The organism is Streptomyces sp. NPDC004629, assembly GCF_042873595.1.
Lineage (GTDB): Bacteria > Actinomycetota > Actinomycetes > Streptomycetales > Streptomycetaceae > Streptomyces.
In genome coordinates this window covers 57,077-113,279 of record NZ_JBIALO010000026.1, presented here as the reverse complement: position 1 = coordinate 113,279, position 56,203 = coordinate 57,077, and the positions used below count along the sequence as shown (strand labels likewise).

53 protein-coding genes, 1 tRNA gene, 3 pseudogenes and 2 riboswitches (2 of these 59 cut by a window edge) are annotated in these 56,203 nt (G+C 71.8%); of the genes and pseudogenes, 24 read left to right on the top strand and 33 right to left on the bottom strand.

Annotation, left to right across the window (positions count from 1 at the left end):
* A protein-coding gene (locus tag ACFYTE_RS31965; protein WP_388718138.1) for an LLM class F420-dependent oxidoreductase crosses the window boundary here: on the top strand, positions 1–849 show its 3' portion. The gene continues 162 nt to the left of window position 1, outside the view; 849 of the gene's 1,011 nt are visible here — the last part of the coding sequence; its start codon lies beyond the left edge, outside the window; it ends in the stop codon at positions 847–849.
* A gap of 110 nt (positions 850–959) precedes the next feature.
* Here ACFYTE_RS31965 and ACFYTE_RS31960 read toward each other — a convergent pair whose 3' ends face one another.
* The 4 genes from ACFYTE_RS31960 to ACFYTE_RS31945 form a co-directional block, all read right to left on the bottom strand.
* Positions 960–1,538 carry a hypothetical protein gene (locus tag ACFYTE_RS31960; protein ID WP_388718135.1) on the bottom strand — a complete coding sequence of 193 codons (579 nt, stop codon included), beginning with the start codon at positions 1,536–1,538 and terminating at the stop codon, positions 960–962.
* A gap of 227 nt (positions 1,539–1,765) precedes the next feature.
* Entirely contained in the window at positions 1,766–2,836 is a 1,071-nt protein-coding gene (locus ACFYTE_RS31955; protein WP_388718132.1) for a prenyltransferase, read from the bottom strand.
* Entirely contained in the window at positions 2,833–3,600 is a 768-nt protein-coding gene (locus tag ACFYTE_RS31950; RefSeq protein WP_388718128.1) for a methyltransferase domain-containing protein, read from the bottom strand. The genes ACFYTE_RS31955 and ACFYTE_RS31950 overlap by 4 nt, the downstream gene beginning before the upstream one ends.
* On the bottom strand, positions 3,594–5,447 hold the full coding sequence (locus ACFYTE_RS31945; RefSeq protein ID WP_388718125.1) for a glycosyltransferase family 4 protein: 1,854 nt from the start codon (positions 5,445–5,447) through the stop codon (positions 3,594–3,596). Before ACFYTE_RS31945 ends, ACFYTE_RS31950 begins: the two co-directional genes overlap by 7 nt.
* A 205-nt stretch (positions 5,448–5,652) precedes the next feature.
* On the opposite strand from ACFYTE_RS31945, the gene ACFYTE_RS31940 reads away from it, so the two are divergent.
* Positions 5,653–6,321, top strand: a complete 669-nt coding sequence (locus tag ACFYTE_RS31940) for a TetR family transcriptional regulator (protein WP_388718122.1) — start codon at positions 5,653–5,655, stop codon at positions 6,319–6,321.
* A 47-nt stretch (positions 6,322–6,368) separates the two neighbouring features.
* A riboswitch (TPP riboswitch) is annotated at positions 6,369–6,544 on the bottom strand.
* Between the two features lie 59 nt (positions 6,545–6,603).
* Here the strand turns inward: ACFYTE_RS31940 and ACFYTE_RS31935 are convergent.
* Together ACFYTE_RS31935 and ACFYTE_RS31930 are read right to left on the bottom strand one after the other, a co-directional pair.
* Positions 6,604–6,837 (bottom strand): ferredoxin, encoded by a 234-nt coding sequence (locus ACFYTE_RS31935; protein WP_388718119.1) that lies wholly within the window; start codon positions 6,835–6,837, stop codon positions 6,604–6,606.
* Between the two features lie 3 nt (positions 6,838–6,840).
* Positions 6,841–8,298 (bottom strand): aldehyde dehydrogenase, encoded by a 1,458-nt coding sequence (locus ACFYTE_RS31930; protein WP_388718116.1) that lies wholly within the window; start codon positions 8,296–8,298, stop codon positions 6,841–6,843.
* Between the two features lie 98 nt (positions 8,299–8,396).
* On the opposite strand from ACFYTE_RS31930, the gene ACFYTE_RS31925 reads away from it, so the two are divergent.
* The 8 genes from ACFYTE_RS31925 (at position 8,397) to ACFYTE_RS31890 (ending at position 18,063) form a co-directional block, all read left to right on the top strand.
* Positions 8,397–9,419, top strand: coding sequence for an MBL fold metallo-hydrolase (locus tag ACFYTE_RS31925; protein ID WP_388718113.1), 1,023 nt, complete (start codon positions 8,397–8,399; stop codon positions 9,417–9,419).
* Between the two features lie 163 nt (positions 9,420–9,582).
* A riboswitch (cobalamin riboswitch) is annotated at positions 9,583–9,713 on the top strand.
* Between the two features lie 126 nt (positions 9,714–9,839).
* Positions 9,840–11,093 carry a prenyltransferase/squalene oxidase repeat-containing protein gene (locus ACFYTE_RS31920; protein ID WP_388718109.1) on the top strand — a complete coding sequence of 418 codons (1,254 nt, stop codon included), beginning with the start codon at positions 9,840–9,842 and terminating at the stop codon, positions 11,091–11,093.
* Positions 11,090–11,740 (top strand): SCO2322 family protein, encoded by a 651-nt coding sequence (locus ACFYTE_RS31915; protein WP_388718106.1) that lies wholly within the window; start codon positions 11,090–11,092, stop codon positions 11,738–11,740. Before ACFYTE_RS31920 ends, ACFYTE_RS31915 begins: the two co-directional genes overlap by 4 nt.
* Positions 11,741–12,329: 589 nt before the next feature.
* A complete protein-coding gene (locus tag ACFYTE_RS31910; RefSeq protein ID WP_388718103.1) occupies positions 12,330–13,406 on the top strand; it encodes a CbiQ family ECF transporter T component in 1,077 nt (358 codons plus the stop codon).
* The gene (locus ACFYTE_RS31905) at positions 13,403–15,274 is read left to right on the top strand and encodes an ATP-binding cassette domain-containing protein (protein WP_388718101.1); all 1,872 of its coding nucleotides are present in this window, start codon (positions 13,403–13,405) and stop codon (positions 15,272–15,274) included. Before ACFYTE_RS31910 ends, ACFYTE_RS31905 begins: the two co-directional genes overlap by 4 nt.
* Positions 15,271–16,098: an ECF transporter S component gene (locus tag ACFYTE_RS31900; RefSeq protein WP_388718098.1), complete on the top strand. Its 828-nt coding sequence runs from the start codon at positions 15,271–15,273 to the stop codon at positions 16,096–16,098. Before ACFYTE_RS31905 ends, ACFYTE_RS31900 begins: the two co-directional genes overlap by 4 nt.
* 351 nt (positions 16,099–16,449) lie before the next feature.
* Complete coding sequence (locus ACFYTE_RS31895) at positions 16,450–16,863, top strand: transglycosylase SLT domain-containing protein (protein ID WP_388718095.1); 414 nt, start codon at positions 16,450–16,452, stop codon at positions 16,861–16,863.
* A gap of 192 nt (positions 16,864–17,055) precedes the next feature.
* Positions 17,056–18,063 carry a hypothetical protein gene (locus tag ACFYTE_RS31890; RefSeq protein WP_388718093.1) on the top strand — a complete coding sequence of 336 codons (1,008 nt, stop codon included), beginning with the start codon at positions 17,056–17,058 and terminating at the stop codon, positions 18,061–18,063.
* A 517-nt stretch (positions 18,064–18,580) separates the two neighbouring features.
* On the opposite strand, the gene ACFYTE_RS31885 is transcribed toward ACFYTE_RS31890, so the two are convergent.
* On the bottom strand, positions 18,581–19,816 hold the full coding sequence (locus ACFYTE_RS31885) for a cytochrome P450 (protein ID WP_388718090.1): 1,236 nt from the start codon (positions 19,814–19,816) through the stop codon (positions 18,581–18,583).
* A 240-nt stretch (positions 19,817–20,056) separates the two neighbouring features.
* Between ACFYTE_RS31885 and ACFYTE_RS31880 the strand changes: the two genes are divergently transcribed.
* Entirely contained in the window at positions 20,057–21,226 is a 1,170-nt protein-coding gene (locus ACFYTE_RS31880) for a steroid 3-ketoacyl-CoA thiolase (protein WP_388718087.1), read from the top strand.
* Between the two features lie 57 nt (positions 21,227–21,283).
* On the opposite strand, the gene ACFYTE_RS31875 is transcribed toward ACFYTE_RS31880, so the two are convergent.
* Both ACFYTE_RS31875 and ACFYTE_RS31870 read right to left on the bottom strand, forming a co-directional pair.
* The gene (locus ACFYTE_RS31875; protein ID WP_388718084.1) at positions 21,284–21,889 is read right to left on the bottom strand and encodes a hypothetical protein; all 606 of its coding nucleotides are present in this window, start codon (positions 21,887–21,889) and stop codon (positions 21,284–21,286) included.
* Positions 21,890–21,927: 38 nt separating this feature from the next.
* Positions 21,928–22,827, bottom strand: coding sequence for a hypothetical protein (locus tag ACFYTE_RS31870; protein ID WP_388718081.1), 900 nt, complete (start codon positions 22,825–22,827; stop codon positions 21,928–21,930).
* Between the two features lie 242 nt (positions 22,828–23,069).
* On the opposite strand from ACFYTE_RS31870, the gene ACFYTE_RS31865 reads away from it, so the two are divergent.
* Entirely contained in the window at positions 23,070–23,567 is a 498-nt protein-coding gene (locus ACFYTE_RS31865; RefSeq protein WP_388718078.1) for a hypothetical protein, read from the top strand.
* Positions 23,568–23,701: 134 nt separating this feature from the next.
* Here the strand turns inward: ACFYTE_RS31865 and ACFYTE_RS31860 are convergent, their stop codons facing one another.
* The 4 genes and pseudogenes from ACFYTE_RS31860 to ACFYTE_RS31845 all read right to left on the bottom strand — a co-directional run bounded on the left by ACFYTE_RS31860 (position 23,702) and on the right by ACFYTE_RS31845 (position 25,167).
* Positions 23,702–23,959: a DUF397 domain-containing protein gene (locus ACFYTE_RS31860; RefSeq protein ID WP_388718075.1), complete on the bottom strand. Its 258-nt coding sequence runs from the start codon at positions 23,957–23,959 to the stop codon at positions 23,702–23,704.
* A 141-nt stretch (positions 23,960–24,100) separates the two neighbouring features.
* Positions 24,101–24,172 (bottom strand): annotated as a pseudogene (locus tag ACFYTE_RS31855) (hypothetical protein); the annotation flags it as partial.
* 70 nt (positions 24,173–24,242) lie between these two features.
* Positions 24,243–24,359: pseudogene (locus ACFYTE_RS31850) on the bottom strand (DUF397 domain-containing protein); the annotation flags it as partial.
* Positions 24,340–25,167 (bottom strand): helix-turn-helix domain-containing protein, encoded by an 828-nt coding sequence (locus ACFYTE_RS31845; RefSeq protein ID WP_388718072.1) that lies wholly within the window; start codon positions 25,165–25,167, stop codon positions 24,340–24,342. The pseudogene ACFYTE_RS31850 and the gene ACFYTE_RS31845, both read right to left, overlap by 20 nt.
* 120 nt (positions 25,168–25,287) lie before the next feature.
* Here ACFYTE_RS31845 and ACFYTE_RS31840 point away from each other — a divergent pair.
* Positions 25,288–25,578: pseudogene (locus ACFYTE_RS31840) on the top strand (ATP-binding protein); the annotation flags it as partial.
* Here ACFYTE_RS31840 and ACFYTE_RS31835 read toward each other — a convergent pair.
* Positions 25,501–27,612, bottom strand: a complete 2,112-nt coding sequence (locus ACFYTE_RS31835) for a bifunctional glycosyltransferase 87/phosphatase PAP2 family protein (RefSeq protein WP_388718069.1) — start codon at positions 27,610–27,612, stop codon at positions 25,501–25,503. The pseudogene ACFYTE_RS31840 and the gene ACFYTE_RS31835 overlap by 78 nt on opposite strands.
* Positions 27,613–27,997: 385 nt before the next feature.
* Between ACFYTE_RS31835 and proP the strand changes: the two genes are divergently transcribed.
* Together proP and ACFYTE_RS31825 are read left to right on the top strand one after the other, a co-directional pair.
* Positions 27,998–29,470 carry a glycine betaine/L-proline transporter ProP gene (proP, locus tag ACFYTE_RS31830; protein WP_388718066.1) on the top strand — a complete coding sequence of 491 codons (1,473 nt, stop codon included), beginning with the start codon at positions 27,998–28,000 and terminating at the stop codon, positions 29,468–29,470.
* 354 nt (positions 29,471–29,824) lie between these two features.
* On the top strand, positions 29,825–30,496 hold the full coding sequence (locus ACFYTE_RS31825) for an O-methyltransferase (RefSeq protein WP_388718063.1): 672 nt from the start codon (positions 29,825–29,827) through the stop codon (positions 30,494–30,496).
* 28 nt (positions 30,497–30,524) lie between these two features.
* On the opposite strand, the gene ACFYTE_RS31820 is transcribed toward ACFYTE_RS31825, so the two are convergent.
* Together ACFYTE_RS31820 and ACFYTE_RS31815 are read right to left on the bottom strand one after the other, a co-directional pair.
* A complete protein-coding gene (locus ACFYTE_RS31820) occupies positions 30,525–30,917 on the bottom strand; it encodes a hypothetical protein (RefSeq protein WP_388718060.1) in 393 nt (130 codons plus the stop codon).
* Between the two features lie 303 nt (positions 30,918–31,220).
* On the bottom strand, positions 31,221–33,260 hold the full coding sequence (locus ACFYTE_RS31815; RefSeq protein WP_388718057.1) for a DHA2 family efflux MFS transporter permease subunit: 2,040 nt from the start codon (positions 33,258–33,260) through the stop codon (positions 31,221–31,223).
* A gap of 552 nt (positions 33,261–33,812) precedes the next feature.
* On the opposite strand from ACFYTE_RS31815, the gene ACFYTE_RS31810 reads away from it, so the two are divergent.
* Entirely contained in the window at positions 33,813–34,553 is a 741-nt protein-coding gene (locus ACFYTE_RS31810; RefSeq protein WP_388718054.1) for a peptidoglycan-binding protein, read from the top strand.
* A 255-nt stretch (positions 34,554–34,808) separates the two neighbouring features.
* Here ACFYTE_RS31810 and ACFYTE_RS31805 read toward each other — a convergent pair whose 3' ends face one another.
* The 4 genes from ACFYTE_RS31805 to ACFYTE_RS31790 form a co-directional block, all read right to left on the bottom strand.
* Entirely contained in the window at positions 34,809–35,147 is a 339-nt protein-coding gene (locus ACFYTE_RS31805; protein ID WP_388718051.1) for a hypothetical protein, read from the bottom strand.
* 102 nt (positions 35,148–35,249) lie between these two features.
* Positions 35,250–35,966: a cation transporter gene (locus tag ACFYTE_RS31800; protein WP_388718048.1), complete on the bottom strand. Its 717-nt coding sequence runs from the start codon at positions 35,964–35,966 to the stop codon at positions 35,250–35,252.
* Complete coding sequence (locus tag ACFYTE_RS31795; protein ID WP_388718045.1) at positions 35,966–36,301, bottom strand: ArsR/SmtB family transcription factor; 336 nt, start codon at positions 36,299–36,301, stop codon at positions 35,966–35,968. Before ACFYTE_RS31795 ends, ACFYTE_RS31800 begins: the two co-directional genes overlap by 1 nt.
* A 60-nt stretch (positions 36,302–36,361) precedes the next feature.
* Positions 36,362–38,569 carry a pentapeptide repeat-containing protein gene (locus ACFYTE_RS31790; RefSeq protein ID WP_388718042.1) on the bottom strand — a complete coding sequence of 736 codons (2,208 nt, stop codon included), beginning with the start codon at positions 38,567–38,569 and terminating at the stop codon, positions 36,362–36,364.
* Between the two features lie 323 nt (positions 38,570–38,892).
* Here ACFYTE_RS31790 and ACFYTE_RS31785 point away from each other — a divergent pair, with 323 nt between their 5' ends.
* Together ACFYTE_RS31785 and ACFYTE_RS31780 are read left to right on the top strand one after the other, a co-directional pair.
* Complete coding sequence (locus ACFYTE_RS31785; RefSeq protein ID WP_388718156.1) at positions 38,893–39,834, top strand: alpha/beta fold hydrolase; 942 nt, start codon at positions 38,893–38,895, stop codon at positions 39,832–39,834.
* Between the two features lie 38 nt (positions 39,835–39,872).
* A complete protein-coding gene (locus tag ACFYTE_RS31780; protein ID WP_388718039.1) occupies positions 39,873–40,109 on the top strand; it encodes a DUF2277 domain-containing protein in 237 nt (78 codons plus the stop codon).
* Between the two features lie 269 nt (positions 40,110–40,378).
* On the opposite strand, the gene ACFYTE_RS31775 is transcribed toward ACFYTE_RS31780, so the two are convergent.
* The 6 genes from ACFYTE_RS31775 to ACFYTE_RS31750 all read right to left on the bottom strand — a co-directional run bounded on the left by ACFYTE_RS31775 (position 40,379) and on the right by ACFYTE_RS31750 (position 47,309).
* Positions 40,379–40,987 (bottom strand): DedA family protein, encoded by a 609-nt coding sequence (locus ACFYTE_RS31775; protein ID WP_388718153.1) that lies wholly within the window; start codon positions 40,985–40,987, stop codon positions 40,379–40,381.
* 120 nt (positions 40,988–41,107) lie between these two features.
* Positions 41,108–41,566: a DoxX family protein gene (locus ACFYTE_RS31770; protein WP_388718036.1), complete on the bottom strand. Its 459-nt coding sequence runs from the start codon at positions 41,564–41,566 to the stop codon at positions 41,108–41,110.
* Positions 41,567–41,658: 92 nt separating this feature from the next.
* Entirely contained in the window at positions 41,659–43,551 is a 1,893-nt protein-coding gene (locus ACFYTE_RS31765; RefSeq protein ID WP_388718033.1) for an FAD/NAD(P)-binding protein, read from the bottom strand.
* 325 nt (positions 43,552–43,876) lie between these two features.
* On the bottom strand, positions 43,877–45,505 hold the full coding sequence (locus ACFYTE_RS31760) for an alkaline phosphatase D family protein (RefSeq protein ID WP_388718030.1): 1,629 nt from the start codon (positions 45,503–45,505) through the stop codon (positions 43,877–43,879).
* Between the two features lie 65 nt (positions 45,506–45,570).
* A complete protein-coding gene (locus tag ACFYTE_RS31755; protein ID WP_388718027.1) occupies positions 45,571–46,215 on the bottom strand; it encodes an HNH endonuclease family protein in 645 nt (214 codons plus the stop codon).
* A gap of 341 nt (positions 46,216–46,556) precedes the next feature.
* Positions 46,557–47,309, bottom strand: a complete 753-nt coding sequence (locus ACFYTE_RS31750) for an SDR family oxidoreductase (protein ID WP_388718024.1) — start codon at positions 47,307–47,309, stop codon at positions 46,557–46,559.
* A 132-nt stretch (positions 47,310–47,441) separates the two neighbouring features.
* Between ACFYTE_RS31750 and ACFYTE_RS31745 the strand changes: the two genes are divergently transcribed.
* Positions 47,442–48,344, top strand: coding sequence for a helix-turn-helix transcriptional regulator (locus tag ACFYTE_RS31745; protein ID WP_388718021.1), 903 nt, complete (start codon positions 47,442–47,444; stop codon positions 48,342–48,344).
* Positions 48,345–48,377: 33 nt separating this feature from the next.
* Here the strand turns inward: ACFYTE_RS31745 and ACFYTE_RS31740 are convergent, their stop codons facing one another.
* On the bottom strand, positions 48,378–49,271 hold the full coding sequence (locus ACFYTE_RS31740) for an NADP-dependent oxidoreductase (protein ID WP_388718018.1): 894 nt from the start codon (positions 49,269–49,271) through the stop codon (positions 48,378–48,380).
* A 70-nt stretch (positions 49,272–49,341) separates the two neighbouring features.
* On the opposite strand from ACFYTE_RS31740, the gene ACFYTE_RS31735 reads away from it, so the two are divergent.
* Positions 49,342–49,962 carry a TetR/AcrR family transcriptional regulator gene (locus tag ACFYTE_RS31735; RefSeq protein WP_388718015.1) on the top strand — a complete coding sequence of 207 codons (621 nt, stop codon included), beginning with the start codon at positions 49,342–49,344 and terminating at the stop codon, positions 49,960–49,962.
* A 184-nt stretch (positions 49,963–50,146) separates the two neighbouring features.
* Positions 50,147–50,803 carry an HAD-IA family hydrolase gene (locus ACFYTE_RS31730; protein WP_388718012.1) on the top strand — a complete coding sequence of 219 codons (657 nt, stop codon included), beginning with the start codon at positions 50,147–50,149 and terminating at the stop codon, positions 50,801–50,803.
* Between the two features lie 350 nt (positions 50,804–51,153).
* On the opposite strand, the gene ACFYTE_RS31725 is transcribed toward ACFYTE_RS31730, so the two are convergent.
* The 4 genes from ACFYTE_RS31725 to ACFYTE_RS31710 all read right to left on the bottom strand — a co-directional run bounded on the left by ACFYTE_RS31725 (position 51,154) and on the right by ACFYTE_RS31710 (position 52,199).
* Positions 51,154–51,345: a hypothetical protein gene (locus ACFYTE_RS31725; RefSeq protein ID WP_388718009.1), complete on the bottom strand. Its 192-nt coding sequence runs from the start codon at positions 51,343–51,345 to the stop codon at positions 51,154–51,156.
* 100 nt (positions 51,346–51,445) lie between these two features.
* Complete coding sequence (locus ACFYTE_RS31720; protein WP_388718006.1) at positions 51,446–51,661, bottom strand: hypothetical protein; 216 nt, start codon at positions 51,659–51,661, stop codon at positions 51,446–51,448.
* Between the two features lie 95 nt (positions 51,662–51,756).
* On the bottom strand, positions 51,757–51,996 hold the full coding sequence (locus ACFYTE_RS31715; RefSeq protein WP_388718003.1) for a hypothetical protein: 240 nt from the start codon (positions 51,994–51,996) through the stop codon (positions 51,757–51,759).
* Between the two features lie 131 nt (positions 51,997–52,127).
* A tRNA-Val gene (locus tag ACFYTE_RS31710) sits at positions 52,128–52,199 on the bottom strand.
* Between the two features lie 291 nt (positions 52,200–52,490).
* Here ACFYTE_RS31710 and ACFYTE_RS31705 point away from each other — a divergent pair.
* From ACFYTE_RS31705 to ACFYTE_RS31695, 3 genes are all read left to right on the top strand, one after another.
* Positions 52,491–53,882 carry a hypothetical protein gene (locus tag ACFYTE_RS31705; protein WP_388718000.1) on the top strand — a complete coding sequence of 464 codons (1,392 nt, stop codon included), beginning with the start codon at positions 52,491–52,493 and terminating at the stop codon, positions 53,880–53,882.
* A gap of 79 nt (positions 53,883–53,961) precedes the next feature.
* Positions 53,962–54,495 carry a DUF4383 domain-containing protein gene (locus ACFYTE_RS31700; protein ID WP_388717997.1) on the top strand — a complete coding sequence of 178 codons (534 nt, stop codon included), beginning with the start codon at positions 53,962–53,964 and terminating at the stop codon, positions 54,493–54,495.
* A 174-nt stretch (positions 54,496–54,669) separates the two neighbouring features.
* Positions 54,670–54,897, top strand: a complete 228-nt coding sequence (locus tag ACFYTE_RS31695) for a zinc ribbon domain-containing protein (RefSeq protein ID WP_388717994.1) — start codon at positions 54,670–54,672, stop codon at positions 54,895–54,897.
* A gap of 88 nt (positions 54,898–54,985) precedes the next feature.
* Here ACFYTE_RS31695 and ACFYTE_RS31690 read toward each other — a convergent pair whose 3' ends face one another.
* On the bottom strand, positions 54,986–55,795 hold the full coding sequence (locus ACFYTE_RS31690) for an HAD family hydrolase (protein WP_388717991.1): 810 nt from the start codon (positions 55,793–55,795) through the stop codon (positions 54,986–54,988).
* A protein-coding gene (locus ACFYTE_RS31685; protein ID WP_388717988.1) for a phosphoribosyltransferase crosses the window boundary here: on the bottom strand, positions 55,795–56,203 show its end. 2,060 nt of this gene lie beyond the right edge of the window; the window shows 409 of its 2,469 coding nt (coding positions 2,061–2,469); its start codon lies off the right edge, out of view; its stop codon occupies positions 55,795–55,797. The genes ACFYTE_RS31690 and ACFYTE_RS31685 overlap by 1 nt, the downstream gene beginning before the upstream one ends.

Here is a 56,203-nt window from a genome sequence, read left to right as displayed (position 1 = left end):
GCACGGATCCGGCTGGGTACGGCGGTCGCCCAGATGGCGGCCCGCTCCCCCACCACCACCGCGATGCACGCCCTCACCCTGGACCACCTCTCCGGCGGGCGGCTGCTGCTGGGCCTCGGGCTGTCGGGGCCGCAGGTGGTGGAGGGCTGGTACGGCCGCCCGTTCCCGCGCTCGCCGCTGACCGCGACCCGGGAGTACGTCGACGTCGTACGGCAGGTGCTGCGCCGGGCGGCGCCGGTGGCCGCGGACGGCCGCTTCCACCCGCTGCCCTACCGCGGCCCGGACGCCACCGGCCTGGGCAAGCCGCTCAAGCCGATCACCCACCCGCTGCGCCCGGACCTGCCGGTGCTGCTCGGCGCCGAGGGCCCGAAGAACGTCGCCCAGACGACCCGGATCGCGGACGGCTGGCTGCCGCTGTACTGGGCGCCCAGCCGGCCCGAGGTGTACGGACCCGCCGTCCACGACCTGCCCGAGGGCTTTCTGGTCGCCCCCATGGCGCAGGTCAGGGTGTGCGCCGATGTCGCCGAGGGGCTGCTCCCCGTCAAGGCCATGCTCGGCTTCTACATCGGCGGCATGGGGCACGCGGCCCGCAACTTCCACGCCGACCTGATGGCGCGCATGGGGTACGCGGAGGAGGCCCGGCGGATCCAGGAACTGTTCCTGTCCGGCCGCCGCGAGGAGGCCGTACGGGCTGTGCCCGACGCGTTCGCCGACGAGATCTCCCTGGTCGGCCCCCGCGAACGGATCGCCGAACGCCTGGAGTCCTGGCGCAAGGGCCCGGTGACCGACCTGCTGGCCCTGACCCAGGACCCCCACACCCTCCGCACGCTGGCGGACCTCAACTCCTAGCCGCGGCGGGGAGCGGCGCCCCGCAGTGGCGCCGGAAACCGCGCGACCAGCCACAACACCGCCGTAGCCGACGGACGACAACCTGGCCGCCGACAACTCCCCGCGCTCGCTCAGCTCTTGGCGCCGGTGACCAGTTGGGAGTTCGACGGTACCTTGTCGTGCACCACGGCACCCTGGCTCCGGCCGGCGTCCTTCACCTGGTTGATGAGGTTGTTGTAGGAGTCGGCCGCCTGGTCGCTGGAGCCGTCGCCCTTGCGCAGCTTGGCCGGCAGGTCCTTGAGCCCGGCGATGCCCGCGCTGAGCGGGGCCAGGGCCTTGGCGAGCGCGGGATCGCCCTTGGCGTTGCGCACGGCCGCCTTCAGCCGGTTGTACGAGAACGCGCCCGCGAGCCCCGCCTTGACCAGCGCGGTCTTACGGCCCGGCGCGCCCTTCTTGAACTTGCCCTCCCTGGCGGGCTTCACGATCCACTTGTACGTCGCCCCGGCCGCGAGTCCGGCGTTCACCACGAACCGGGTCTTGGCGAACTTCTGCCGTTCCGCGGACGTGCTGGGACTGGGCGTCGCGGCGACGATCACCGCCGCGTGCGTGTCCCGGGTGGCGGTCTGGCCGCTCCCGCAGGCGGTGGCGCCGGCCAGCAGGGCGCAGCACACGGTGAGTGCGACGACGAGGCGCCGCATCGGTACAGTCACGGGTTTTCCTCCGGGATGTTCTCCCCGAGCAGACGGTTCTCTCCCGACCGGAAAAAGGTCTCTCCCGGCAGCCTCACCCTCCGGCGCCGACTACGCCACTCGGGGCGCGACCGTTCAGTCTTCACCTTCTGCGTTTCACCGCGGAACGTGCTCGAACAGGGGGACCCCCATCGCGGCGGAGCCGTATATCGATACAGCCCCGCGCCCCTTCGGGGCGCCGGACCCGCTCAGACGCAACAGTCGGGGGCCAGGCCGTGGGGCAGCCGGGCCCCGCCGAACACGGCGCAGGTGGCCTCATGGCCGCCGAGCGCGGCCACCGCGAGCAGCAGGGACCCCGCCGTCCACGTGGTGAGTTCACGGGGCCAGACGGTGTCGTCGTCGAAGACATAGCCGGTCCAGTACAGGCCGGTGGCCGGGTCGCGCAGATGCTGGATGGACTGGAGTATGTCCAGCGCGCGGTCGGACTCGCCCATCGCCCACAGGGCCAGGGCGAGTTCGGCGGACTCCCCGCCGGTGACCCAGGGGTTGGGCACCACGCAGCGGACGCCGAGGCCCGGCACCACGAAGCGGTCCCAGCCCTCCTCCATACGGGACTTGGCCTCCTCGGCGGGCAGCGCGCCACCCAGGATCGGGTAGTACCAGTCCATCGAGTAGCGGCTCTTGTCGAGGAAGCGCTCGGGGTGCCTGCGGATCGCGTGGCGCACCGCGCCCAGAGCCAACTCCCAGTCAGGTTGGGTCTCTTCGCGCTGTTCGGCGATGGCGAGCGCGCAGCGCAGGGCGTGGTGGATGGAGGAGCTGCCGGTGAGCAGCGCGTCGGCGGTCGCGGTGCCGTCGTGCTCGCGCCGCCAGCCGATCTGGCCGCCGGGCCGTTGCAGCAGCAGCACCCATTCCAGCGCCGCGCGTACGGTCGGCCACATGCGGTCGAGGAAGGCGTCGTCGCCGGTGGCGAGGTAGTGGTGCCAGACCCCGACGGCTATGTACGCGACGAAGTTGGACTCGCGGGCCCGGTCCGTGACGTCGTCGTACGCGCCGTCCGCGTAGGCGGCGTACCAGGAGCCGTCGTCGTTCTGGTGCCGGGCCAGCCAGGTGTAGGCCCGCTCCGCCGCGTCGTGTTCGCCGGCCGCGTCGAGGGCCATGGCGGCCTCGGTGTGGTCCCACGGGTCGAGATGGTGCCCGCGGAACCAGGGGATCGCGCCGTCCTCCCGCTGTACGCCGAGGATGCCGCGCACGGTCGCGGCGGCCTGCTCGGCGGTGAGGACCCCGGGCAGGACGAGGTGTTCTGTCCGGGGCGTGGTCACCGGGTGGCCGCCTCGGTGCCCTCGGCCGGGGTGCTCCGCGGCAGCGGGGGCAGGTGGGGCTTGGTCGCATAGGCCACGAAGCTCTTGCCGATCAGCGGGTTCAGCGTGCGCTCGGCGAGCCGGGTGGCGAGCGGTTTCTTCATGATGTCCCAGACCAGCAGCTTGTGGTACGCCTGCACCGGCAGCGCCTTGTCGTTGTCGACGCCGAAGGCGCACTTCAGCCACCAGTACGGGGAGTGCAGGGCGTGGGCGTGGTGGGAGCCGTACGGCCGCAGGCCCGCTCCGCGGATCTTGGCGAGCAGTTCGTCGGCGCGGTAGATGCGGATGTGGCCGCCCTCGACCTCGTGGTAGGCGTCGGACAGCGCCCAGCAGACCTTCTCGGGGCCGTAGCGCGGGACGGTGATCGCGATGCGGCCGCCCGGTTTCAGCACCCGCACCATCTCGGCGAGTACGCCCTTGTCGTCGGGGATGTGCTCCATCACCTCGGAGATGATGACGACGTCGAAGGACTCGTCGGGGAAGGGCAGCGCGAGGGCGTCGCCCTCCATGGCCGTTGCGGTGGCGCCCGCCGGGGCCTCGCCCGCCTCCCGCATGGCCGCGAACCACTTGGCGACCTCGCGGATCTCCTCGCCGTTGCGGTCCAGCGCCACGACCCGTGCGCCCCGCCGATAGCACTCGAAGGCATGCCGCCCGGCTCCACAGCCGAGATCCAGAACACGGTCCCCCTGGGCAACCGGAAACCGACTGAAGTCAACGGTCAGCACGTGGCCCTGCTTTCACAATCGAGATCAACATCAGCCCCACCGACAACACCCTGAACAACGGCGTCGACACCCCCCGGCTCCGCCGCACCGCGAGAGGAACCGACGGGAGGCGAACCCGCCCCGCGAGCGACCGAACCGGCACTCGCCGAGCCCGCCGGGCGGGCGGCAGGACCGCCACCCCGCGAAACCGCCGCGCCGGCAGAAGAACCAGCCCCCGACTCGACCACCCCGCCGGCGGCAGAAGAACCACCACCCGAAACCGCCACGCCACCGACCGAACCGGCACCGGGCAAGGCTGCCGCGCCAGCGGAAGAACCAGCCCCCGACTCCGCCACCCCGCCGGCGGCAGAAGAACCACCACCCGAAACCACCGCGCCAGCGACCGAACCGGCACCGGGTAAAGCTGCCGTGCCAGCGGCGGAAGACGTGGCTGGTGAGGTCGTTGCGTCGGGGGTTGGAGCGGCGTCTTGGGGGGTCGCTGCGCGAGCGGTCCGGGTGGGTCTCGGTGCAGCCGTCCCGTCGCCGGCACCGGCCCCCGGCGGAGCCGTTGCGTGGGTGATGGCCTCGCGGTAGTGGGCCACCGTGCCCTCGGCCGCGCGGGTCCAAGTGAAGTGGTGGAGGATCCGGGCGCGGCCCGCCGCGCCGAGGCGGGCGCGCAGGCCGGGGTCGCCGAGGAGCCGGCTCAGCCCAGCGGCCAGCGCCCCCGCGTCGCCGGGCGGCACCGCAAGGCACGTCTCGCCGTCGCGCCCGGCCACCTCGGGGATCGCGCCGCCGGTGGTGGCGACCAGCGGGGTGCCGGTGGCCATGGCCTCCGCGGCGGGCAGCGAGAAGCCCTCGTACAGCGACGGCACGCAGGCCACCTGCGCGGAGCGGACCAGGTCGACCAGCTCGGCGTCCGTGATGCCCTTGACGAACTCGACGGCGCCCGCCAGGCCGTACCGTTCGATGGCCTGGGCGACCGGCCCGGCCTCGGCCCGCTTGCCGACGACGACGAGATGCGCGGCCGGGTGCTCGGTGCGCACCTTCGCCAGCGCCTCCACGAGGAAGACGAGGCCCTTGAGCGGCACGTCGGCGCTGGACGTGGTCACGATCCGGCCGGGCACGACGGGCACGGACGGATCGGGCGCGAACAGGTCGGTGTCGGCGCCGATGTGGACGACGTGCACCCGGTCGTCGCGGACACCGAGGTGATCGACGATCTCCTGGCGTGAGGTGCCGGAGACGGTGAGGATCGACGGCAGGCGGCGGGCGACGCGTTTCTGCATGCGGGTGAAGCCGTACCAGCGGCGCACCGAGAGGCGGCGGCGCCGGCCCTCGGCGGCGTCCAGCTCCAACTGCCGGTCCACGGTGATGGGGTGGTGCACGGTGGTGACCAGGGGCGCGCCGATGTCGCCCAACAGCCCGTAGCCGAGGGTCTGGTTGTCGTGCACGACGTCGAACGCGCCGCGCCGGGCGCGCAGATAGCGGCGGGCGCGGAGCGAGAAGGTGAGCGGTTCGGGGAAGCCGCCGGTCCACATCGTGCCGACTTCGAGGGCGTCGATCCAGTCCCGGTACTCGTCCCACCGGGGGGTGCGGAAGGGGTCGGGCTGGCGGTAGAGGTCGAGGCTGGGCAGTTCGGTCAGGGTGAGTCCGGGCAGTCCCCCGTCGAGGACGGGGTAGGGCTGGGAGCCGATGACCTCGACGCGGTGCCCGAGGCGGGCCAGCTCGCGGGAGAGGTGCCGTACGTAGACGCCCTGTCCGCCGCAGAACGGGTTCCCTTTGTAGGTGAGAAGCGCGATGTGGAGCGGTCGCTCGCCGTCGGCTGCGGGGTCCTCTGAAGCACCCGCATCCCTGGCCTCAGCGGTCACTCTGGGCCCCCTTCTCCCTGCGGTGTCCCGCGAGATTACGCCGGGACGCTAATCTAGAACAAGTTTCAGACTTGATCGTTCAAGAAGCTCTGAATCTACCGGCAGGTAGGGGTGCTGTGAGCACTGGTACGGGTGATTCACGCCACGGCCCGCCTACCATGCTGTGCGATCAGCAGCCTTCACCGACAGTCACGGAGCGGGACCCATGCCTGCGCAAGCCAAGGCGGACGCGAGCGCCGCCCCATCGAGGCAGCCGGCCTCGTCGCCCCTAACAGAGCGGCAGGAGGCCCGCCGCCGCCGGATCCTGCACGCGAGCGCGCAGCTGGCCAGCCGGGGCGGCTTCGACGCGGTGCAGATGCGGGAGGTCGCCGAGTCCTCCCAGGTGGCGCTCGGCACGCTCTACCGCTACTTCCCCTCCAAGGTGCATCTACTGGTCGCCACGATGCAGGCCCAGTTGGAGCATCTGCACGGCACGCTGGGCCGCAAGCCCCCGACGGGCGACACGGCGGCCGAGCGGGTCGCGGAGACGCTGATGCGGGCCTTCCGCGCCCTTCAGCGCGAGCCGCATCTGGCGGACGCGATGGTGCGCGCCCTGACCTTCGCGGATCGCAGTGTGAGCCCCGAGGTGGACCAGGTGTCCCGGCAGACCACGGCGATCGTGCTGGACGCGATGGGCCTGGAGAATCCCACCGCGGAGCAGTTGTCGGCGGTCCGCGTCATCGAGCACACCTGGCACTCGGCGCTGATCACCTGGCTGTCGGGCCGCGCCTCCATCGCCCAGGTCAAGATCGACATCGAGACGGTGTGCCGGCTGATCGACCTGACGGCCCCCGAGGGGCAGCACACGGCGCGCGCGGGGCAGAAGCAGAAGTAGGACCGGCGCAGAAGTACCGGCGCAGAAGCAGCACCGGCGCAGAAATAGAACCTACGAGACGGGTTCCCTTCGCCGGTATTGTCCGGATCAGGTGATGGAGGTCGCCTTCCGGCCCAACCACTGCCTTCCGGCCTCTCAGCCCGACCGTCGACGTCGGCCCCGGCGGATGCTTGCGCGTCGCGCCCGAGTCGGCTACTCCGGTCGAACTCCCTCACTCGCCTCGTAGGCCTCTTCCAGCATAAAACCGTCCATACAAGATGGAACCCCCCGGAAGGGAAAAATTTACTCTTCGGGCGGAAACACCGGCTCCCCGCCCGCCGACAGCGTGATCACGATGGCCTCCACGGGGCAGCTCTCCGCCGCCGCCAGCACCTGCTCGTTGGCGTCGGTGTCCGCCTCGACCGGCCGGGACTGGCGCGCGGTGTCGAGACGGAAGCCGTCGGGGGCGTGGTGAACGCACTGGGCGGAGCCGATGCAGACGGAGCGGTCGACCTCGACGTGCCAGCGGTCGCCCATCGCCTACGCCTCCCAGCCCGCCGGCAGATGGATCATCTTGTGCTCCAGGTAGGCGTCGTAGCCCTCGGGCCCGAACTCCCGCCCCAGACCGGAGTTCTTGTAGCCGCCGAACGGGCCGAGCATGTCCAGGCTGAAGGTGTTGACCGAGTACGTTCCGGTACGCACCTGCCGGGCGACCTCGATGCCGTGCGCGGTGTCGGCCGTCCACACGCTGCCGGACAGCCCGTACTCGGAGTCGTTGGCGATCTTCAACGCCTCGGACTCGTCGCCGTACGGCAGCAGGCAGATGACCGGTCCGAAGATCTCCTCGCGGGCGATCCGCATGGAGTTGTCGACGTCGCCGAAGAGCGTCGGCTCGACGTACCAGCCGCGCTCCAGGCCCGCCGGCCGGCCGCCGCCGGTGAGGATCTTGGCGCCCTCCTCCTGGCCGATGCGGATGTAGTCGAGGTTGCGCTGCTGCTGGCGCCGGGCGACCAGCGGGCCCACCTGGGTGGCCGGGTCCAGCGGGTCGCCGACCGTGAGCGCGCTCGCGGCCCGCGCGAAGGCGTCCGCGAACTCGTCGTAGCGGGAGCGGGGCAGCAGGATGCGGGTCTGCGCCACGCACGCCTGCCCGTTGTTCATCCAGGCCGCCGGGACGATGCCCGCGACCGTGGTCTCGACGTCCGCGTCCGGCAGCACGACGGCCGCCGACTTGCCGCCGAGTTCCAGGGTGACGCGAGTGAGGTTGCGGGCGGCCACCTCCATGACCCGCCGGCCCGCGGCCACCGAGCCGGTGAAGGCGACCTTGTCGATGCCGGGGTGCCCGACCAGGTACTCGCTGACCTCGCGGTCGGCGGGCAGGATCGACAGCACGCCGTCCGGCAGCCCGGCCTCGCGGGTGATCTCGCCGAGGAGGTAGGCGTCCAGCGGGGACTCGGGGGACGGCTTGAGGACCACCGTGCAGCCGGCGAGCAGGGCGGGCGCCAGCTTGGCGGCGGCGACGAACTGCGGGACGTTCCACGGGACCACGGCCGCGACCACGCCGACCGGTTCGCGCCGCACCATGATCTTCCCGAGCACCCCGTCGCGTGTCTCCTCGTACGTGTGGCCGCGGGCGACGGTGATCGCCGCGTCCCACACCATCATCGCGCCGAGCGCCTGCGCGAGGACGCTCCATGAGTACGGCGACCCGTTCTCGGCGGAGATCACGCGGGCGATCTCCTCGTGCCGGGCGGCGATGCCGTCCTTGATGCGGGTGACGACCGCGATCCGCTCGTCGAGCGTCGTGCGCGGCCAGGGCCCCTCGTCGAACGCGGTCCGCGCGGCGGCCACGGCCCGGTCCACGTCGGCCGCGGACGCGTGCGGCACCCGGCCGATGACCTCCTCGGTGTGCGGCGAGACCACCTCGATGACGCCCTCGCCCAGGGGTTCGGTCAACTCCCCGCCGATGAACAGCTGTCCGTGTTCCACGAGCTCGGTCATGGCCGACTGCCTCCTGCGGCAAGTTTCTGACGCTGTTTCAGAACTGATACCAGTTCTAGTTATAGTGGGCAATGGTCATGGGGCCGGGAGGGCGGACGATGGTGAAAACGTTTGATCACGGTGGGGGTGTGGGGGCCGTGGCTGTGCCTATTCCGGATAATCCGCTGGGGCACACGCTTGTGTACGTCGTGGACACCGATCGCGGGCCGGTGCTGGTCGACACCGGGTGGGACGACCCCGGGTCGTGGGACACGCTGGTCGCGGGGCTGATCGCCTGCGGGACGTCCGTGCGGGAGGTGCACGGGGTCGTCATCACCCATCACCACCCCGACCACCACGGGCTGTCCGGGCGGGTGCGGGAGGCGTCCGGCGCGTGGGTGGCGATGCACGCGGCCGACACGGCGGTGGTACGGCGCACCCGAGAGGCCCGCCCCGAGCGGTGGTTCGCCTACATGAGCGCCAAGCTCGCGGCGGCCGGCGCCCCCGAGGACCATCTCGCGCCGCTGCGCTCCCCCCGCTCCGTGCCGCGGCTGTCCCCCGCCCTGCCCGACCGGGAGATCGTCCCCGGCGAACTCCTCGACCTGCCGGGCCGCCGGCTGCGGGCCGTCTGGACGCCGGGGCACACGCCCGGTCACGTCTGTCTCCACCTGGAGGAGGAGCATCCCGCCGGACTGCCCGGCCACGGCCGCCTGTTCTCCGGCGACCATCTGCTCCCGGAGATCACCCCGCACATCGGGCTGTACGAGGACCCGGACGACGCGACCGTGACCGATCCGCTCGGGGACTATCTCGACTCGCTGGAGCGGGTCGGCCGGCTCGCCCCCGCCGAGGTGCTGCCGGCCCACCAGCACGCGTTCACCGATGCGGCCGGCCGGGTGCGGGAGTTGCTTGCGCATCATGAGGAACGGCTGGGTGGTCTGCTGGCGCTGCTCGCCGTACCGCTCACTCCGTGGCAGCTGGCCGAGCGGATGGAGTGGAACCGGCCCTGGCCGGAGATCCCGCCCGCGTCCCGCAACATCGCCGTCTCGGAGGCCGAGGCGCACTTGCGCCGCCTGGTTGAGCAGGGGCGGGCTGAACCGGTCCCGGGTGCCTGGCCGGTGGCTTACGTACGGACCGGCTGAACAGCTCGCCTCGCTGGGTGCGGGTGCGTTTGGGGCGGGTGCGCCTACTGGGGTGCCTCGAATTGTCGGTGGGCGGGTGCGGGTTTGGTTTGGCTGGGCGCGCAGTTCCCCGCGCCCCTTTGGGGCGCTGCTGTGGACGTCCGCCTCGGGGGGTCCCGAGGGGGGTCGGTAGAGTGGGTGGGGTGTCATCACATCCGTGTGGGGGGAAGCCGGTGCAATTCCGGCGCTGACCCGCAACCGTGAGCCGGACTTTCAGGTCCGGTGAGCCGGACTGCCCCGGGCGGAACGTTGACCGGCTCACGTGCGTCGGCACCCGCCGCGCACGGCACCGTCGAGGTTTACGGGGCCCGAGCCGCCCGGGGTGTCCCGTGCTGCCCGGCTTCCTCGCGAACCGACCGCGAAGAGAGGCACCCGCCGACCATGAACGTCCGCCGTAGCGCAGCGGCCCTGGCCTCCGTCGGCGTGCTCGCCGCCGCCGCGCCCGCCCTGGCCGCGAGCCCGTCGCCGTCCTCGTCGACGGTGCTCCCGTCCGGGCTGTACGGCGACTCGGATCCGAAGTACGACGGCGTCTGGCGGCAGTCGCTGGCGCTGCTCGCGCAGCGCACGGTGTCCGTGACGCCCGCCGCCAAGGCGGTCGACTGGCTGACCGGACAGCAGTGCGCGAACGGCGCGTTCGCCGCCTTCCGCGCCGAGCCCGCGCGGGCCTGCGACGCCAAGGTGATGACCGACACCAACAGCACGGCCGCCGCCGTCCAGGCGCTGGCGGCGCTCGGCGGGCACGAGGACGCCACCGGCAAGGCGGTGACCTGGCTGAAGTCGGTGCAGAACGAGGACGGCGGCTGGGCCTACGCACCGGGTGGCGCGAGCGACGCGAACTCCACGGCCGTGGTCATCGGCGCGCTCGCGGCGGCCGGTGAGCGGCCTGCGGAGGTCGCCAAGGGCGGCAGGTCGCCGTACGACGCGCTGCTGAAGCTGGCCCTGCCCTGCACAGGAGAAGGCGCGGGCGCCTTCGCCTACCAGCCGGACAAGAAGGGCGCGTTGACCGCCAACGCGGACGCCACCGCGGCGGCCGTGGTGGGCGCCCTGGGCGCGGGCCTCGACGCGAAGACGGGCAAGCCGGACCAGGCGTCCGGCAAAGAGTCCGGCAAGGAGTCCGGCACGGGGTGCGTGGACTCGGACCCGCTCACCCCCGAACAGGCCGCGGCCAACGGCGCCGGGTATCTCGCGAAGGCCGTCGCCGAGGACGGCCACCTCACGTCCGCGCTGGCCGGCGCCCCCGAGCAGCCCGACTACGGCAACACGGCCGACGCGGTCGTCGCGCTCGCCGCGCAGGGCGGTGCGCAGCGGGCGGCGAAGCCGTTGGCGTGGCTGGAGAAGAACGCGGCGGCCTGGGCGAAGCAGAGCGGGCCGGCCGGGTACGCCCAGTTGATCTTCGCGGCGCATGCCGCCGGCGCGGACCCGCGGGACTTCGGCGGTACGGACCTGGTGCGGGCGCTCAACGCGACCGGCCCGGCGCCGCAGACCGCCGAGGCGACGAAGGCGGCCGACGCGTCCGGCACGAAGGACGACGGCGGCTCGGGTACCAGCCTGTGGTGGATGGTCGGCTCCGGTCTGGCCGCGGGCGCCGGCATCGGCTTCCTGATCAGCAGCCGCAGAAAGCAGCAGCAGCTGTGACCGGCGTGCGGCGCGGCGCGCTCCTGCTGCTGGCCGCGCTCCTGGTCTGGGGCGCCGCGGGCCAGGCGCAGGCCGTCGGCTACCGCTACTGGTCCTTCTGGGAGCGCGCGGGCGACCGGTGGACGTACGCCACCGAGGGCCCGTCGACGGCCCGGCCCGCGGACGGTGCCGTGCAGGGCTTCCGGTTCGCGGTGAGCGAGGACTCCGGCGACGCCACGCGCCCGCGCGGTGCGGCCGGCTTCGACACGATCTGCGCGCAGACGCCGGAGCGGGAGGGCCGCAAGCGGGTGGCGCTGGTCCTCGACTTCGGTACGGCGGCGGACGCGGCCGAGGGCGAGACGCCGCCGAAGGCGCGGACCGCCTGCGCGGTCGTCGCACCCGACGCGACGACGGCGGAGGCGCTGGCGGCGGTCGCCGGGCCGCTGCGCTACGACGCCAACGCCATGCTGTGCGCGATCGCCGGATACCCGCGCAAGGGCTGCGGCGAGCAGGTGGCGTCCGCCGGTGACAAGCCGACGTCCGCCGCGAAGCGGCCCGCGGCCACCGAGGACGGCGGCCCGTCGATCGGTTTGTGGGCGGGCGTGGCCGCGGTCGTCCTGCTCGGCACGGCAGCCGTCTGGCAGGCCCGCCGACGCCACCATGCGTAACCGCCCTGCCCGCCAGCCACCGCACGGCACCCCCGGCACGGACCGGCCCGCCGGCACAGACGGTGGCACAGACCGACCCGGCGCCACAGACCAGCCCAGCGGCACAGACCAGCTTGGCGGCACAGACCAGCCCAGCGGCACGGACCGGCCTGGCGACACAGACCAGCCCAGCGGCACAGACCGGCCTGGCGCCACAGACCAGCCCAGCGGCACAGACCGGCCTGGCGCCACAGACCAGCCCAGCGGCACAGACCAGCCTGGCGCCACAGACCAGCCCAGCGGCACGGACCAGCCCAGCGGCACAGACCGGCCTGGCGCCACAGACCAGCCCAGCGGCACGGACCAGCCCAGCGGCACAGACCGGCCTGGTGGGACGGACCGGCCTGGTGGGACGGACCGGCCTGGTGGGACGGACCGGCCTGGTGGGGCGGGGGGTGGCGGTCACACGGGTGGGGCCGGCGGCGCGGACGCGCCTGGCGGCCTTCGCCGGGAGCCGTCGTACCGCACGAGCGGCGCCCGTGGCACGGGCAGTACGCGTACGGGCCGCAAGGGCGGCGCGAGCCGGCGGGTCGGTTCGGGCGGGGGGTCCGTGTCCCGGTCGCGGCGGCGAAGCGTCGTGCATCCCGGGGCCTGGTGGGTGTGGGCGGTCGGGCTCGGGGTCGGGGCCAGCCGGACGACCAATCCGCTGCTGCTCGGGCTGCTCGTCGCGGCGGCGGGCTATGTGGTGGCCACCCATCGCAGCTCCGCCCCCTGGGCCCGGTCCTACACGGCGTTCGCCAAGCTGGCGCTCGCCGTGCTCGTCGTACGCCTCGTCTTCGCGGTGGTCCTCGGCTCCCCGATCCCCGGCACGCACGTCCTCGTCACCCTCCCCGAAGTCCCGCTGCCGCACTGGGCGCAGGGCATCCGCCTCGGCGGCCGGGTCACCGCCGAGTCACTGCTGTTCGCGCTGTACGACGGCCTCAAGCTGGCCACGCTGCTGATCTGCGTCGGCGCGGCCAACGCCCTCGCCAACCCGGCCCGTCTCCTCAAGTCCCTGCCGGGCGCCCTGTACGAGATCGGCGTGGCCGTGGTCGTCGCGCTCACCTTCGCGCCGAACCTGATCGCGGACGTACAGCGGCTGCGGGCCGCGCGCCGGCTGCGGGGCCGCCCGGACCGGGGCGTGCGCGGCCTGCTCCAGGTCGGCCTCCCCGTGCTGGAGGGCGCCCTGGAACGCTCCGTCGCGCTGGCCGCCGCGATGGACGCCCGCGGGTACGGCCGTACCGCCGACGTGCCCGTCGCCGTCCGCCGTACGACCGCCGCGCTCACCCTGGGCGGCCTGCTCGGCGTCTGCGCCGGCACGTACGGGCTGCTCACCGCCGAGGGCGGCACCTACGGGCTGCCGGTGCTGCTCGCCGGGGTGGTCGCGGCCCTCGCCGGGCTGCGCCTCGGCGGCCGGCGCTCGACCCGCACCCGGTACCGGCCCGACCCGTGGAACGCGCGGGCCTGGCTGGTCGCCGCATCCGGTGCCGCGGTCGCCGCGCTGCTCGCCCTGGCCGCGGCCCGGAACCCGGCGGCGCTGCACCCCGGGGTGGTCCCGCTCGCCGCGCCCACGCTGCCGCTGTGGCCCGCGGCGGCCGTACTCCTCGCCCTCATTCCCGCAGTCGTGGTCCCCAGGGAGCCGTCGTGATCCGCTTCGAGGACGTCAGCGTGACATACGACGGTGCCGTCGAACCCACCGTCCAGAGCCTGGACTTCGAGGTGCCCGAGGGTGAACTCGTGCTGCTCGTCGGGCCGTCCGGAGTCGGCAAGTCCACGGTGCTGGGCGCGGTGAGCGGGCTCGTCCCGCACTTCACCGGGGGTACCCTGCGCGGCCGGGTCACCGTCGCGGGACGCGACACCCGCACCCACAAGCCGCGCGAACTCGCCGACGTCGTCGGCACGGTGGGGCAGGATCCGCTCGCGCACTTCGTGACGGACACCGTGGAGGACGAACTCGCCTACGGCATGGAGTCGTTGGGGCTGGCGCCGGCGGTGATGCGGCGGCGGGTCGAGGAGACCCTGGATCTGCTCGGGCTGGCGGAGCTGCGGGACCGGGACATCGGCACGCTGTCCGGTGGGCAGCGGCAGCGGGTCGCCATCGGGTCCGTGCTCACCCCGCACCCGCGGGTGCTGGTCCTCGACGAACCGACGTCGGCGTTGGATCCGGCCGCCGCGGAAGAGGTTCTGGCGGTGCTTCAGCGGCTGGTGCATGACCTGGGGACGACGGTGCTGATGGCCGAGCATCGGCTGGAGCGGGTGATTCAGTACGCCGACCAGGTGCTGTTGCTGCCTTCGGTGGGGGGTGCGCCGGTGCTGGGCGCTCCCGCTGAGGTGATGGCGGTGTCTCCGGTGTTTCCGCCGGTGGTGGATCTGGGGCGGCTGGCGGGGTGGTCGCCGTTGCCGCTCACTGTCCGCGAGGCGCGGCGCTGGGCTGGGCGGCTTCGGCTGCGCCTGGCCGACGTTGCGGTCCCGCCGCCGGTGACTGGCCGTCTTTCGACTGCGGCGCCGTCGGGGCCGAGCGCGGCACCGCGGCGCTGGCCTCGGCTCATGCGGCGTCGTTCGACTGCGGCGCCGTCGTGGCCGAGCGCGCAGTTCCCCGCGCCCCTGCAGGGCGCTGCCCAGGCGTCGGCGGAATCAGGTGACGGGGTCGGGGCGCAGGCGGACCCGCCGTCCATGACCGACCGCCCCCCGACCGCGGCGCCGTCGGGGTCGCTCGCGCAGTTCCTCGCGCCCCTTTGGGGTGCGGCGTTGCCTGCGGGTCTTGGGGGTGTTGCTGAGGTGCGGGGGGTTGGGGTGTGGCGGGGGGCGGTTGAGGCTCTGCGGGGGGTTGATCTCAGGGTTGATCGTGGGGAGATCGTCGCTCTGATGGGTCGTAACGGGGCCGGGAAGTCGACCCTGTTGAACTCACTCGTCGGGTTGGTTGAGCCGGGGGTGGGGAGTGTCCGGGTCGGCGGAGCCGTCCCGCACCGCACGCCGCCGCGCGAACTGGTGCGGCGGGTGGGGCTGGTTCCGCAGGAGCCTCGGGATCTGCTGTACGCCGACACCGTGGGCGCCGAGTGTGCCGCCGCCGACCGGGACGCGGGTGCCGAGCCCGGTACCTGCCGTGCGCTGGTGTCGGAGCTGCTGCCCGGGATCACCGACGACACGCATCCGCGTGATCTGTCCGAGGGCCAGCGGCTGGCGCTGGCGCTGGCCGTGGTGCTGGCCGCCCGTCCGCCGCTGCTCCTGCTGGACGAGCCGACCCGCGGCCTGGACTACGCGGCCAAGGCCCGCCTGGTCGCGCTGCTGCGCGGGCTCGCCGCCGAGGGGCACGCCGTCGTCCTGGCCACCCACGACGTGGAGTTGGCCGCCGAGCTGGCGCACCGGGTGGTGCTGCTCGCCGACGGTGAGGTGATCGCCGACGGCCCGACCGCCGACATCGTGGTCTCCTCCCCCTCCTTCGCCCCTCAGGTCACCAAGATCCTCGCCCCGCAGGAATGGCTCACTGTGACCCAGATACGGGAGGCACTGGCATGACAGCGGCGACTCGTCAGGCGAGGGCCGTCCGGATCGGGCCCCGTTCCGCTGCCGCGCTCGTGCTGGTCGGCGCCGTCGGGGTGGTCGCCTTCGGGTGGCCCTTTCTCGCTTCGCCCGGGTCGGGGATCAGCGCTCATGCGCAGGACGCGCCGTGGCTGTTCGCCGGCCTGCTGGTGCTGCTGCTCGCGGTCGTCGCGGCGGCGATCTCCGAATCGGGTCTTGGTCCGAAGGCGGTGGCGATGCTGGGCGTGCTGGCCGCGACCGGCGCGGCGCTGCGGCCGATCGGCGCGGGCACGGCGGGGATCGAGCCCATGTTCTTCCTGATGGTGCTCAGCGGACGCGTCCTGGGCCCCGGCTTCGGCTTCGTACTCGGCTCGCTCACGATGTTCGCGTCCGCGTTGCTGACCGGCGGGGTGGGGCCGTGGCTGCCGTTCCAGATGCTGGCGATGGGCTGGTTCACGATGGGCGCGGGCCTGCTCCCGGGCCCCGACCGGCTGCGCGGGCGCGCCGAACTCGCACTGCTGGCGGCGTACGGCTTCTTCGCCGCGTTCGCCTACGGCACTGTCATGAACCTCGCGGGCTGGCCCTTCATGGGCGCCCTGGCCTCGAACATCGCCTTCGATCCGCAGGCCGCGGTGCCCGCCAACCTGGCCCGGTTCGTCGCCTACTGCCTGGCCACGTCGCTCGGTTGGGATCTGGGCCGGGCCGTCTGCACGGTGCTGCTGACCCTCGTCCTCGGTCCGGCGCTGCTGCGGGCGCTGCGCCGGGCCACTCGGCGGGCCGCGTTCGAGACCGCGGTCACATTCGACGCCCCGGACCGTTGACCTCTGGGTGAGCGTCCGTGCGCGGGCGGTCGGCGGTGTGGTGAGCCGCCCCACATGACCCAGGTCACCTACGAAGCCGGATAGCAGCCCAACTTGTCCGATATGTCCGCTAACACACCCCCGTTGACCTGCACCTTGCGAGCCAGATCACACGAGCGACCTTTCCCCTCGTTTCGGCCACAACTAGTAAAAGGGGTCATTGCGGACACGTTTCCGGCCTGTTTCTCTGGATCCCGTCGCCAGGCGCCGACGTACCCACCCGGGTCGCGGCGCCGACGTACGCCCACCGCGCGGAACGCGGAGGTGACGCGTACCGGGCGGCCCCCCGTCCCCAACGCAAGAGGTTTCTCCGTGTCCGTCTCGTTCGTCCGCCGCTTCGCCGCCCCCAAGAAGGCCCTCGCCGTCGCCGCCGTGGCCGCCGCCACCACCGGCATGGTGCTGACCTCATCGCCCGCCCAGGCCGCGCCCGCCGCGGACTCCTCGGCCCGGACGATCGCGAAGCAGATGATTCCGGACGCCGCGCAGTACAACGCGTTCAGCAAGATCGTCGAACGCGAGAGCGGCTGGAACGTCAACGCCACCAACAGCTCTTCCGGCGCCTACGGTCTGGTTCAGGCGCTGCCCGCCCACAAGATGGCGACCGCCGGCTCCGACTGGAAGTCCAACCCGGCCACCCAGATCAAATGGGGCCTGGACTACATGAACTCCCGCTACGGCAGCCCCACCGCCGCCTGGACCTTCTGGCAGTCCCACGGCTGGTACTGAGCCGCTCCCCGCGCAACCTCCGCGCCCCCGCGTCCCTACGGCGTGGGGGCGCGGCTCGTCAGTGCACCGAGTTGGCTACCGAGAGCTTCACTTGGCCGCCTGACTTGGCAGGCCGCACCACCTGGCACCTGGTCCGTTCGTGCCGGGTACGGTGGCGGTCGGCAAGCAGATGACGGACCGGGAGGTGGCGTGGTGAGTGGTGTGCAAGGTGGGGGTGGCGGTCTTCCGGGGCCGCTGCGGCTGCCCGATCCGGGCGAGTTGCTCAACGACGAGAGCCTCGACCGGCTCGACTTCGCGGGCGTCCTCGCACTCGCGCGTGCCTTCGTCGACGTCGACGCGGTACAGCAGGCCACCGCCCTCGCGGCGCGCGTCGCCACCTCTGACAGCGCGAAGCTGCGCACGGCCGGCGTACTCGTCACCGCCCTCGTGCAGATCGCCGGGAAGAAGCCGAAGGACGCGTTGAAGAGCATCCAGAGCGTGGGCGAGTCCCCGGACCCGGACATCGCCGCCGAGGTCTTTCTCATGCGGGGCATGGCGCTGCACGCCCGCCGCAAGTGGGCGGACGCCGACGCCAATTACCAGTTGGCGATGATGCTCCGCAACGGCACCACCTCGGGCCTTGCCGCCGTCCACCTCGGCTTCCTGCGTGCGGGTTTCGGCGAAGAGGAGGAGGCGGGGCAGCACTTCGTCGCCGCGACCAGCTGCGGCGACCCCGTGGTCACCGCGTATGCCCAGCTCGAACTCGCCCTGCTACTCGACCGCAACGGCCGGCGCGACGCCGCGGTCGACCGTTACCGCGCCGCTCTGAGCAGCCCGCACCCCAACGTCGCGCTGCACGCGGCGTTCAATCTCGCCGGGCTGCTCAGGGAGGGCGGTGACCCCGCAGCGGCCGAGGAGTCACGCGACCTGCTCGAACGCGTCCACGCCACCGGCCATCCCGACTACGCGCCCAAGGCCGCGCTGGAACTCGCGGTCGGCCGCCTGGAGGCGAACCAGACCGACGGCGTGGTGGAGTTGCTCACCGTCGGCACCAACTCGCCCGACCCGGCGGTCGCCGCCCTGGCCCATCTCCACCTCGGCTCCTGCCTTGCGGACCCCGTCCTGGCCGACCAGCACCTCGCCATCGCCCAGAAGACCGGCTCACGCACGATCAAGCAGGCCGCGGCGCGGACTCGCAAGCTGCGGCGTGCGGCACGTTGATTCTTTGACCGTGCCCGGACGCGGCGCTGGCCTCGACACCATCCGGCTACGGCTGCGCCGCGCCGGCCCCCGGCAGCCCACCAAACCCGGCCGCGGCGCCATCGTGGCCGTTCGCGCAGTTCCCCGCGGACCCGCGGCGCTGGCTTCGACACCGTTCGGCTACGGCTGCGCCGCGCCGGCCCCCGGCAGCCCACCAACCCCGGCCGCGGCGCCATCGTGGCCGTTCGCGCAGTTCCCCGCGCCCCTTCCGGGCGCGGCCCCCGACGCCGCTCGGCTGCGCCAGCGCCACACCAAACCCGGCCGCGGCGCCGTCGTCGTTGCTCGCGCAGTTCCCCGCGCCCCCTCAGGGCGCGAGCCCCGACGCCGCTCGGCTGCGCCAGCGCCACACCAAACCCGGCCGCGGCGCCGTCGTCGTTGCTCGCGCAGTTCCCCGCGCCCCTTCAGGGCGCGAGCCCCGACGCCGCTCGGCTGCGCCAGCGCCACACCAAACCCGGCCGCGGCGCCGTCGGGGTGGTGGTCAGCCGGTGGTTACCTGGAGTTCCTTGACGCCGTTGATCCAGGCCGAGCGGAGCCTGCGGGGGTCGCCGACCAGTTTCAGGTCGGGCATGGCGTCCGCGACGGCCTGGAAGATCAGGTCGATCTCCAGCACCGCCAGGGACTTGCCGAGGCAGTAGTGCGGGCCGCCGCCGCCGAAGCCGAGGTGCGGGTTGGGGTCGCGGGTGATGTCGAAGGCGTCCGGGTCCGTGAAGACGTCGGGGTCGTGGTTGGCGGAGGCGTAGAACAGGCCGACCCGGTCGCCTTTCTTGATCTGCCGCCCGCCCAGCTCGGTGTCCTGGGTGGCGGTGCGCTGGAAGGCGTTGACGGGGGTCGCCCAGCGGACGATCTCCTCCGCCGCGGTCTGAGGCCGCTCGCGCTTGTAGCGGTCCCACTGGTCGGGGTGGGTGAGGAAGGCGTGCATGCCGTGGGTGATGGCGTTACGGGTGGTCTCGTTGCCCGCGACCGCCAGCATCAGCACGAAGAAGCCGAACTCGTCCGAGTTGAGGTTGCCCTCGTCCTCGGCGGCCACCAGAGTGCTGACGATGTCCTTGGCCGGGCACTGCTTGCGGGCGGCGGCCATGTTCATGGCGTACGCGAGGATCTCGGTGGCGGCCTCCGTGCTGACCTCCTCGGTGATCGCGTACTCCGGATCGTCGTACGCGATCATCCTGTTGGACCAGTCGAAGATCTTGGACCGGTCCTCCTGTGCCACGCCGATCAGCTCCGCGATGGCCTGGAGGGGCAGTTCGCAGGCGACCTCGGTGACGAAGTCGAAGGGCCCGGAGCGGGCGAGCGCGCCCTGGACGATCGCGTGCGCGCGGGCCCGCAGCCGGTCCTCCAGCGCGCGGATGGCACGTGGGGTGAAGCCGCGCTGCACGATCTGCCGCACCCTGGTGTGCTCGGGCGGGTCCATGTTGAGCAGGATCAGCCGCTGCGCGTCGATGGCGTCCCGTTCGATGTGCTCGTTGAAGCGGATGATCGCGGTGTTCAGGGAGGAGGAGAAGATCTCCGGGTGGGTGGAGACGTACCGGACGTCCTCGTGCCGGGTCACGGCCCAGTAGCCGTCGTCGGCGAATCCGGCCAGGCCGTGCGGCTGCGGTATCCAGCGCACCGGCTCGGCCCGGCGCAGCTCGGCGAACTCCGGCAGCGGCACGCGGCGGTGCAGCAGATCGGGGTCGGTGAAGTCGAACCCGTCGGACAGCGCGGGACAGGGCATGAGCGGCTCACTCCCACCATTTCTGACGGACCATCAGGAAATCCCGGTCGTCGCGACGGTAGTAACGGGTTCTACAAGTCGCAAGGGGCAGAGCGACCCCAATTGCGCGCGACCCCTTGCGGTGATGGACGGGCTGTCAGCAAACTGCACACAGAACTGGTACGCGTTCTAGTTCTGCGTGGCGGGCCGGGCCGGGACGCCCCGCGCCGCGCGGGTGACCGAGGAGAGGACGTTTCCCCCATGGCCGCGGAACCCGTGATCGTCGAGGCGGTACGCACCCCGATCGGCAAGCGCGGCGGCGCGCTCGCCAACCTCCATCCCGCCTATCTCCTGGGCGAGACCTACCGTGAACTGCTGGGCCGCACCGGCATCCCCGCCGACTGCGTCGAGCAGATCGTCGGCGGCACGGTGACCCATGCCGGCGAGCAGTCCATGAACCCCGCGCGCACGGCCTGGCTGACCGTGGGCCTGCCGTACGAGACGGCGGCGACGACCGTGGACTGCCAGTGCGGCTCCTCGCAGCAGGCCGCGCACATGGTGGCCAACATGGTCGCGGCCGGCGTCATCGACGTCGGGATCAGCTGCGGGGTCGAGGCCATGTCGCGGGTGCCGCTCGGCTCGGGCTCCAAGCACGGTCCGGGCAAGCCGTTCCCCGACGAGTGGAACGTGGACCTGCCCAACCAGTTCGAGGCGGCGGAGCGCATCGCCCGCCACCGCGGACTCACCCGGGAGAACGTCGACGCGCTGGGCCTGCTCTCCCAGGAGCGGGCCGCCAACGCCTGGGCCGAGGAACGCTTCAAGCGCGAGACCTTCGCCGTGCAGGTCCCCACCACCGAGGAGGAGCAGCACGCCGGGCAGGGCATGTGGCGGCTGGTCGACAAGGACGAGGGGCCGCGCGACACGTCCATGGAGGCACTGGCCCGGCTCAAGCCGATCATGCCGACGGCCGTGCACACCGCGGGCAACTCCTCGCAGATCTCCGACGGTTCGGCGGCCCTCATGTGGGCGTCCAAGCGGATGGCGCGGGCGCTGAAGCTGCGGCCGAGGGCACGGATCGTCGCGCAGGCCCTGGTGGGCGCCGACCCGCACTTCCACCTGGACGGGCCGATCGACGCGACGAAGGCCGTGCTGGGCAAGGCCGGGATGACCCTGAAGGACATCGACCTGGTCGAGATCAACGAGGCGTTCGCCTCGGTGGTGTTGAGCTGGGCGCAGGTCTTCGACCAGGACCTGGCGAAGGTCAATGTCAACGGCGGCGCGATCGCCCTCGGGCATCCGGTCGGGTCGACCGGGGCCCGCCTCATCACCACGGCGCTGCATGAACTGGAGCGCACGGACAAGGAGTTCGCGCTCATCACGATGTGCGCGGGCGGTGGACTGGCCACCGGCACGATCATCCAACGGCTCTGACATCCTCGCCGACACGGTCGCCTCACTCGGCATCCGCCCACCGCGTGACTCGTCAAGTCATTGCTCCGATGGTCGAGCCGGGCGGGCGGCGGAAACGGGGAGAGCGGCAGCGGCCAGTCCGGCGACCCCCAAAGCGATGGCCTCGATGAAGGCCGGCAGGTAGGTGGGCTCGTGCAGGGGCCATGCCCAGGGTGCGGGGGTCCCGTGGTGAACGCCGAAGGCCGCGCAGGCGATCGGGAAGAGAGTGACGCCCGTGGCCGCGACACGAAGGCTGGTAAAGGTGCGCAGCAGTAGGGCGAGTCCGAGGTAGCCCAGGAAGTTGCGGGCCATGCCCGCGGCGAGGACATGGCCGGTCGTGGCCGATACGAGCCCGCCTCCGGCGAGCGTCAGTGCGGCGCAGGCCGTCATGAACCCGGTGTCCCACAGCCGTACCGGTCGCACGGCCGTCGCCTCGATGGGGCTGTCTCCACGGGACTGTCCGTACAGGATGAGGCACACCGGTGCGAGCGGCAGCAGGAACGGCAGAGGGAAGGCGAAGGAGAGTCCGCCGACTACGACCGGTACGGGGATCTGGATGGAATCGGCGACGGCGCCGAGGACGAGGCAGGCGGCGAGGGCGGCGCAGACCGCGGGTACCCGGCGCACGTGAAGCCACCAGTCCATGCATGTTTCTCTCTGTCGGTCGGCTCGTAGTGGCCGGTTCAGAAGCGGGAGGGGTCGAGGACGGGCGTCAGGTCGCACCGAGTGACTGTCCGCGCATTCTGCTGGAACCAGGCCAGCTGGGCCTGCCGGGGCCGTTCGAGAACGCGGGTGGCGACCGCGACTTCCTCTGGCATGTAACGGGAAGCGATGGCCTGGGAGTTCACTCCCGCGGTGAGGGTGAGCCAGACAGTGAGCGGCCCGGAAGCGGCACTTCCCGGCCATTCACCGGACGTGGCGCATGCCGGAACATCTTGAGGCAGAGCGCTCTGGGCTACCAGGGAGCGGATGTCATCGGAAGCCGGCATGGGTTTCCACGGCGACAGCTCCGGAGCGGTGTGGACGCCGAGCGCGGCCAGCCGGGTGCGTGCATCCGTTGCCCATTCGATGATGTCCCCGGCAATATGCTCCTGTTCGGGCCAGAGGCAGACTCGTGGCTGCGTGCCCGAGCAGGTGCGCAAGGCGGTGGAACGGGCTTCGGCCGCGCTGTACCCGAGGGGATGGACGATCCACGCCGAGACGGTCACGGCCACGGCCAGAACGACGGGGGCCAGGATCCGCACCCCCCACTGCCGTACCGTCACCAGCCGGGCGGCCAGCAGCAGGCCGATCGAGACCAGCGCGGGTGCCAGAATGCTGCGGGGTGCCGCTACCTGGTCGAGCGCGCAGCACTCGGCGAGGTTCGTACCGTTCAGCTGCCGGACCCAGAAGACGTTCATCGCCGCCGGGTAGGCCATCCACACGAAGCTGCCCACCAGCGCCACAGGAACGGCCAGCAGCCGGGGCAGGCTGAGCCCGATTGGGCGGGCTCCTCCCAGAGGCGGCGAGGTTTGTGGCAGCCGCGCGGGCGAGCCGTAGCTGCGTGTTCGGCAATGCTCAACCTGCGACGGCAACTCGCTCACGCGCTCGGTGAGCAGCGGGCATCCGCACGCACAGGGTCCAGTCCATCGCTTCGCTCTTCAGCAACGACCGGCCCGTGCTGACCGGCGCCTCGAAGGTTACGCGGCCAGGTCGAAGCCAGTGTCCTTGACCTGGCCGCATCTCCAAGGCCAGGCCGTGGGCCCGGCATCGCTGCCGAGGCTACTCGGCTACGCGCCGCCGAGGTGGCGCCAACCGGATGCGACATCGCACCTAAGCTACGGGGGTGAAATACAGCGAACTTGAGGCGGACGTTCTCCAGTTGATCGTCGCGGCCACCGAGGATGACGTTCGTGCCTTCGGCGAGGAGACGGTCACTCGTCTGGTGCGGCCGGAACTGCTCGACGGTGCGGACGAGGACGAACTCACCGAAGAGGCCCGTGCGGCACTGACCACCGCCTGCGCGAACGTCCTGACGATCAGCGCCACCGAGCTGCACGACGCGCTCGCGGCGATCTATGACGGCATCCTGGTCGATGACGATCTGGACCCCGGAGTCCTCACCGCCATCCGCGCGTTGGCGCATTGGCACAGCTACTTGGAGCAGAACCGGCGCGGAGAACTCTACGAACTCGCCATCCGTTCCATCGAGGAGATCGACCACGAGGTCTCCGCCGACCTCGACGACTTCCTCGCCACGCCGGAGATGGCCGCCGAGTACGAGCGCATCCGCCGGCTGCTGGACCCCGACGCGGAGCAGGAACGCGGGACCCCCCGCGTGTAGTCCTCAGCGGTGGGAAGGACCAGGCGGTCTCGTCGCCGTACGGGGCGCCGACGCATGCGTCCAGCGCCCGCCGGGTCGCCCGGAGGGCGTCTCACCCCCGGGCGGCCCGGCTACTTGTCTCTCCGGAGCGGGCCTCAGACGCGCTTCGCGCCGGCCCACTCCACGAACGACGTGAACACCGCGGGCTCGAACGCGAGGTGCGGGCCCGCGGGGTTCTTGGAATCTCTTACGGCAACGGTGGCGCAGGGGGCTTCGGCAATCTCCAGGCACTGGCCGCCCTGGTCACTGCTGTACGTCGACTTGCGCCAGGTGAGGCCATCGAGAGCAGCGCACTCGACACACTCGCCGCCCTGGTCGCCGCTGTAGCTGGACTTACGCCACTTGCTCTCCATAGCGATCCTCCCTCACACGCCGGATCAACTCCGCCGAGTCCTTCAGGGACAGCGTTCTCACGGTCGGGCCGCCCGGAGGGCGTCTCACCCCCGGGCGACCCGACTGCTTGGCTCTCTCCTCCGACGTCCCCGGAGCGGGCTTCAGACGCGCTTCGCGCCCGCCCACTCCAGGAACGACGTGAACACCGCGGGCCCGAAAGCGAGGTGCGGGCCCGTGGGGTTCTTGGAGTCTCTTACGGCAACGGTGGCGCAGGGGGGCTTCGGCGACCTCTATGCAGTTGCCGCCCTCGTCGCCGCTGTACGTCGACTTGCGCCAGGCCAGGGCGCCGAGCGTGGCGCACTCGACACAATCACCGCCCTGGTCGCCGCTGTAGCTGGACTTACGCCACTTGCTCTCCATAGCGGTCCTCCATTACGCGCCGGATCAACTCCGCCGAGTCCTTGAGGGACAGCGCGGCGGCCTGAAGATGATCGTAACGGAGCGAGCAGTCCTTGACGGTGTCCGGGTCGGCGGTCGGATGCCCGATGCCGTATCCCTCCGTGTACACAATGGGCGGGTCGTTCGCGAAACGGTAGACGTTGAACGAGCCCTGCGAGCCCGCGTGGGCACCGGCCGAGAACGGCAGAACCTGGACGTTGATCCGCGGGTTGTGTTCGAACGAGGCCAGGTGGGCCAGTTGGCCGCGCATGGTCTCCGCGTCGCCGATCTCCTGGTGCAGCGCGGCCTCGCTGAGGACCATCCAGAAGACCAACTGCCCGGCCCTTTCGAAGATCCGCTGGCGGGCCAGTCGTACCGCGGTGCGGTCGTCGAGGTCGCTGTGATCCAGCGCGCCGAGCACGGCACGTACGTACTCAGGCGTCTGCAACAGCCCATGGACCATGCCCATCTGGAAGGTGCAGATCTCCGTGGCCCGCGCCTCCAGCTCGGCCACCTGCCGGAACCACGCCGGAAGTTGGGTGCGCATCACCAGCGCGACGAGCCGCGACAGCAGCCCGCCCGTCTCCAGCGCCGTGTCCGCCCGTTCGCTGAACTCCTGCGTCGGCAACTTGCGGGCCGTTTCGATCTGGCCGACAAGAGAGCCCGTGTAGTTGAGGATGTCGCCGAGTTGCCGCTGGGTCAGTCCCGCCGCCTCTCGATGTCGGCGCAACTCGAAGCCATAGAAGTCGAGCGGCGACGCCCCCGGGTCGAGTACGTTGATGTGGGTCACGGACGGTTCCCCTCTCGCGCAACTCGGTCCACGGCGGGACCTGTTGTATCCGTTCCATAGCCGAGCGTAGTCGCGGCAGGTCAGCCTCGTGGCGTGAACTTGCACATTCCCCACTACCGCATGAGTCTCGCCGTCGGCGAGCACTCCGTGCGGCACATGCGCAACATCGTGCGCTCCCTGCTCCGTGACTGGGGGCTGGCCGACCTGACGGACGCCGTGGAACTGGGCGTGAGCGAACTGGTCAGCAACGTCGTACGCCATGTACCCGACCGCCGCTGCGTGCTGCTGGTACAGCGGCGGAAGTCGGTCGTACGGGTCGAGGTGACCGACGGATCACCCGACCTGCCGCTTGTCACCCTCCACCCGCCGCTGGACGGGGAGGGCGGACGCGGACTCCTCCTGGTCGACGCGGTCGCCGACAAGTGGGGCGTCCAGCCGCGCCCCGGCGGCGGCAAGACCGTGTGGTTCGAGTGCGGCCCGCGGCCCCTGGAAGAGATAGGACAGTCCGAGGCCCCCGGCCACGACCATCGCGCCGCCGACCGCGTCCAGTACCCAGTGATTGCCCGTCGCGACGATGGCCGACACGGTGAACAGCGGATGCAGTAGGCCCAGCGCCTTCATCCACCACCTCGGGGCGATGACCGCGATGACCACCCCGCACCACAGGGACCAGCCGAAGTGCAGCGAGGGCATCGCCGCGTACTGGTTGGTGAGGGCGGTCAGGGTGCCGTAGTCCGGCTTGGAGAAGTCCTGGACGCCGTGCACGGTGTCGATGATGCCGAGGTGCGGCATCAGACGGGGCGGGGCCAGCGGGAACAGCCAGAAGCCGACAAGCGCGAGCAGGGTGGCGAAACCGAGGGAGGAGCGGGCCCAGCGATAGTCGACGGGGCGGCGCAGGTAGAGGACGGCGAGCACGCTGAGCGGGACGACGAAGTGGAACGACTCGTAGTAGAAGTCGAAGAAGTTCCGCAGCCAGTCGATCTTGACGACGGCGTGGTTGACCGCGTGCTCGATGTCGATGCGCAGGAACCGTTCGAGGTCGAGGATCAGTTGGCCGTGGTGTTCGGCGGTGGCCCGCCCCTCGGCGTTGCTGCCGCCGGTCGCCGCGAGCCGGACCTGCTGGTAGGCGGCGTAGGTGACGCGTATCAGGAGCAGTTCGAGAAGGAGGTTGGGGCGGGTGAGGACCCGGCGGAGGAACGGCAGGAGCGGGACGCGCCGGAAACGGGCGGGGACCGGCTTCGCGTACTCCGTCGGGACCGGGCTCGCGTAGTACGGCGAGGTGCGCGACAGGAACGGCACCACGGTGGCGGCGGCGACGGCCGCGAGCAGCACGATGTTGTCCCGCAGCGGGTACACCACCGGCATGTTCGGCAGCATCATCTTCGCCGGGAGCGTGGTCACCAGGACCACGGCGACCGGCCAGACGTAGCGGTCCGAGGCGCGCTTGCCGACCCGGCCGACGACCGCGAGCAGCACCCACAGCAGCTGGTGCTGCCAGGTGGTCGGCGACACGGCGACGGCCGCGCAGCCGGTGATCGCGACGGCGAGCAGCAGCTGGCCGTCGCGGGCGTAGCGGACGGCGCGGCGCAGGGCGAGGGTCGCGACGACCGCGCCGAGCACCAGGAAGACGGCTATCTCCAGCGGGCCGGTCAGATCCAGGCGGAGCAGCGCGCCGTGCAGGGACTGGTTGGCGAGGGCGTCGGCCTTGCCGCCGAGACCCACGCCCGCCATGTGGTGCACCCAGTAGGTGTAGGAGTCGTGCGGCATCGCGGCCCAGGCCAGCACGGTGGCGGCGGCGAACGTACCCGTGGCGGAGGCGGCAGCGCGGCGGCGGCCGGTGAACCACAGCAGCGGGGCGAACAGCAGCACGGTCGGCTGGAGCGCGGCGGCGACGCCGATGCACAGGCCGCCGGCCCGCTGCCCGCGGACGACGAAGCAGCCGAGCAGGACGAGCAGCACGGGTATGACGCTGGTCTGGCCCAGCCACAGGGTGTTGCGGACGGGCAGGGACAGCATCAGCAGGCTGATCGCGACCGGCGCGGCCAGCAGCGCGGTGCGGCGGCTGACCGGCTGGGGCAGGGCACGGGCCGCGACCAGGCCGAGGGCGACGACCAGCAGCAGCGTGCCGAAGGTCCAGCCCCAGCCGAGGGCCTGCTCGGCGGCGCGGGTCAGCGGCTTGAGGACAAGACCGCCGAAGGGGGTGCCGGTGAACCGGGTCGAGTCGTACAGGGAGCCGTTGACGTGCAGGACGCCGTCGGGGCCGACCCAGGTCTCCAGGTCCGTCAGCCGCTCCCCGCGGGGCGAGCCGAGGACCGCGGTCAACTGGCGTACCGCGAGGATCGCGGCCACCGCCCACAGGGCCAGCCTGGCCGCCTTCAGGCGGGCCCTGGCCGGCGCTCCCGCGAAGGCTTCCCCCGGTCCCCCGCTGTGCTCCACGTTCGCCACGCCTCGTCGGCCTCCCGCCCCGTCCGACCCGCACACCCGTGCGGGTTCCCTTTGCGCACCCTATGAAGATGCGCTGCCCCCTGGAGAGTGACGCGGGAAACCCCTGCTTCACCTGACGTCCGCTCGCCTTTTGTCCGGAAGACGATAGTGCGCTGGGGGTGGGGTTGCGTCCGAAGGGAGCGAGATGGATCACAGCGAGCGGGGCGGGCGGGGGCGCCGGGACGGATCCGCGTGCCTGCTGCGTGCCTGCTTGGGGGGTGTTTGGCTGCGCTGTGCGGTGGGGTGCGTACGGCACGTAAGGGACGTACGGCGGCCTATGGTCGAATTTCGGCCTGCTGCGGTGGGCCGCGTCCCTGTTCCCGTCGAGAGGTAGGCGAGCGGAGTTTTGTCGGCCGCCACAGTCGTCACCCCGTCCGGGTCGCCCGAGCCGTCCGGGTCATCCGGGGCGTCCGGATCGTCCGGGGCTTCCGGGGCGCCCGGGGCTTCCGGGTCATCCGGGTCGCCCGCCGGCCGCGCGGGGGGCCGGGTCACCGAGACCGACCCGGTGCTCGTCAAGCGCGCCGTGAAGGCCGCGGCGCTGGGCAACGCCATGGAGTGGTTCGACTTCGGCGTCTACAGCTACATCGCGGTGACGCTGGGCAAGGTGTTCTTCCCGTCCGGCAACCCGACCGCGCAGCTGCTGTCGACCTTCGGCGCGTTCGCGGCGGCCTTCCTGGTCCGGCCGCTCGGCGGCATGGTGTTCGGGCCGCTCGGCGACCGGGTGGGGCGGCAGAAGGTGCTGGCCCTCACCATGATCATGATGGCGGCGGGCACGTTCGCGATCGGCCTGATCCCGTCGTACGCCACGATCGGGGTGGGCGCGCCGATCCTGCTGCTGGCGGCGCGGCTGGTGCAGGGGTTCTCCACCGGCGGTGAGTACGCGGGCGCGTCCACGTTCATCGCCGAGTACGCGCCCGACCGCAGGCGGGGCTTCTTCGGCAGCTGGCTGGAGTTCGGCACGCTCGCCGGGTACATCGGCGGTGCGGGGCTTGTGACGGTGATGACGGCACTGCTGTCCGCGGACGACCTGGTGTCCTGGGGCTGGCGTATCCCGTTCCTGATCGCGGGTCCGATGGGGATCGTCGGGCTGTATCTGCGGATGCGGCTTGAGGAGACGCCGGCGTTCGCGGCGGAGGTCGAGAAGGCCGAGTCGAGCCGCCCGAAGGTGCCGCTGCGCGAAATGATCGCCGGCCAGTGGCACGCCCTGCTCCTGTGCGTGGCACTGGTCCTCGTCTTCAACGTCACCGACTACATGCTGCTGTCGTACATGCCGAGCTATCTGACGAGCGAGCTGAAGTACGACGAGACGCACGGGCTGCTGGTGGTGCTCGGGGTGATGGTGCTGATGATGATCGTGCAGCCGTTCGCGGGCGCCCTGACCGACCGCGTCGGGCGCCGCCCGCTGATCGCGGCGGGCTGCGCGGGCTTCCTGCTGCTGTCGATCCCGTCCCTGCTGCTGATCCGCCAGGGCAGCCTGCTCGCGGTGGCCCTCGGCATGGGCGCGCTGGGCCTGCTGCTGGTCTGCTTCACGGCCGCGATGCCGTCGGCGCTGCCCGCCCTGTTCCCGACGCGGGTCCGCTACGGCTCCCTGTCGATCGGCTTCAACATCTCGGTCTCCCTGTTCGGCGGCACGACGCCCCTGGTGGTCACCGCCCTGATCGGCACGACCGGCAACATGATGATGCCCGCGTACTACATGATGGCGGCGGCAGTGATCGGCGCGGTCGCGGCTTGGCACCTCCCAGAATCAGCAGGCCGCCCCCTCCCGGGCTCCCCACCCGCACTGGAACCCCACCACCCCCTCCCATCACACGGCTAGCCCCGCCAGGGACACGAGGAACTGCGCGATCAGCCACGACGGCGCCGCACCCGCCAAACACCCCACCAAGGCACCCCCACAGGCACCCCAGACCCGGGCACGGCTAGCCTCCCCGGCAGGCCAACGCCCCGAAAGGGGCGCGAGGAACTGCGCGACAAGCCACGACGGCGCCGCACCCGCCAGACGGCACACCAAGGCACCCCCTCAGGCGCCCCGGGTACGGCTGGGCCAGGCGACATACCGGGGCATTCGCTGCGGCGGCCGGGCGGGGAGACACTGACCGGGGTCGGCCGAGCCGCCGGCAGGCGCGTGCGGGGTACTCAGACAGGTACGGACACGGAAAGGCAAGGGGCCATGAGCGGGTCGCAGCTCTGGGACGACGTCGACTTCTACTTCACCAGCCACCTCTCACCGGACGATGAGGCGCTCCAGGCGGCCCTGCGCGACAGCGAGGCCGCCGCCCTGCCGCACGCCAACGTCACCGCGAACCAGGGCAAGTTCCTCCAGCTCCTGGCTCAGATCCAGGACGCCAGACGCATCCTGGAGATCGGCACGCTCGGCGGCTACAGCACCATCTGGCTCGGCCGCGCCCTGCCCGCCGACGGCCGTCTGATCTCCCTGGAGTACCGGGCGAAGCACGCCGAGATCGCCACCCGCAACATCGCCCGCGCCGGCCTGGAGAAGGTCGTGGAGGTGCGGGTGGGCCCGGCCCTGGAGTCGCTGCCCAAGCTCGCCGACGAGAACCCGGCCCCCTTCGATCTGGTCTTCATCGACGCCGACAAGGTCAACAACCCGAACTACGTGGAGTGGGCGCTGCGCCTCACCCGTACCGGCAGCCTGATCGTCGTCGACAACGTCGTCCGCGGTGGCCGTGTGCTCGACGCGGAGAGCGAGGAGCCGGACGTCGTGGGCACCCGCGCCGCCATCGAGCTGATCGCCGCCCACCCCAGGCTGTCCGGCACGGCCATCCAGACGGTGGGCAGCAAGGGCTACGACGGCTTCGCGCTGGCCCGCGTACTGCCGTGACGGTTGGATCGGTGCTGTCGCGCGGCCACTACGCCTCGTGGTAGAAGCCGACGTTGACGCTGCGCGGCCCGGAGCGGTCCTGGATGACTATCTCTCCGGAGCCGCCCCGCGGCAGCGCCACACCGGCGCCGTACGCGACGCTCTGGGCGTACTCCCCGACCGTCAGCCGCACCACGGAGGACGGATCGGGCTGCGAGCCGCGCAGCCAGGTCACCTGCCAGCCGCCGTCGGGACCGCACAGGAACTCCAGGTGCACCCGGGAGACGAACAGCCAGTCGTCGGGCGTGGCGAGTCGGCACAGGGAGCCGTCCCGGCCCACGCGCAGCACCGCGCCCGGCTCACTCGGCGCGTCGGCCATGAGCATTCCGGCCGTGGCGCCCGCGTCGGCCCCGGAGACGGTGGCCATGGTGAGTTCGAGCACGTGCGTTCCCCCTGAGATGCGTGGCATTCCGTCGTGAACTGCCCTTGCGGCAGCGGCCGAATGATAAATCGCCCGTTGGGGCGCATCAACGGGTGCCTCGATATGTCGTCTGGCGGGTGCGGCGCCGTCGTGGCTGATCGGGCAGTTCCCCGCGTGGCCCTGCGGGGCTTTGGCCGGGGCGCCTGAGGGGGTGCCTCGATGTGTTGGCTGGCGGGTGCGGCGCCGTCGTGGCTGATCGCGCAGTTCCCCGCGCCCCTTTCGGGGCGCCTTCGCCGACGTGCATCAGGACCGCGACCAAGGGGCTCAGGTGAACCTTGGTTTGGGGGTGGGGTGGGGTTGTTCTCGGTGGGAACCGCATAGTTCGTCGGTCAGCTGTTTTACCAGGCGGTCGAGGTCGGTGGGCCGGTCCGGCCCCCACCAGTCGCCCAGCAGCTCCGCCAGCGACTCCTCACGGGCCCGGGCCAGCCGGTCGGCCGCCTCACGGCCCCTGTCGGTCAGATACAGGTCAAGGCCCTCGCGCACGCCAAGGTGCCGCTCCTCGACCTGCCGGGCGGCCGCCATGACGACGGCCAGCGGAACGGGACCGCGCTCGGCGAGCACACCGGGCTCCACCGAGCCGTACTTCCGCATCCGCAGCAGCAGCCAGCTCGCCCCGGGCAGCAGGTCGTACCCGGCCCGTTCGGTGATCTTCTGGTAGACCTCCCGCCGCCCGTCACGGGTGCCGAGCACCGACAGCGCACGGCACACCTCGTCGTACGAGGACCGCTCGACCGGGTTGGAGGCCAGCGTCTCCGTCCCGTCCGGCGCCGTCACCGAGCCGCGCAGCCGGTCCTCCTTCAGGAACCACGCCAGGACGAACCCGAGCAACGCGACCGGAGCCGCGTACAGGAAGACATCCGTGATGGAGGCCGAGAACGCGTGCACGGCCGCCGGGCGCAACGGCGGCGGCAGGGCGCCGATGCCGCGCGGGTCGGCCTGGATCGCGCCCGGCGTGATCCCCGGCGGCAGGTGCACGCCCCGCAGGGCGGCGACGAGTTCCGTGCCGAGGCGGCTCGCGAAGACCGTGCCGAAGATGGCGACGCCGAACGAGGCGCCGATGGAGCGGAAGAAGGTCGCGCCGGAGGTGGCGACGCCCAGATCCTCGTACGACACGGCGTTCTGCACGATGAGCACCAGGACCTGCATGACCAGGCCGAGGCCCAGACCGAGGACGAAGAAGTACGTGCTCATCAGGGCCGTGGAGCTGTGCTCGTCGAGCCGGTGCAGCAGGAGCAGCCCGATCATGGTGACCCCGGTGCCGGCGATCGGGAACACCTTCCAGCGGCCGGTACGGCTGACGATCTGCCCGGAGACGGTCGAGGACAGCATCAGGCCCACCACCATCGGCAGCATGTGCACACCCGACATGGTCGGCGAGACGCCGTGCACGACCTGGAGGAACGTCGGCAGATAGGTCATCGCGCCGAACATCGCGAAGCCGACGATGAAGCTGATGAGCGCGGCCAGCGTGAAGGTGCGGATGCGGAAGAGTTCCAGCGGCAGGACGGGCTCGGCGGCCCTGCGTTCCACGCCGACGAAGACCGCGGCCAGCGCGACGCCGGCCACGGCGAGGCCGATGATCTGGGGCGAGCCCCAGGGCCAGGTGGTGCCGCCCAGGGACGCGATCAGGACCAGACAGGTGGCGACCGCGGCGATCAGCAGGGTGCCGAGGTAGTCGATGACGTGGTGGGCGGTGTGGCGCGGGATGCGCAGCGAGGTGGCGATCACGGCGAGGGCGACGATACCGACGGGCAGGTTGACGTAGAAGACCCAGCGCCAGCTCAACTGCTCGGTGAGCAGGCCGCCGAGCAGCGGTCCGAGCACGCTGGTGGTGCCGAAGACCGCGCCGAACAGTCCCTGGTAACGGCCGCGTTCGCGGGGCGGGACGAGGTCCCCGACGATCGCCATCGACAGTACGATCAGGCCGCCGCCGCCCAGCCCTTGCAGGGCCCGGAAGACGATGAGCTGGGGCATGTCCCGGGCCATGCCGCACAGCGCGGAGCCGATCAGGAAGATCACTATCGCGAGCTGGAAGAGCCGCTTGCGGCCGTACTGGTCGCCGAGCTTGCCCCACAGCGGGGTGGCGGCGGTCGACGCCAGCAGGTAGGCGGTGACCACCCAGGACAGGTGCTCAAGGCCGCCGAGGTCACTGACGATGGTGGGCAGCGCGGTCGAGACGATGGTCTGGTCGAGGGCGGCCAGCAGCAGTCCGAGGAGCAGGGCGCCGATCGGCACGAGGACGTTTCCGGGGACGCCCTGTGCGCCCCTGGCGTCCTGCGTGGTGCCGTGCGTCTCCAGCGCCATGGGGCCTCCCGGGCTTCCCCCCTTCTTTCCCACCTTCCATCGTGAGCGGTGTCACCCGTTATGGCCTGTTGAGTCCCACGGGAATCTCTGCGGAACCTGCCCTTCCGGGGGCTTCCGGGCGGGAGATGTGTGGGAGGTCTGCATAATCTCTGGAGATCGCGCGGGGACGCGAGGGGAGGGGACGACACACACATGACGGATCCGAAGCCCGACGGTGGGCCGGGGGGCGAGGCAGGCGCGCAGGGTAGGCCGTGTCCGGAGTGTGGGACGCCGCGGGGGCCGGACAACACCGCTTCCTGCTCCTGCGGTCAGCGCGCCTCCGACGCCCTCCGCGACACCCGCACCGCGGAAGCGGCCGCAGCGGAGGACTTCGATCCGCTACGGGTACGGCCGTACGTCGACCTGGACACCAGCCCGGCCGAAGAAGCCGCCGGACATCCGAGCGAAGGCACGCCCCCGAAGGGGCGCGGGGAACAGCGCGGCCGGCCACCGACCACCCGCACCCCACCAAACCCCCAGACAGACGGGGCCGCTCCCGCCGGTGAGGTCACCATGGAGCTGCGGCGCGCCGAGGGGAACGCCCCGCTGTCCACCCCGCCGGCGGCCCCCGTACCGAGCACAGCCGACCTGGACCTGTTCGACGCGGCGCGGCCGGCCGAGGCCGGCCCCACGGACGCGCACGCGGTACCGGCGCCAAGACGCCGCCGTACCGTCCTCCTCTCGGTCACCGGCGCCGCGGTCGCCACCGTCACGGCGGCCGGTTTCGCGAGCGGGCTGTTCAGCTACGAGACGCCGTCGCGGGACGGGGCGGCCCCCGAGGACATCCGCGCAAGCGTGCCCGAACGGACGACGGAGTCGGCCACGACGCAGGCGCCCCCGGCCACCGCGTCCGCTCCCCCGGCCGCCGCCAGCCCCTCCACCTCCACGAGCCGGTCCCCGACGGCCTCCCCCACCCCGTCGGTCTCGGAGTCGGGCACGGCCACCCCCTCCGCCACCCCGTCCCGTTCGCCCGAGGCGTCCCGCACGGCGACCGCCGCCGACACGGCCGAGGAGCCGACCCCCGCCCCGGGCCCGGTCCTGCGGCGCGGCGACAGCGGCCCCGAGGTCGCCGAACTCCAGCTACGCCTCAAGGAGGTGCGCCTGTACTGGGGTTCCACGAACGGCCGCTTCGACCGGCACCTGGAAGACGCCGTACGCACCTACCAGTGGACCCGTGGCATCCGCGCGGACGAGTCAGGGGTCTACGGCGCGGCCACCCGGGCAAGCCTGGAGTCGGAGACCCCCCAGCCCTGAGCCCACCGCGCACACCGTGGGTCCAGCGGGAACGGGGGACAGCTCGGGAGGGGCGGTACGTCGCCGGGTGCGGGACCGTCGTGGCCGCTCGCGCCCACGCGGCGGAGCGGCATATCGATACAGCCCCGCGCCCCCCTTGGGGCCGCCTCACCACCGTCGGCCCAGCAGGGAACGGGGGACAGCTCGGGAGGGGCGGTGCATCGCCGGGTGCGGGACCGTCGTGGCCGCTCGCGCCGTTCCCCGCGCAGGCCGCGCTTACCCCGCGGGCGGGCGGACGTGCGCGTGTTTGAGCCCCATCCGAGCGTCCACCCGCTCCGCGGCCACGACCTCCGCCCAGAAGCGATGCGTGCTGACGAACACCGCCAGCTCGTGCTCCCGCTGCCGCAGCTTCTCCACCTCCGCCTGCTCGTCATCCGTCCAGCCCGGGGACGCGGGTCGCTCCACCTTCCGCCAGCCCTGGTCGTCGCTGAAGCCGTCCAACGGCTCGACCGACCAGGGGAGCCGCTTCAGCAGGGCCGACAGCTCGGCCCGGACCTGATGCAGCTCCTCCTGACCGGCGAGCAGGTCACTCGGAAAGTCATAGGTCTCAGCCACGCGGCAATGCTACGCCTGTTCGATTTTGCGATGCGAGTTCCTTCCCTTTCTTCACACGAACGTGTGTGTGACCGAGCGTCCCAGTCGGCCGCACCGGCCCGGTCAAGCGCAGCAGGCACAGCCAGGCCGGCAGCCGACGGAGTCGCGTTCCCGCTGGACAGGCCGAGCAAGAGCGCCTGACGCCGGGGCGGCGCAGCAGCCCTTGCCCCGCCAGGCGTCGCCTCCTTCCTTGACCGCGACGGCGGCGATGACGAAGGCGGCGATCGGGTCGGCCCAGGACCAGCCGAGAGCGACATGGAGGACCAGGCCGACCAGGAGCGCAGCGGACAGGTACGTACACAGGAGGGTCTGCTTGGAATCGGCGACCGCGGAGGCGGAGCCGAGTTCGCGCCCGGCCTTGCGCTGGGCGGCGGACAGGAACGGCATGACCGCCAGCGACAGGGCAGCGATGACGATGCCGGGGACGGACCGGTCGGCCTCGCCCGAGCCGACCAGCGCACGGATGGCGTCGATAGAGACGTACGCGGCGAGCGCGAAGAAGGAACAGGCGATGATCCGAAGGGTGATCTCCTCCCGGGCCTCGCGCACCGCGGGCTCACGGGCGGAGAACTGCCATGCGACCGCGGCGGCGGACGAGACCTCGATGACGGAGTCCAGGCCGAAACCGATCAGCGCGGTAGAGGAGGCGACCGTCCCAGCGGCGATCGCGGCGACCGCCTCGATGACGTTGTAGGTGATGGTCGCGGCGACCAGAAAGCGTATGCGTCGGGCAAGCACATCACGCCGGGCCGGGGACGGCCCGAGGGGTGTCGCGGTCATCAGCAGCAGCCCTTTACGTCGGCCTCGACGCACGTACGGTCGGTCTCGACGGCGATCACCGCGGTACGCAGATCGTCCAGCGCGTGACCAAGGCGCTCGTCGGCGAGTTCGTAGCGGGTGCGCCGGCCGTCGGGAACGGTCGCGACCAAGCCGCAGTCGCGCAGGCAGGCGAGGTGGTTCGACAGCCGGGTACGGGAGATGCCGAGCGCGTCGGCGAGATCGGAAGGGTAGGCCGGGGCCTCGCGCAGCGCGAGCAGGAGCCGGCAGCGGATCGGGTCGGCGAGCGCGCGGCCGAAGCGGGCCAGCGCCTCGATTTCAGGGGCAACGGTCAGCACCCCACAACAGTACAGAGAATCCTGAATTCAGGAAATCCTGAATCGTGAACTCGGTGACCGTCAGCGTTTGATGCGTCCGCGGACGGCGAGGGCTGCGAGGGCGAGCAGGGTGGGTTCCGTCAGGCGGGAGGCCATCTCGATGTAGGTGCCGGCAGTGGTCAGGTCCTGTCCGCTGGAGCGGAACACGACCGAGTTGAGCGTGACGTTCAGAGCTTTCTCGAAGCGGTCGCCGGTGATCCTGTCCCCGATGGGGTTCTGCGGGTCCTCCTTGCCGATCTCGAAGGAGACCTTGCCTCCCCCCGGCGGCACGGTGCCGGTCGCCTCCTGCTTCGGGGAGTGGCCGGGCAGTCCGAAGCCCATCAGCAGAAGGATGGTGACGAGCATCGCGGCAACCAGCCAGCCCAGGGCCCGGGAGGCGCGCAGGCCATAGCCGGACAGCAGCCAGTAGCCGTGCAGCAGCCCACGTTCAGCGCGGCTGGTGCCGGTACGGTCATGGCGGCGCATCTCCATCTCGCCGTAGTAGAAGTCCGCCGCCCCCGGCTCGTTCTTGCCGTCCTCGAAGGCCTTGCGCAGCGCCCGGTACACCGGCGCCAGCTGCGCAGGACCGGCATGCCCGGCGCCGAGTACCGCCGCGTTCCAACCGGGCACCGCTGCCGGCCGGCGCGCGCGCCAGTGGTGTTCCTCAGCGAGAGTGTGGCGCCGCGTGAAGCGCACCGGGCGCCGGCGCCGCCAGTGCAGGCCGGGCGGGACTTCGGCGAAGGAGCATGTGCCCTCCAGCCGTAGCTGGTCGAGATGCACCGTCCCGGTGAACAAGCACCCCGACAGGTCGACGTCGGCGAGGACCAGATGGGCCGCGTCCACTCCGCGCAGCGATGCCAACCGTACGGCGGCATCGGGTGTGCCGGCACAAACCTGCTCTCCGACTGATCGTCCGTCGGGGAGAAGGAAGCGGTCGGGTTCTGCTGCGATCGTAAGGGGGTATTCGAAAAGCGCATGGGCGAAGTCCACCGTGGCATAGCGCAGGCGCAATTCTGCCGTTGAAGACCAACGCGTCCGCCGGCACTCCACGCGGCGCCCGGCGAACGAGAGGGTCACCGGACCGCTGAACACCGCCCCGGACAGCACCACACGCCCGGAGCACACCAATGGTCCGAGGCTGTCCGCCCGCTCGAAAACCGCCAGTATGAACTGGGCGTCGCTCTCGAAGGTCGCCGCCTCGAACAGGGCGCCGCCCTTGAAGGTCGCGGAATCGAACCGTGTCTCGCCCTTGAAGGTCGTAGACCTGAACCCGATGTCCCTCTCGAAGGTCGCAGCCCTGAACGCGGCCACATTCTCGAAGGTCGCCGAATCGAACCCGGCGACGGTCTCGAAGGTTGCCGAATCGAATACGGCGACGTTCTCGAAAGTTGCCGAATCGAACCAGGTCTCGCCCTTGAAGGTCGCCCGATCGAACCATGCCTCGCCCTTGAAGGTCGCCGAATCGAACCGTGTCTCCACCCCCTTGAAGGTCGCCGATCTGAACCCGGCGGCGTTCTCGAAGATCGCCGACTCGAACACGGCGATGTACTCGAAGGTCGCCGAATCGAACCAGGCGTCGCCCTTGAAGGTCGAACCGAGCCAGACGATGCCCTTGAAGGTTGCCGATCTGAACGCGGCGACGTTCTTGAAGGTGGCTGAATCGAACTGGACGCCGTCCTCGAAGGTCGCCGACCTGAACTCGCCGGCGTGACCGAAGGTCACCTGGTTGAACCAAGCGGTTCCCCGGAAAGACGTTGAGTTGAACCAAGCGCCGTCCCCGAAGGCCGCCGAGTGGAACCAGGCGGAGTCCTCGAAGGTCGTGCGGTTGAAGTCGGCCAAGCCCGTGAAGGTCGTCGAATCGAACTTGGCGGCGCTCTCGAAAGTCGCCGAATCGAATCGGGCTACGCCGATGCGGGGGTGTCCGGTGGCTGGGTCGCGGAGGGCGTCGAGGAGGGCGTTCAGGAGGAACCAGGTGAAGTGCGTACCGCGGTGGTCGATGTCGTCGCCGGCGGACAGACCGGCCAGGTAGGCGTCGCGGTCGATGTCGGTCAGGTGAGCCAGGCACACGGTGTGGCCGGGGACGTGGACCCCTCGGCAGCCGACGGCGTCCGTGGCGGGGTCCGCGCCGTGTGCGCAATACGGCCAGAGAGGTGCCCCGGGCAGAGGGGATTCGATTCTGATCATCGCGTGGCGGCTCCGCTGATCCGTGCCGGTTCTGGGGCTCGTCGGGGTAGGACGGGCGGTTGCCACTCGACAGTTCCTACCCGGCGGCCGGCCATCGCGTGGATGCGTCCGCCGTAGATCGCCGCGGTGTCTGCCATGGAGGCATCCTCCAAGGACCCGACCGTCGCCGTCTTCGGATTCGGTCAAACGGCTGGGACACCACCTCATCCGCGCCACCGACGAAATCCGGGACGGCAGCCGGCTCACGCACCGAACAGACGACCTCGGTGTCAGAGATCGGCGCCGCTCTCCTCGTTCGCCCGGTCGATCTGCGCCATGTGATCCTCGGCCCAGGTCCGTACCACGGCGAGCGCGTTCTCCAGGGAGAGGCCGAGGGCGGTCAGCCGGTAGTGGACGCGGGGCGCCGGGGGACGCCTCCGCGAGCACCTTCACCGCCATCGACGTCCACTTCGTACCGATCCGGTCGAGCAGCCGCCGCGTGGGGCAGTCGGGGTCGAACAGGTCCCCGCGCCCGACCTGGAAGGTCACCTGAAGCTCACCAGGCCACCGCGGGAGCGGGCCCCGCCGTGCTTCTCCTGCACGGCTTCCCGCACACCTGGCGGCTGTGGACCCACGTCATCGACGACCTGGCCGCACGGCACCGGCTGATCGCGCCGGACCTCAGGGGATTCGGCGACAGCGCCCGCCCCGCCGACGGCTACGACGCGGGCACACTGGCCGACGACGCCGAGGCGCTGCTCACGGCACTCGGCATGACCTCGGCGGCGGTGGTGGGCATCGACGTCGGCACCCCGCCCGCCTTCCTGCTGGCGATGCGCCGACCCGACCTCGTACGGCGACTGGTGGTCATGGAGTCGCTGCTGGGCCGGCTGCCCGGCGCCGAGGAATTCCTCGCCGGCGGGCCGCCGTGGTGGTTCGGCTTCCACGCCGAGCCCGGACTGGCCGAGTCGGTGCTGGCCGGGCAGGAGGAGACGTACGTCGACTGGTTCCTCGACCGCGGCACGCTCGGGCACGGGGTGCGGGCCGACATCCGCGACGCGATCGTCCGTACGTACGCCGGCCGCGAGGCGCTGCGCGCCGCCTTCGGGCCCTACCGTGCGCTGCCGGTCAGCGCGCGGCAGATCGACTCGGCCGTGGCCGCGGGGCGGCTGACGGTGCCGGCGATGGCGATCGGCGCGCATCCGGTGGGGCGCGCCCTGGAACGTCAACTGCGGCCGTACGCCGATGACTTGACGGGGCACGTGCTGGAGGGTTCGGGCCATATCGTGCCGCTGCACCGGCCCGACGCGCTGCTGCCCCTGCTGCGGCCGTTCCTGGCCGCGTCCCGGTGAAGGCGCGCTTTGGGGCGGGCGTGCGGGAGACTGGGCGCATGTGCCGGAGTATCAAGACCTTGCGTCCGCCCGTGCTGCCGGAAGAGGCGACGGAGGAGGAGATCCGCGCCGCGGCGCTCCAGTATGTGCGGAAGGTGTCCGGGTTCCGGGCGCCGGCCGCGCACAACCGGGAGGTGTTCGAACGGGCCGTGGATGCGGTGGCGCGGGCGACGGCGGAACTCCTTGACGGGCTGGAGGTCCGTGGCGGGTCGCTCCGCGGGTCGCTCCGCGGGTAGGGCGTCGGCGGTCTGCGGGGCCGATTCGGCCGACCGCGCAGTTCCCCGCGCCCCTGACCGGCCAACGGTTGGTGGTCGGCTGCGGGGCCGTCGTGGTTTCTTGCGCAGTTCCCCGCGCCCCTGACCGGCCAACGGTTGGTGGTCAGCCGCGGGGCCGTCGTGGTTTCTCGCACCGTTCCCCGCGCCCCTGATGGGGCCGCCTGCTCGTTGGTTGGCTGCGGGCGCGTCGTGGTTTCTCGCGCAGTTCCCCGCGCCCCTGACGGGGTGGGTTATGTGGGGCGGCGCATCCAGTATGTGGCTGCTGCTCCTGCTGCGAACAATGCGGCCAAGGAGACTGCCGTGGTCAGCCAGGTGGCGCCCAGCCACTGCGCGCCGAAGTAGCCGAGGGCGACGCTGTAGGCGGCCCAGGACAGGCCGGCCAGGGCCGACCAGGGGAGGAAGTCGCGGGCACGGCGGTGCGCCGCGCCCGCGCAGAAGGAGACGACCGAACGGCCGGCCGGGGCGAAGCGGGCCAGGATCACCAGGGCACCGCCGCCCCGCGAGAGGGCCGCACCGAGGTGTTCCTGCGCCGTGGTCAGGCGGCGGGAGCGGGCGATGGCCCGATCCAGTCGCTTACCGCCGCGCCAGGCCAGGCGGTACGCCACCAGGTCGCCGAGGACGGACGCGGTGGCCGCGGAGAGGATCAGGACGAGCATGTCGGGCACCGCGTGCGGGACCTGCCCGGTCGCCGCGCCGGAACCGGCCGCCGCCGTGGTGGCCGCCGTGATCACCAGCACACCGCTCGGCAGCACCGGCAGGAACACGTCGAGCAGGACCGACAGGGCCACCATGGCGTATATCCACGGTCCGGAGGTCAGTGACCCCACGCTCTCCAGCACGACGACTCCCGTTGCTCCCCCGATGACAGCCATACAGCGTACGCGGCGGGTGTGACAGCGGGGACGTCGGGGGCGAAAGAGGCTGGAGAGAGTGGCCCGGCTTCAGCGTCACCGCAGGGGTCAGGCCGTCACCGGTTCCTGTTCCGCCGTCGGCCGTTCCCGCTCGGCGGACGCGCGCCGGGTGAGCAGGCCGTCCAGGCCGAGCGCGCCGGAGCCGGTGAAGACGAGCAGGAAGAAGGCCCAGCAGAACAGGGCCGACAGCTCGCCGCCGTTCTGTATCGGCCACAGGGCGGCCTCCTGGTGCACGTCGAAGTAGGCGTACGCCATGGAGCCCGAGGCGATCAGCGCGGCGACCCGGGTGCCGAGGCCGAGCAGTACGAGGCCGCCGCCCCCGAACTGGATCACGGCCGCGTACCAGCCGGGCCAGGTACCGGCGTCGATGGTGCCGCCGTCGGTGCCCGCGGCGCCGCCGAGGACGCCGAAGAGCGAGGCGGCGCCGTGCGCGGCGAAGAGCAGGCCGATGACGATGCGGAACAGGCCGATGGCGTACGGCTGAGCGGAGTTGAGGCGTGCGGACATGTGGGGGTCTCTCCTCTTCGGTTTCGGTCGGGCCGGCCGGGGAGGGGCCGGTCTGGTGCGGGTACCGAACGAGGCGACCAGGTTAGGTTGACCTAATCGATGCTTGCAAGTTCAACATCCGGCCACGGCGCCGGTTCCGCTTGCGGTTCCGCTTTTGCCCCGGCCGCCCGCAGAACCGCCCGCGCCACCGCGTCCGCATCGGACAGCGTGACCGAATCCACCCCGGGCCTGGCCCCCGCCGCGGTCACCCAGTGCACCCCCTCGGTGGGCACCCCGAACGCGAACCTCCTTGCGTGCGACCTGCCTTGACGGTCCATCAGGTGATAGGGGCGGGCTGTCACGTCCAGCCCTCCGGTCTCGTAACCGTCGACGGTGTGCGGCCGGCAGTCGCCGGTCCGCAGCAGTCCGGTGAGCAGTTCGTCCGCGGTGCGTCGCAGATCCGGTTCCGGAAGACGCGCCTCTATGAGAGTCGTCACACGCACCGCCGAGCCGGGCACGTCCGGTGAGTACGCCGTCCACGCCCCGTCCGCGCAGCGCACCTCCAGCCGCGGCCCCAGCACCTCCACCACCCCCGCGTCCAGCAGCGCGGCCAGCTCCTCGATGCGCCGCCGCGGCGGGCCGATGGACAAGAACGCGTTCAGCGGGGTGTACCAGCGGTCCAGGTGGTCCCGGCGGGAAGCACCGGCCAGCCCTCCGTGGTCGACCACCAGCCGTATCTCGTTGCGCAGGTCGCGCAGCACGTCCAGGGCCGCCTTGAGCGGGCCCGCGACATTGCCGAGCGCGGCCTGCGCGGCGTCCTCGCGCAGATGGGCGCGCAGCCACGCCCGCCACTGCTCCCGGTCCGCGAAGTCCCGTCCCGCGTGCGGCCGGGAGATCCGCTCCCAGCACCAGCGGTCGGTGTCCCGTACCCCGAACTCGTCCAGCAGCAGGGCCTCTTGGGGATCGCCGTGCGGGACGGCCAGGAACCGCTCGACGAAGTCGGCACGCCGGGTCAGCGCGCCGTAGTAGACGCTCTCCACCTCCTTGGCAACCAGCGGCCATATCTCCGCCAGGAAGTCCGGCGGCTCACCGGAGTCCGCACGCTTGCGGAAGCCCGCGATCGCCTCCGGGGTCAGGACCCGCGGGGTGTGCCGGCCGTACGGGCCCTTCGCGTTGTCGCCGCGGGCCTGATAGGGGACCCCGCGGCGGGAACCGGCGTACAGGCGCGGCTCGGCACCGGAGGGCGTGTAGCGCAGGGTGCCGTCGGCGCCGCGGGTGAACCGTCCGCCCCGGCCGGTCGTCAACAGGGCCATGTGGTCGAAGAAGTTGAGGCCCAGGCCGCGCAGCAGCACCGGTTCGCCGGGCGCGAGCGGGGCGAGGTCGACGTCGGCCGGGTTGGCGGGCGGTATGTGGCGCAGGCCGTGCCGCTCGGCGTACTCCGCCGCCTCGCGCAGCGTGCGGTCCGCGAGCGCCGGGAGGTGACCCTGGGCGAGGACCACCGCCGCGAGTCCGGTCAGGGTCCGGCCGTCGTCCAGGGTGAGCGTCTGCCGGCCGTCGGCGCCGTCGGTGAGCCGTACGGCGCGGGCCCGGTGGGTGCGTACGCGTACGGCGTCCGGGGCGTGCCGTACGACCCGGGCGAACACCCACTCCAGATAGCGGCCGTAGTGGGCGCGGGTCGGATAGTCGTCCGGGCCCAGCTCGCCGTCCGCCCACTCGTGCAGGCTGGGGCCGGGCCGGATCGGTCCCGAGCAGTCGACGCTCTCGTCGGTGAACAGCGTCACCTGGCAGGCCACGGTGTTCATCAGCAGTTCCGGCGGTTGGGCGGTGCGCCAGACGCGGCCCGGTCCTGGCGGCGCCGGGTCGATCACATGGACCGTCAGCCGGACGCCGGGCGGGAGCAGCTCCGGCGCGGAGGCGCAGAGGCGTTCCAGGACGCTGGTGCCGCGCGGACCGGCGCCGACCAGGGCGACGGAGACCGCAGAGGATTCCTCGGTCGGTGCAGACAAAGGTGAGACTCCCGAGCATGTGGGGCGCAAAGCAGCGAAACGCCCGCAGGAAGCGGACGGTCCGCCTCATCATGCCGCCGCCCACCACGGAAGCCAACGCGGACCCCACAGGTCCCGCTTGTCCCTCATGAACGGGTGAGGAGGAAGCCCTCCATGGTCGCCGACTTCCCGACCGGGAGGCCGAGGAGTGCATCACCGTGCCGGCAGTTCCTGTCGCGCTGCCCTGTCGGGGCCATGCACGCCGTCGGGCGACTGCGGCGGCCTTGTGGCTGGTCGCGCAGTTCCCCGCGCCCCTTCGGGGCACGAACCCGGTGGGAGCGCGTCCTCAGGGGGTGGTGAGGAGGGTGTTCTCCGCTGTCGTCAGGGTGCCGTTCTGTGTTGCCTGGTCCAGGCGTAGGCGGGCCGAACGGGCGGTCAGCGTCAGTGTCATGAGCTGGTTGCCGAACCAGGGGCCGCCCGTCCTGCGCCAGGACACCGGCGGCTCCGGGCAGCGGCCGTGCCGGGCCAGCCGGCGGCCCAGGCCCCGCGCCACCCCGCTCCAGCCGAAGCGGAAGCCCAGGCGGATCGAGAGCGGGATGGAGTTGTGCACCGGGGAGCAGGTGAGCTGGAGGACCCGGGCGTCGGGCGGGCCGGCCGGCCAGGACGGCTCGGCGACGTACGCGTGGTGGACATCCCCGGAGAGGACGAGGACCGTCGCGGGCGCGCCCGGCCCCGAGCCCGCCTCGGCGAGCAGTGCGGCCAGGGCGGCGAAGGACTCCGGGAAGGCCGCCCAGTGCTCCAGGTCGGCACGGCGGCGCACGTCCTCGCCGAACCGCGCCCAGCGGACCCCGCGTTCGCCCCGGCACAGCGCCGCGTTCCAGGTCTCGGCGTCATGCACCAGGTGCGGCAGCAGCCAAGGCAGCGAGCTGCCGATCAGCAGGTGGTCGCAGGAGCCCCGGTCGGCCAGCGCCTGCTCGCGCAGCCAGGCCGCCTCGCCCGGGTCGAGCATCGCGCGGCCGTCCTCGTCGAGCACCCGGGCGGCCCTGGTGTCCACCATCAGCAGCCGCACCCGTCCGAAGTCGCGACGGTAGCTCCAGCGGACCGAGGCGGGGTCGGCGTCGGCCTCGGCCGCGAAGGCGCGCAGCACGTCGGTGGCGTCGGGGGTCTCGCGCACGGCCGCGTACAGCGGGTCGGCGGCGAGTTCGGCCGGGGACAGATTGCCCAGGTGCTGGTGGACCCAGTACGACATCAGACCGCTCAGCAGCCGCTCGCGCCACCAGTCGGTGGCCCGCATGTCGGCGACCCAGGCGGCGGAGGTGTTCCAGTCGTCGATCACGTCATGGTCGTCGAAGATCATGCAACTGGGCACGGTGGACAGCAGCCAGCGCACCTCGGGGTGCAGCCAGGACTCGTAGTAGAGCCAGGTGTACTCCTCGTAGTCCGCGACCTCGGCGCCCGGAGGATCGCTCAGGTCACGGCGGGCGGCGAGGCGGCGCCGGATCGCTCCTGAGGTCTCGTCGGCGTACACCTGGTCGCCCAACAGCAGCAGCACATCGGGCCGTTCGCGGTCCGAGTCGGCGGCCAGCCGGGCGGCGAGCGAGTCCAGCGCGTCGGGGCCGACCGGGTCGCGCTCGCCGGCGGGGGGCGCGGCCCAGCGGCAGGAGCCGAAGGCGACGCGCACGGTGTCGTCCGCGGCGGGCGTGCGGATCTCGGAGGGCGGGAAGGGCGAGTCGGGCAGCGGCCACACGCGCGTGTCGTCCAGGAACACCTCGTACGCCGTCGAGGTGCCCGGCGTGAGCCCGGTCACCGGGACCAGGGCGTAGTGATGGCCCGCCACCTGGAAGGTGCGGGCCGTGCCGCCCGCGCCGTCGGCGCAGCGCACCTCGGCGGCGCACGGCCGGCTCGCCTCGACCCAGACGGTCGCGGTCCTGCCGTCGGCGTACCTCAGCAGTGGTCCCAGGCGCAGTTCGGCCACGGTCACCCTCCTCCGTCGTCCCGTACGGTACGGAACGACGGAGGCGGGCGGGACGGTTCCGGAGATCAGCAGCCGCTGAGGTAGCTGGTGAGGGCGCTCTTCTCGGCGGAGTCGACGGAGAGGTTGTAGTAGTACTTCACCTGGACCCAGGCGCGGACGTACGTGCAGCGGTAGGCCGTGCGGGACGGCATCCACTCGGCCGGGTCCTGGTCGCCCTTCGCCTGGTTCACGTTGTCGGTGACGGCGATGAGCTGCGGGCGGGTCAGGTCGTTGGCGAACGCCTGGCGCTGGGACGTGGTCCAGCTGCCGGCGCCGGAGTCCCAGGCCTCCGCGAGCGGGACGACGTGGTCGATGTCGACGTCGGAGGCGGCGGACCAGGTGGCGCCGTCGTACGGGGAGTACCAGCTGCCGCTGGTGGCGGCGCAGGAGGAGTCGGTGACGACGTTCGAGCCGTCGCGCTTGAGTACCGTCTCGCGGGTGTTGCAGGTGCCGCTGATGGTGATCCAGTGGGGGAAGAGGTCGCGGCTGTAGCCGGTGCGGTTCTCCGTGGCGACGGTGAGCTGCGAGAGGTAGCTGCGGGCGGTGGCGCCGCTGACCGGGGTGGGGAGCGCGGCGGAGGCGGTCGGGGAGTTGAAGAGCGCGACGGAGGCTATGAGACCGGTGAGCGCGGCGAGTATGCTGAAGCGTCGACGCGCGTAGAACTTGGCCATGCGAACTCCCTTGAGGGGTGAGGGGGTTGGGGTGCGAGCGAGGGAATGCTCGCGGGCCCGCGTTGCGTGTGGGTGTGCGTGCGGTAAGAAGCTAGTGACGTGCACATGACACGACAACCCCTTCGCCGGCGGCGGGCTTGGCGGGGCGCCTAAGGGGGGCTCGGTGCGTCGGCGGGCGGGTGCGGGCTTCGTCGTGGCTGGTCGCGCCCGCGCGGCGGAGCCGCATATCGAAACAGCCCCGCGCCCCTTAAAGGGCGTTGCAGCTCGGCGCGCCTGAATGGCTGAGGCGCATGTCGGGACAGGTCCGCGCCCCCTTCGGGGCGTTGCAGCTGGGCGGGGTATCAGGGCTGGCGCATGGGCAGGGACTGGGAGCGTTGGGCGACCAGGGTGTTGTATGTGCCGTCGCGTTCGGCCCAGCGGTGCATGTGGACGCCCTTCACCAGGATTTCGTGGGGGGTGGGGTCCTCTGACAGCAGCTGCATGACCTCGGTGGCGAAGTCGTGGAGCGGCAGTGCGTGCGGGTTCACCTTCTCCTGCCCCGCCGTGGCGACGGCCGGGGGGACCAGTTCTACGACGCCGACACCGGTGCCGTCGAGTTGTGCGCGCAGTGCCTCGGAGTAGGCGTGCACCGCGGCTTTCGAGGCGGCGTAGGTGGGCATGGGCGGGAACGGCAGGAAAGCGATGCCGGAGGTGACGGTGACGAAGGTGCCGGCGCCGCGTTCGACCAGGTGCGGGGTGAACGCGTCGATGACCCGGATCGTGCCGACCAGATTGGTGTCGATCGTCGTCCGCGCCGCCTCGAAGTGCGCGGGGTCGCGCAGGTCCTCCAGGAGCATGACGCCCGACATCGTCACCACGGTGTCCAGTTCGGGATACCGGGCGAGCACGGCGTCGCGGGCATCTACGACGGAGTCACCGTCGGTGACATCGACGCCGAAGGTGCCGAACCCTTCTCCGGCCAGCTCCGAGAGCGCCTGCGGGTTACGGCCGGCCACGGCCACGGTGCTGCCGGCCGCGGCGAACCGGCGGGCCAGTTCCCGCCCGATGCCCGAGGTGCCGCCGACGACGAGAACGGTGCGGTTGGAGAGATCCACGACGGGTCCTCCCTTTCTCAAACGGTGATGCCGCAAGTCTTGACGGCAACCACCGGGCGCGGCAGGGCCCCCGTCTTCCCTGGTCCTGTCAGGGCCCCCGCTGAGACCCGCGCGCCGTTTTACGGTGGCGCTATGAAGGACGAGGAATCCGACAACCGACTCGGCGGCTACCTACGCGCCCGGCGTGAGCTGGTCTCCCCGGCGCAGGCGGGACTCCCGGCCGGCGGCAACCGCCGCGTCCCGGGCCTGCGCCGTGAGGAAGTCGCCCTGCTCGCCGGCATCAGCGCCGACTACTACCTGCGCCTGGAGCGGGGCCGCGACAAGAACCCCTCACCCCAGGTCCTCGATGCGCTCGCGCGCGTCCTGCGCCTCGACGACGTCGAGCGTACGTATCTGCTCGGCCTCGCGGCGGCGCGCCCCAGGGCACCGCGCCGCAAGCGACCCGAGCACGTACCGGCACGGGTGCACCAGCTCCTCGCCCACCTTCAGATTCCCGCGTTCGTCGAAGGACGCGCCTTCGACGTGCTGGCCTCCAACCCGATGGCGGTCGCGCTCTCCCCGCGCCTCAGGCCCGGCCAGAACCGGCTTCGTTCCCTCCTCCTCGACCCCGAGGAGCAGGCCTTCCACCAGGACTGGACGAAAGCCACCGCCGATTTCGTCGCCGCCCTTCGCACCACCATCGGGGACGACACCGACAACCCCCGGTTCGTCGAACTCGTCGGCGAACTCGCCCTGTCCAGCGAGCGGTTCCGCACCCTGTGGGCCCGGCACGACGTCCGCACCATGGACGGAGGCACCACCACCGTCCACCACCCCGTCGTCGGTGAACTACGGCTGCACCGCGACAAACTCCCCGTGGACGACGTCATCCTCGTCGTCTACTACCCCGACAAGGACAGCGACAGCGACGAGAAGCTGCGGCTCCTCGCCGCGCTCGCACCGGCCGAGTCCGCGGGCGCGGCAGACGACAGTCCGGCAGACGACAGTCCGGCAGACGACAGTCCGGCCGACGCCCCGCACCCGAAGACACCCTGACGCACGGCTTTCGGACCACACGCGGGTCGGCTTTCAGACGACCAGGACCCGGCGCCCGCGCGTGTGACCGGCCTGGCTGTCGGCGTGCGCCGCCGCGGCCTCGCCGAGCGTGTACGACTTCTCCACCGGGATGTGGAGCTTTCCCCGTGCGATGAGGCCGACGGCCGCGGCGAGCGCTTCCGGCATGCTCCCGGCCACACCGGAGAACCGGACACCCAGCTCCGGCGCACCGAGATCGGCGATGGAGATCACCTTCTGCGGATCCCCGGTCAGCCCGACCAGCTCGCGAATCACGCCCGAGCCGGCCAGGTCCAGAGCCGCGTCGACACGGCCGAGCCGCCGCACCCGCTCGACCCAGCCCTCACCGTACGACGTGGCGAGGGCACCCAGGCTGCGCAGATAGTCCTGGTTCGCGGCACCGGCCGTACCGATCACCGTGATGCCGCGGTCGCGGGCGATCTGCAGCACCGCCGATCCGACTCCCCCGGACGCACCGCTGACCAGCAGCGTCTGCCCGGACCGCACACCGACCTGGCCGATGATGCGCAGCGCGGTCTCCACCACGGAGGGATACCCGGCCGCCTCTTCGAACGTCAGCCCCTCGGGCATACGGGCCCAGGCCGACAGCACGGCGAACTCGGCATACGTGCTGGTACCCTCGCCGAACACATGGTCGCCGACCTCGACCCCTTCGACGCCCTCGCCGACCTCGTCCACCACCCCGGCGGCGTCCTGCCCGACCCCGGCGGGCAACTCGATCGGATGGACCTGCTGGAACTGGCCCTCACGGACCCGCCAGTCGAAGGGGTTCACGCCCGCCGCCCGCACGGCGACACGTATCCGACCGGGCCCCGCGTGGGGCTCCTCGGCGTCCACGAGGTGCAGAACGTCCGGACCGCCGAACTCGGCGAAGCTCACTTTCTTCATGCGACCGACCGTAACACTAACGGTTATGGTTTAAAAACCGTTCCACCTTTGTATCTGCTAGCGTCAGGGCATGACCGTGCCGTCCGGACGCCGTGAGCGCAAGAAGGCCGCGACCCGCCAGAAGATCGCCGACACCGCCCTGCGGCTCTTCACGGAACGCGGGTACGACGCGGTGGGCATCCGCGAGGTGGCCGCCGAGGCGGACGTGGCCGTCACCACGCTCTTCTCCCACTTCGCCTCGAAAGAGGCCCTGGTGTTCGAGCAGGACCAGGACTTCGAGCAACGCCTCACACAGGCGGTCACCGGCCGGGCACCGCACGAGCCGCTCATCCCCGTACTGCGCCGTGAGATCCAGGCCCTGGTGCGGCACTGCACGGCGGACAGCGCCGCCCCGATCTGGCGCATGATCGACGCGTCACCCGCTCTGCGGGAGTACGAGGAGTCGATGAGGCTGCGCCATGCGGAGTCGCTGGCCACGGCCATCGCAGCCGATCCCGGTCTGTCACAGACCCCAACGGCCTGCCGGACGATCGCGAGGTTCGCGATCGACGCCTTTTCGCTGGCCCGCGAGGCGGCCGAGCCGGAGGCCGCGGTGGACGAGATCTTCCAGATGATCGAGGCGGCCTGGGCCGTCACTCAAGGGCGGCTCCCCGCGCCCCTCGGGCCCGCGGGTGAGCTGAACGCCGAGTGAACGGTTGACGCGGCGGTGGCGTGATGGCGCCTTCGTTTTGTACCGTGGGGAAACAAAGTGGCTCCCGCCCGTTTTCCCTGACCGGCGGGCGGGGCCGCCTTGTCCCTCCGGGGGGCGCAGTCCCTCCGGGGGTGAACCCGACATCCCCGGCGCCCACCACCCGCCCGCCGTCCTGGAGCCGCCCATGCCGCCCACCGTCCTCACCGCCCGCGCCCTGCTGCTCGACATGGACGGCACGCTCGTCAACTCCGACGCCGTCGTGGAACGCATCTGGCGGCGCTGGGCCGAGCGGCACGGACTGGACGGCGACGACGTGATGACGGTGGTGCACGGCCGCCAGGGACACGCCTCCATGGCCGTCCTGCTGCCCGACCGGCCCGTCGAGCAGAACCTCGCCGACAACGCCCGCATGCTCGCCGAGGAGACCGCCGACGTGGACGGCGTGGTCGAGATCCCCGGCGCGAGCGCCTTCCTACGGGCCCTGCGCGGGCTGCCGCACGCCCTTGTGACCTCCGCCGACGTACCCCTGTCCACGGCGCGGATGGCCGCGGCCGGGCTTGACCTGCCGGACGTACGCGTCACCGCCGAATCGGTCGGCGCGAGCAAGCCCTCCCCCGAGGGCTTCCTGAAGGGCGCCGCGGAACTCGGCGTCGACCCCGCCGACTGCCTGGTCTTCGAGGACTCCGGAGCGGGCATCGCCGCGGGTCGCGCCGCGGGCATGCGGGTCGTGGGCGTAGGCCCGCGCGCCCAAAAACACAACCCGGACATCACGGTGCCCGACCTGACCCGAGTACACCCGGAACAAACACAAACCGGCACAATCCAGATCCACATCAACTAACAAACACCCCAAAGGGGCGCGAGGCTGTATCAATATGCGCCTCCACCACGCGGACGCGACCAACCACAACCCAGCCGCAGCCAAACGACAACGGATCGCACCCCAAAGGGACGCGGGGCTGTATCGATATGCGGCTCCGCCACGCGGGCGCGACCAGCCACAACCCAGCCGCAGACGACCAACGACGGGCCGCACCCAGAAGGGGCGCGGGGAACTGCGCGAGCAACCACGACGACGCCGCAGCCAAACGACGACGGATCGCAAACCAAAGGGGCGCGAGGAACTGCGCGACCAGCCACAACCCAGCCGCAGACGACCAACGACCCCCCACGGCACTCCCAGCGGAGCGCTCAGTCACCGCCCGACCCGTTCAGCCCACGCCGCCGCCCACGCTTCTCCGAGGCGCGCAGCAACTCGCCCGCGCCGAGCGTCAGATGGGCCACGACGCGGACCCAGCGCGGCCCCCCGCGCTGCGCCCACACCACACACACGCACCCGCCGACGACGAGCACCAAGACGCCCACCAGCAGTACGACCACCACGCCCCCTCCTCCGCACGCACACGACGCCCGTGATCCTCTCAGGCCGCGGAGCGGTGCCCCGACGAAACCCCCGACGCCGAGGGGAGACGTACCGGTTCCGTCAGTGCCGCCACACGCCCGGTCCGCCGCCCCGCCACTCGATCAGCGTGGAGCGCACCACGTCCATCTCGTCCCAGCCCTGCAAACCCGCCTGCTGCATGAAGCGGGCGATGTCCTGGAGGCTGAACGCGCGCCCTAGGATCTCCCCGTTCACGCGCACCCGCCGACCGCCCTCCTCGTCGGGCGGGTAGATCACCACGGGTTTCGCGCCGGTCATGTCTCCACACTCTCCCCGCGCGCGGGGGAGCGCACAGCGGGCCGCCCCACGGCGCCCGCGGCCCGGGGACCGAGGCCGTGGTCACCCGAGGCCGCTCACTCCGCAGGGTCCTCCTCGGCATGCCGGACGGCTTTCTTCACGGCCTGCTCCACCTCGTGCCGGTTGGCCTCGGTCTGCTTGGCGTGCTCGGTGATCGCCGCCTGCGCGGCCTCGGCCGCCGTACGCCAGCGGCGCCACTGTGCGTCGTAGTCGTCGCCGCCGAGCCCGGCGAGTTTTGCCCGCTCTTCCTCGGCGGTGCGTTCCAGTGCGATGAGCCGATCGGGGATGTCTGCCACGTCCACGGATGCTAGGCCGGACCCGACGAAGCCCCGGCCCGACCCGCGAGACGGGGGTCCAGATGGACGCGCCCCGCTCCACGGTCACAAAAACGGCCCCCCGGAGCCACCTCCGAAGGACCGTTCACCGGTGGGCGCGGACGGTTTCGAACCGCCGACATCCTGCTTGTAAGGCAGGCGCTCTACCCCTGAGCTACGCACCCCGAACGAGTCGACAGCCTACATTGCCGACGGCGGTGCGCCGCAAACCCGTATCGGGGGTTATCCCACCGCCGATGCGGTAGTGGGCCGGTGGTGTCCTCGCTCACGGTCCGGGGCGGTTCTCTCGACGGGTCGGTCCGTCTCCGTCTCCGCGCCGTGCCCGGCCAGGTGGACGCCCGTACCCGGGACGGGAAGATCACGGTGCGAACCGCGAACTGAACGGCCCGTGTGTTCGTCCTCTGTGGGTGGGAGAATGACACCACCGAGGACGCAACACAGCACGGGAGAGGGATGTGACGGCGACACCGGCGACGACACCATCGCAGCCGTACCCGCCGTTCGCACGGCCCCGGCGCGGCCCCTCGGCCCTCCGGGACGCCCTCACCCTGATGAGCCTGCCCGTGCTCGTCGCCCTCGCGGTGCCCGGCGCGTTCGCCGGCGGTGGCACCCGGCGCTGGTTCGGCGGGCGGGCGGAGAGCCAGCGGGCGCAGGCGCAGACCGCGAAGGACGCCGCGGCGGCCGCGTTCTACGAGCTGGACACGGCCCAGCGCGACCTCAGGATCTCCATCGAGACGATCACGGCCGTCGACGACTCCCCCGCGGCCCGGCGTGCCGTCTCCGACTTCGACGCGCTCGGCCGGCGCATCGACGAGGCCAGCCACCGCTATATCGAGGCCGTCGACGCGCATGACCTGGACCGGGACGACCTGGAGGCATCCGTCGCCTCCCGGGCGCGCGGCGAGCTGACCGCGGCCAAGGAGGAACTGGTCCGGGTCAAGCAGGAGCTGGACCGGTTCGGCGACGGGCTCGGACCGCTGCTCGGCAAGGCCGAGACCCAGCTGGCCCGGCTCGCGCCCGCCGTGGAACGGGCCCGGCAGGCGCTGCTCGCCGCCTCGAACGCGCTGGACGCCGTCCGGGGCGCGGGACTGAAGGCGGACGACCTCGCCGCCCGGCTCGCGGCGCTCTCCCCCGAACTGACCCGGCTGAACCAGGGCGCCGGCCAGCACGGGGTGCAGCCGACGCTGGAGCGGGCCGAGCGGGTGGCGCGGGACGCGGAGGCGATCCGGGTCGAGGCGGAGCGGCGGCCCGAGCAGGCCGCCGAGATCGATCACCGGCTGGTGAGCCTGCGGACCCGGGCGCAGGCCCTGACCACCCGGGCCGGGCAGGTCGACCCGGTGCTGAGCGAGTTGCGCCGCCGGTTCGCGGCGGCCTGCTGGCAGGACCTCCAGCAGGTGCCGGCGCAGGCCGCCGAGAACGTACGGCAGGCCGAGCTGAAGCTGCGCGATGCGCAGGCGGCCCGGGACGCGCAGCGCTGGGCGGACGCTACGGCGCTGCTGTCGAGCGCGCGGGCGCTGCTGAACACCACGGACGAGGCGGTGTCCGCGGCCGGTGACCGGCTGACGCGGCTGAACGCCGTACAGAAGGATCCGCAGCGGGAGATCGAGCGGACCCGGTTCGCGATCCGGGACGCGCAGCGGCTGGCCATGGCGGGCCGGGCCACGCCGGACCCGCGGGACGCCCGGCCGCTCGACGACGCGGTGGCCCGTCTGGCGCGGGCGATCGGCACGCTGGAGGGGCGCCACCCCGACTACTGGCACTTCCTGACCGAGACGGAGGCGGTGCGGCAGACGGTGGCCCGCGTGGTCTCCCGCATCCGCGAGGAGCGCGGCGCTCCCGGTCACTGACCGGCATTTGCCCGGGGGGCGGGGTGGGCGGATATTGGGTGGTACGCATGGCCTCCGCACACGCCCCAGGGAGGCGGAGATGGCCTCACATACGATGCGGCCGGAGACGCGCCGCCGGATCCGGTTCGACGAGCACCTGCCCGTCGACCACCGGCTGAATCTGATCTACCGGATCGGCGCGGGCCTGATGGGCCTGTTCCTGCTGGCCTTCGGCGTCCTCGGTCTGACCGACAACATCGGCTTCTTCAACACCGGCGGGAACACCGCGCTGGGTCTGAACACCAACGGTGCGCTCAGCGTTCTGTCGATCTGCGTCGGGGTGCTGCTGTTCGTCGGCATGGTGATCGGCGGGAACTTCGCGTCCACGCTGAACATGACCCTCGGCATCCTGTTCCTGCTCAGCGGCTTCCTGAACCTCGCCCTGCTGGACAGTCCGTACAATTTCCTCGCGTTCCGCATCCAGAACGTCCTGTTCAGCTTCGTGGTCGGCCTCCTGCTGATGGTCTTCGGCATGTACGGCCGCGTCAGCTCGACCCTCCCCCACGACAACCCCTACTGGCGAGCCCGCCACCCCGCCGCCCGGGAACTGGAGCAGCGACACCAACACCCGTAGGGCAACGCCCCAAAGGGGCGCGGGGCTGTATCGACGTGCGGCTCCGCCGCGCGGGCGCGACCAGCCACAACGCAGCCGCAGACGACCGACGGCCCCCGGCCCAGCCGCAACGCTGCCGCGCTCGGAATCGAACGGTAACTGCCGACGGGCGGCCTCGGCGGCTAGCCTGTGCGCATGCCTCGCTACGAGTACCGCTGCCGGAGCTGCGGCGACACCTTCGAACTGAGCCGCCCCATGGCGGAGTCCGCCGCGCCCGCCGCCTGCCCCGCGGGCCACGACGACACGGTGAAACTCCTGTCGACCGTGGCCGTCGGCGGCTCGGCGTCCGCGTCCGCGCCGGCCTCCGCACCCCGGCCGAGCGCCGGAGGCGGTGGCTGCTGCGGCGGCGGATGCTGCGGCTAGCCGTTCCCCCCACCCGACCGCCCCTCCACCCGAGCCGCTCCCGTACCCAGGCCGCTCCCCCACCGGAGCGGGCAGGCTCCCGTGACCGTTACGCGTGCCGTGCCGCTTGCAGGAACTCGCGCAAGATGCGTTCCCCGGCCAGTACCCCCCGCTCCGGGAGGGTGCTGACCGCGGGGGCCGTCCAGCCGGAGTCGGCCAGTTCCCCGTGGCCGGGCCGCCAGCCGCGGTCGGCCGCAAGGAGCAGGTCGGCGTCGAGCAGGGAGTCACCGGCGGCCAGCGTCAGCTCGGCACCGGTGCGGCGGGCGATCTCGCGCACGGCCGCGCTCTTGGTGAGCGGCTTCGGCACGGCGTAGATCTTGCGGCCCTGGAGGGAGACCGTCCAGCCCCGGTTCTCGGCCCACACGGCGAGTTCCTTCACCCAGTCCTCGGGCAGCAGCTCGCGCTCGACCACCAGATAGGCGAACAGGTCGTCGGCGACCCGGTGCTTACGTACCCACGCGGGATCGGCGGTGTCGGCGAGGTGCTGCCTGACCTCGTCCAGCGAGGCGCACTCGGCCGCCAGCCGGGCCAGCACCCGCGCGTGCCAGTCGGGGTCGGACACGCCGTCCACCAGCAGGTGCCCGCCGTTGGCGCAGACCGCGTAGGCGGGCGCCGGGCCGGGCAGGTTGATGCGCTGATACTGCCTGCGGGTGCGGGTGGTGGTCGGCACGAACACGGCCGCGTCGCCCAACTCGGTGAGGAGTTGGGCGGCGGTCTCCGTGAGGTACGACAGCGGCCTGCTCTCGTGCACCTCCACGCACAGCAGCCGCGGCGCACGGGCGTCCGGCATGGTCAGTGCGAGGGCCGCCGCCGAGTAGATCAGGGTGCGGTCGAGGTCGCTCGCCACGAGCACCGGCATCAGACCGTCACCGCCCTGCCGTCGGCGCCGGTGGCGCCCCGCGTGTACTGGGGGTGGATCAAACCCACGCAGGTGTAAGGGAGTTCGTCGACCTCCTCGACGGGTACGCCGCGCTGTTCGGCCAGCAGCCGCACATGGTCCAGGTCGGGGCCCGCGCCGGACCGGGCGAGGATCTTCCACGGCACCCGGCGCAGCAGCACCCGGGTGGTCTCGCCCACACCGGGTTTGACCAGGTTCACGTCGTGGATGCCGTACTCCTCGCTGATGCGCTCGACGGCGGCCCAGCCCGCCCAGCTCGGGGTGCGGTCGGCGGCGGCCAGCTCCTTCACGGCGGCGGCCACCGGGTCCGCGACCTCGGGGAAGCGTGCGGAGACGGCGTCCAGGAAGGCCACCGACAGGTCCGAGCCG

Bases quoted from the DNA above. Each gene is read 5' to 3' on its own strand.
- ACFYTE_RS31815 (WP_388718057.1), bottom strand. From the start codon at position 33,260: ATGGCGCTGGAGACGCACGGCACCACGCAGGACGCCAGGGGCGCACAG.
- ACFYTE_RS31885 (WP_388718090.1), bottom strand. From the start codon at position 19,816: ATGCCCTGTCCCGCGCTGTCCGACGGGTTCGACTTCACCGACCCCGAT.
- ACFYTE_RS31810 (WP_388718054.1), top strand. From the start codon at position 33,813: ATGGAGCTGCGGCGCGCCGAGGGGAACGCCCCGCTGTCCACCCCGCCG.
- ACFYTE_RS31935 (WP_388718119.1), bottom strand. From the start codon at position 6,837: ATGGGCGACCGCTGGCACGTCGAGGTCGACCGCTCCGTCTGCATCGGC.
- ACFYTE_RS31740 (WP_388718018.1), bottom strand. From the start codon at position 49,271: ATGAAGAAAGTGAGCTTCGCCGAGTTCGGCGGTCCGGACGTTCTGCAC.
- ACFYTE_RS31825 (WP_388718063.1), top strand. From the start codon at position 29,825: ATGAGCGGGTCGCAGCTCTGGGACGACGTCGACTTCTACTTCACCAGC.
- ACFYTE_RS31720 (WP_388718006.1), bottom strand. From the start codon at position 51,661: ATGACCGGCGCGAAACCCGTGGTGATCTACCCGCCCGACGAGGAGGGC.
- ACFYTE_RS31780 (WP_388718039.1), top strand. From the start codon at position 39,873: ATGTGCCGGAGTATCAAGACCTTGCGTCCGCCCGTGCTGCCGGAAGAG.
- ACFYTE_RS31695 (WP_388717994.1), top strand. From the start codon at position 54,670: ATGCCTCGCTACGAGTACCGCTGCCGGAGCTGCGGCGACACCTTCGAA.
- ACFYTE_RS31925 (WP_388718113.1), top strand. From the start codon at position 8,397: ATGGTGAAAACGTTTGATCACGGTGGGGGTGTGGGGGCCGTGGCTGTG.
- ACFYTE_RS31735 (WP_388718015.1), top strand. From the start codon at position 49,342: ATGACCGTGCCGTCCGGACGCCGTGAGCGCAAGAAGGCCGCGACCCGC.
- ACFYTE_RS31930 (WP_388718116.1), bottom strand. From the start codon at position 8,298: ATGACCGAGCTCGTGGAACACGGACAGCTGTTCATCGGCGGGGAGTTG.
- ACFYTE_RS31880 (WP_388718087.1), top strand. From the start codon at position 20,057: ATGGCCGCGGAACCCGTGATCGTCGAGGCGGTACGCACCCCGATCGGC.
- ACFYTE_RS31800 (WP_388718048.1), bottom strand. From the start codon at position 35,966: ATGACCGCGACACCCCTCGGGCCGTCCCCGGCCCGGCGTGATGTGCTT.
- ACFYTE_RS31700 (WP_388717997.1), top strand. From the start codon at position 53,962: ATGGCCTCACATACGATGCGGCCGGAGACGCGCCGCCGGATCCGGTTC.
- ACFYTE_RS31900 (WP_388718098.1), top strand. From the start codon at position 15,271: ATGACAGCGGCGACTCGTCAGGCGAGGGCCGTCCGGATCGGGCCCCGT.
- ACFYTE_RS31745 (WP_388718021.1), top strand. From the start codon at position 47,442: ATGAAGGACGAGGAATCCGACAACCGACTCGGCGGCTACCTACGCGCC.
- ACFYTE_RS31755 (WP_388718027.1), bottom strand. From the start codon at position 46,215: ATGGCCAAGTTCTACGCGCGTCGACGCTTCAGCATACTCGCCGCGCTC.
- ACFYTE_RS31690 (WP_388717991.1), bottom strand. From the start codon at position 55,795: ATGCCGGTGCTCGTGGCGAGCGACCTCGACCGCACCCTGATCTACTCG.
- ACFYTE_RS31875 (WP_388718084.1), bottom strand. From the start codon at position 21,889: ATGGACTGGTGGCTTCACGTGCGCCGGGTACCCGCGGTCTGCGCCGCC.
- ACFYTE_RS31920 (WP_388718109.1), top strand. From the start codon at position 9,840: ATGAACGTCCGCCGTAGCGCAGCGGCCCTGGCCTCCGTCGGCGTGCTC.
- ACFYTE_RS31860 (WP_388718075.1), bottom strand. From the start codon at position 23,959: ATGGAGAGCAAGTGGCGTAAGTCCAGCTACAGCGGCGACCAGGGCGGC.
- ACFYTE_RS31730 (WP_388718012.1), top strand. From the start codon at position 50,147: ATGCCGCCCACCGTCCTCACCGCCCGCGCCCTGCTGCTCGACATGGAC.
- ACFYTE_RS31940 (WP_388718122.1), top strand. From the start codon at position 5,653: ATGCCTGCGCAAGCCAAGGCGGACGCGAGCGCCGCCCCATCGAGGCAG.
- ACFYTE_RS31770 (WP_388718036.1), bottom strand. From the start codon at position 41,566: ATGTCCGCACGCCTCAACTCCGCTCAGCCGTACGCCATCGGCCTGTTC.